A 52,586-nucleotide genomic window follows, 5' to 3' on the forward strand; every position below is an offset into this window, starting at 1 on the left:
CCAGTGACCGCCCTTCCAGAACCAGCGCCCGCAGTCGCGACAGCGCCACGCGGGGCGGGCGCCGGCGTCGGGAGTGCCGCCCGTCGCCACGTCCGTCGCGTCGCCCGCCGGCGACGCGCCCACGTCGTCGGGCACGTACTCGGGGTAGTCGTCGGGGTCGACCTCGACGCCCTCCGGGCCGACCCGCTCCACCGGCCCGTTGCAGGCGCCGCACCGCGTCGGCGACGCGGCGAGTTCGACCGGGAGCCCCGCCGCGGCGACCTCCCGGAGTTGGTCGAGCACGTCGCGCTCGGTCAGGCAGAGCGCGTCGTCGGCGCGGGCGGCGAGCTCGCGGTCCCGGGTGATCAGGGTCCGGTCCTCGGCCGCCGCGAGCGACAGGAGCCGGTCGTCGGCCTCGACCCCGCGGTCGAGCGCGTACGCCGCGTCGTACCCGCACATCCGGAGGTACGTCGCGAGCTTCCCGCACATCGCGTCGCAGAGGACGGGAGGGCGGTCGGGAGCCGGCGCGTCCGGTTCGGTGGCCCCACCGCTGTCGCCCGCCGGCCCGGTCATTTATAAAAGGAACGAGCGGAGCCCGTTGAGCGACCGGGCGTTGAGCACGTCGGCGGCCGCGGCCCAGCCCCGACGGGCGGTGTGGACCCCGTACCTGGCGTTGTCGAGTTCGCGAGGCGCGTGCGCGTCCGTGTTGACGGCGATCGTCGCGCCCGCCTCGACCGCGGCGCGGACGAACTCCCCGTCGGCGTCGAGGCGCGCGGGGTTCGCGTTCACCTCGATCGCGGTGTCGGCGTCGACCGCGGCGGCGACGACGGCCTCGACGTCCGGTTCGAGGCCCGGCCGCTCGTTGATCAGCCGTCCGGTCGGGTGACCGAGAACGTCGACGTGCGGGTGTTTGACGGCGCGGACCAGCCGGTCCGTGGCCGCCTCGGCGTCCTGGCCGAGCGCCGAGTGAGGCGACGCGACGACCAGATCGAGGGCGGCGAGCGTCTCGTCGTCGGTCGAGAAGTCACCGTCGGCGTCGATGTTCGCCTCGATCCCGTGGAGCACGGGAATGTCGACGCTCTCGGCCGCGTCGGCGACCGCCGCGGCCTGCGATTCGATCTCGTCCTCGTCGAGCCCGGTGTTGCCGAATATCCCCGGGCCGGCGGCGTGGTCGGTGACGACGTGGTAGTCGTACCCCCGTTCGGCGGCGGCCCGCGCCATCTCGGCGATCGAGAACCCGCCGTCGGACCAATCGGTGTGGGTGTGGAGGTCGCCGCGCAGGTCGTCCGGGTCGACGAGAAGCGGGAGCTCGCCCGCCGCGGCCGCCTCGACCTCGCCGTTGTCCTCGCGGAGCTCGGGCGGGACCGGATCCATGTCGAGCGCCTCGTAGACGCCGGCCTCGGTCTCCCCGGCGACGCGCTCGCCCACGCGCCGGGCGTCGGCGTCCGCGTCGTCGCCTCCGGCATCCGCGTCGTCGACGTCGCTGATATCGAACAGGCCGTACTCGTTGAGCTTCAGGTCGCGGTCGATCGCGCGGTTGCGCACCGCGACGTTGTGGGCGCGCGAGCCGGTGAAGTACTGGAGCGCGGCGCCGAACTCGTCCGGATCGACGATCCGGAGGTCGACCCGGGTCCCGCTCGCGCGGACGCTCGCCTTCCCGGTGCCCGCCTCGATCGTCGCGTCGGCCTCGGGCCAGTCGGTGAGCGCCTCGACGATCGGCCCGCGCGCGTCGCTGGCGACGAGGAGGTCGATATCGCCGATCGTGTCCTTCCAGCGCCGGATCGAGCCGCACACCTCGACCGACTCGACCGCGTCGCGGTCGGCGAGGTAGGAGAGCGCCGCGTCGGCGACGGGCCGCGCGTCGCCGAGCCGGGTGCGCTCGCGGGCCTCGCGGGCGAACGGGATGTTGTCGAGGATGTTCTCCTCCGTCTTCGCGCCGAACCCGGAGACCTCCTGAATCTCGCCGGCCTCCGCGGCCGCCTCCAGCTCGTCGAGGGTGGTGACCCCGAGCGCCTCGTAGAGGCTCCCGACCGTCTTCGGGCCGACGCCCTCGACCGCCGTGAGCCCCGCCATGTCGACCGGGAGCTCCTCGCGCAGCTCCTCTAACTCCTCGATCTCGCCGGTCTCGACGTACTCGACGACCTTCGACGCGATCGCGTCGCCGACGCGGTCGATCTCGGCGACGGCGTCTTCGCCCTCGGCCGCGAGGCCCTCGATCGGAGCGGCGTGCTCGCGGACGTTCTCGGCGGCGCGGCGGTACGCGGTCGGCTTGTACTCCACGCCCGTCGCCTCGAGCAGGTCGGCGAACTCCTCTAAGAGGGCGGCGACCTCGTCGTTCCGGCTCATTACCTCGGCGTTCGGCCGGCCGCTCCTTATACTGTCCGCCGGTCGGCGTCGCGCGCGTCGCGGTCGGACGGTCACGGGGCGACGTGGTCAAGCGATCACGAGGCGGTGCGGTCGATCGGCGGCGCCGACGCGACGTACCGCCGGACGAAGAGCACGACGACCGCGCCGAGGAGGACCAGCCCGCCCGCGGCGCCGAAGGCGACCGCGTAGCTCGCGGCGGCGAGCCGGCCGCCGACGACGCTCCCGACCCCGCCGGCGAGCGCGCCGAGCGCGGCGTAGGTCCCGAGCGCCTCCCCCCGGATCGAGAGCGGCGCGAGGCGGGCGACGAGCGTCCCCGCGGTCACCGCGATCACCGCCCACGTCAGCCCGACCACGGCGAAGGCGACCGCGGCGGCGCCGAACCCGAGCGCGGTCGCGCCCCACACCGCGCCGACGAGCGCGACCGCGGGGAAGGCGATCCCGCGGGTCGAGAGCGAGGCGACTTGGAGGATCGCGGCGTCGCGGTCGGCGGTCAGCCGGCCGGCGGCGCCGAAGAAGGTCGCGGCGGCGAGCCCGTTTATCAGGTACAGCGCGAACACGCCGTCGGAGCCGAAGCCGACGGAGGTGAGGAACGCCGGCAGCGGCGCGAAGAACACCGCGAAGCCGGCGAACGCGCAGAAGACGGCGGCGAAGTACAGCGCGAGGGCGGGCGTGAACCGCTCCACGAATCGGCGGGGATGGAGCCCGCGGAAGTCGGCCCGCCCCACGGTGAACGGGAACGCGGCGGTCCGGACGCTGAACCGGTCGGCCGAGCGGATGGCGCGTCGGAGGCGGTTTCCCGACGCACGACGGTCGCCGCCGGGGCCTGGGTCCGCGGGCAGCGTCCGGACTCCGAGGCCGAGTCCGAGCACGGCGGCGGCCGCGAGCGGGACGAACAGCCACCGGATCACCGCTTCGGCCGAGAGGAACTGCCCGCCGACGCTCGTCCAGACCGCGCCAAGCAACAGTCCGATCGCCCAGCCGATGCCCTGGTACTGGTTCAACAGCGCGATCCGTTCGCTCCAGGCGCTCTCCGGGACGTCGGCGACCGCGAGCAGCGTCAGGACGGGCGTCGCCGCCGCGAACGCGAACCAGATCGCGCCGTTCGCGACGATCACCGGCGTCACCCGGTCGGTGAGCGGAACCACGGCGATGCCGGCGGCGGTGAGCGCCAGCATCGCGAGCACGATCGGGCGGCGCTTCCCAGTTCGGTCGGCGATCCGCCCGGCGCCCAGCGCGGCCGGGACCCCGACGACGGCGGCGACCGCGGCGAGCACGCCGAGCACGACCGGTCCCCCGCCGAGCTCGACGACGTACAGCGGGACGACGAGCGAGGCGCCGCCGAACGCGACCGACCCGAGCCCCCAGCCGTACAGCCAGCGTTCGGCCATGCCACCGAGTGGCGGAGGCTGTCGGATAGACGCACCGATCCGTCACGTGCCGGTCGGCGGCGCGGGGTGACGGTCGGCGGCGCGGGGTGCCGGTCGGCGGAACGCACGCCCAGGACACGGGGAGCGCCACCGGCGTCATCGATAAGTCCCGCAGGCCCCGAACGGTGGACGTGTCCATCGATGAGACCGACGAGACCGACGGCGGCGAGACCGACCGCAACGTGTTCGGCGGCGAGCTGGCGCCCTGCGGCGGCGAGCCGACGACCGGGTACCTCCGCGACGGCCGCTGCCGGGACGTCGACGGCGACGTCGGCGAACACACCCTCTGTGCGGTCGTGACCGCCGAGTTCCTGACGTACAGCCGCGAACGCGGCAACGACCTGATCACGCCGCGGCCGGAGTTCGACTTCCCCGGGCTGGAGCCGGGCGACCGCTGGTGTCTCTGCGTGGGCCGATGGGTCGAAGCGGCCGACGCGGGGGTCGCGCCGCCGGTCGTGCTCGAGGCGACGAACGAGTCCGTGCTCCGCGCCGTCGACCCCGACCGGCTCCGGGAACACGAGTTCGATCCGGAGAGCTTCGATCCGGACGGGTTCGACCCAGACGAGTTCGACCCGGACGGGGTCGGTGCGGACGGGATCGGTACGGACGAGTAATCGCCGAAACGGCTGCTACTCGGCGTCTTCGGCGGCCGCGTCCAGCAACATCACCGCGCCGCCCAGCAGCGCGACGTTCTTCAGGAAGTTGATCTTGTTGCCGTGGCGCTCCTTTCCCTCCATCGTCCAGAAGTTATGGATCGAGGGGGTCGTCCCGAGGAAGAAGACGATCAGCGCCCCGGCGGACGCCCGCGGGAACTTCCAGAAGACGACGCCGAGGTTGGCGACGAACAGCATGCCCGTGACGAACGGGACGAGCACGTCGGGCATCGGGACGCCCTTCTCCTCGGCGACCGAGACCCGCTTCTCGTTGTTGTTGAAGCCGTCGACGGCCATGTACGCCAGGATGCCGCCGTAGAGGGCGCGGCCGATCGCGGACGGCGGGCTCGCGCCAGAGTCGGACCCCGCAGTCGGCGCAGCGTCGTCGGCCGAGACCGCCTCGTCGTCGCTCACGCCGACACCACCTCGATGCGGCTGACGTTCGCGTCGACGCGCCCGACCGTCTCGTAGGCGCCGTCGTCGCTCCGGCGCATGATCCGGCCCTCGACGTCGTCGCGCTGGTCGGGCACGTCGAACAGCCCGGAGCCGCAGATCACGTCGCCGTCGTGGACGGCCCACGTCTCGACGATCTCGTGAGGCTCGCCCGGGAACGGGACGCGCTCGAAGTCGCGGCCGAAGTTCGTCGACTCGAACAGCGCGACCTCGTGGTCGTCGTTCACCCACGCCGGCGGCGCCTCCTCGCCGCCGCAGAAGAAGACGGTGCCGTCGTGGACGAACACCCGCCGGATGTACGAGAAGTCGTTCCCGGCGTCGATCCGGCTCCACGACTCGCCCGCGTCGGTCGTCCGCCAGAGCCCGCCCTCGCCGACCGCGTGGCCGAGGCCGAGGTTCTCCAAGTCGTGGTCGAGGTAGCCGGTCGCCGCGAGCCACACGTCCTCCGAGATCGGGAGGATCTGATGGACGTCGTCGACGATCGTGTCGCGCCGGTCCGCCCACGTCTGTCCGGCGTCGTCGGAGAGGTGGATTCCGCCGGCCTCGACGCCCGCGATCAGCCGCTCCGGCCGCCCCGGGACGGCCTCCAGCGCTCGGAGCCTGGCGTAGTGAGGGTCGATCGGCGACTCCCAGCGGCCGCGCGAGGGCAGGTCGCGGAACCCCTTCAGCTCCGTCCACGTCTCCCCGTCGTCGACCGAGCGGAAAATGTAGGGGTCGTTCGTCCCGGCGTACAGCGCGCCGTCGGCCGTCGCGAGGATCGACCAGACCTCGCTCTGCCCGGCGTGCCAGAAGCGGTCGCCGAGGGGCACCTCGAGGTCCTCCCACGTCCGGCCGCCGTCGCGGGAGCGGTACGCGCCCGTCGAGGAGGCCACGAAGACGCCCTCCGCGTGGTCCCACGACTTCACCGCGGTGACGACCTCGCAGTCGAGCACCCGCTCCGCCTCCTCGCGCTCGAACGGCACGTCGTCGACTCGATAGAGCCCGTCGTCCGTCCCGATCAACAGTGTCATACACGGATACGTGGGTCGGACGCCTACTAAAGTTTTTACCAAGCTGTAAAACGCTAAGTGGCCGGGGGTGTAATCGGAGAGCGACGAGGGGTCGCCGGCGGCGTGACCGCGCTGCCGCGGCGCGGCGTCGGCGGACTCATGAGACCACCTATGACCACACCGCACCCGACCAAGCGACCGACCGACGCGGCGCACCTCGACGACGACATCGACCCCCCGCGGGAGCTGCTGAACCTCCCGTGGATCGACATCCACAACCACGCGCACACGCTCTCGTGGGACGACCGCGAGCGCTACGCGCTCTCCGGGTGTCGCTCCATGCTGATGGTCGCGTCCGGCTACCACTGGACCCCCTACAAGCCGGTCGAGGCCGACGACATCCGGTTCCTCTGGGACGACGCGATCAACCGCCGCGCGGCCATCGAGCGCAATCACTTCTTCGAGGCGAAGCTCGGGCTCGGCGTCCACACCGGCGTCCGCATCGAGAACCCCGACGAGCTGATCGAGGCGATGGACGACTACTGCGCGCTCGACGAGGTCGCCGCGGTCGGCGAGACCGGCGTCGTCCCCTCCCAGCACGTCGAGCGGTGGGGCGTCGACGAGCAGCAGGCGGTCGTGGGGGCGCAGATGGAGCTCGCGCGCGACCACGGGCTCCCCCTGATCCTCCACACGCCGAACACGTCGGCGGAGTCGAAGCGCTCCTACCGGGACGGGCTCGGCGTCACCCCCGGCTACGAGAAGAACGCGGGGCTCGGCACGGACCCCGTCCTCGACGGCGAGAACCCCGCGCTCGACGCGGTGCGGCTCGACGTGGAGGCGATGCGCGACGCCGGGCTCGACGACGAGCGCGTCGTCGCCTCCCACGCCGACCGCAACAACACAGAATACCTGATGGAACAGACCGACTGCTACCTGAGCTACACCATCGGGCACTCGTGGCTGGTCGGCGTCGACGCCGCAGATGTCGCCGACGCGATCGACGAGTACGGGCCCGACCGGATCATGGTCGACACCGACTGCGCGAACGTCCTCCGGACCGACCCGTACGCCCTCAAGCGCGCGATCTTCGAGCTGTACCGGTACGGGATCGACGTCGACGATATCCGAACTGTCGTGCTGGAGAACCCGCGAGAGGTCTTCGACTTCGAGCAGGAGTAAGCGCGATCCCGCCGGGGCGACCCGCCTAAACCACGTTCTTCAGGCAGATCCCTGAGCGACGGCGACGATCGCTTATAAATCGACACCGTGCAGTGGCGTGCGCCTCCGAGTGGCCGCCACCGGCGGCCACGAGGAGCACGCGCGAGGGAGTCGCTGGCGCCGGCGGCGCCAGCGACGAGGCTGGGGAGGTGTGAGGTGCGGTGCTGTGCGGGTGGGACTCAAAGGGGCAGTCGCGAGGACGACTTAGGCGACGAAAGCACCGCAAGGAGCGAGTGAAACGAGCGACTGAGGAGCGCAGCGAGCGTAAGTCGTCCTCGCGACTGGGGCTTTGGAGGTGTTCCCCGCCGATCCGTAGTCAGCGATTTATAAGCGAGCGACTGGGGCTTTGGAGGCGTTCACCGCAGCGTCAGCGACCACGGATAAACAGCCGACGGCAACACCACTCGACCGCTTATAAAAGTCGCGAGCCGACTCGGCTCACGTACTCCCGTGAGAGTCGTCGCGTCGCTATTATTTGTCGTACGCGAACTCGCTCGTGAGTTCGCCGACGCCCTCCACGCCGACCGTGACGCTGTCGCCATCCTCCAAGAGGACCGGCGGCTCGCGGTAGACGCCGACGCCCGGCGGCGTGCCGGTGAACAGCAGGTCCCCCGGCTTCAGCGTGAACGCCCGACTGCAGAAGGAGACGAGCTCGTCGATCCCGAAGATCAGGTTCGCCGTCGTCGACTCCTGGAGCCGCTCGCCGTTCACGTCCGCCCAGATGTCGAGGTCGTGCGGGTCGTCCACCTCGTCGGTGGTCACGATATCCGGGCCGATCGGGGCGAACGAGTCGAGGCTCTTGCCGCGGACCCACTGGCCGTCGCCGTGCTGGAGGTCGCGGGCGGACACGTCGTTGCCGACGGTGAAGCCGGCGACGTACTCCAACGCCTCCTCGGGGTCGACGCGGCGGGCCTCCTCGCCGATGACGGCGACGAGCTCGGCCTCGTAGTCGACCTTCCCCGTGAGCTCCGGGTCCCACGAGACGGTGTCTTCGGGCCCCGTCACCGAGGTCGGGAACTTCGAGAAGAGGACGGGCTCGTCCGGGATCGGGTTGTCGCCCTCCTCCGCGTGGTCGCGGTAGTTGAGCCCGACGCAGACAACCTTCTCCGGGTCGGAGACGGGCGCCGCCCGCGAGACGGCGTCGGCGTCGTAGCGCCCGACCCCCGTCTCCGTCGCGTACTCGACCGCCAGCTCGGCCTTCCGGCGCCACTCCCAGTCGGCGAGCAGGCCGGCCGTCGATTCGTCGATGTGGACCCCGGTGGCCGCGCCCGCTTCGGGGAGGCTGACGACCGCGTCGCCGCCGTCGATCAGCGCGCCGCACCAGGGCTCTGCCGCGTCCGTCGTTCGGTATTGTCCGATTTTCATGTGAGATGAGGGAATGAGGGTAGTGAAATCGATCGCGGGGGCTACAGGTCGATGCCGGCCTCGTCGAGCAGGCGCTCGCCGGAGGCGACGAACCGGTCGAACTCCTCGTGAACCTTCGGGTTCGTCAGCTCGCCGTCACGCTTGACGACCTCGCCGTCGACGAGCACCGTGTCGATGTGCGAGGTGTCGGCCTGGAACACGACGGTCTCGACCGGCGAGTGCGAGGGCGCCGTCAGGAAGTCGGTCGCGTCGAAGAGAACGAGGTCGGCGCGCTTGCCGGGGGTGATCGTTCCGATCTCGTCGTCCAGGCCCAGCGCCTTCGCGCCCTCGATCGTCGCCATCTCCAGCGTGTCGCGCGCGGAAATGCTCACTTCGGTGACCTCCTCGTCGCCCTCTAAGACCGCCTGGTTGTCGAACATCCGCTGGAGCTGCATCCCGATCCGCATCTGGCTGCCCATGTCGCCGCTGACGTTCGAGCAGACGTCGACGCCCCACGCCGGGCGGCCGCCCGCCTCGAGCACCTTTCCGGTGACGGGGATGCCGTGGCCCATCTGCATCTCGACCTCGGGCGTCGAGGAGAAGGAGACGCCCTGCTCGACGGCGTGGTCGACGTCCTCCTGCGAGAAGTGGTTCCCGTGGGCGACGTTGATGTCGGGCCCCAGCATGTCCTCAATAGCACCGAAGCCCTGGTAGTCGTCACCGTACACCGACGACGGCCACAGCGCGGCGCCCATGTGGATCGTCGAGAGCACGCCCAGGTCCCGTGCCAGTTCGAGGTCGCCCCGGGCGGTCTCGTCGGTACAGAAGTCCGGCCCGCGGAGCCCGAGGGCGAGGCTGAGCAGGTCGTCGTCGCGGATCTTCTCCTCGTAGAGGCTCCGGACGTTCTCCTCGGGGAGGCCGACGTCGCTCTCGTACCACCACTTCGCCGCGTCGTCGCCTGGCGGGCCGTAGGTGTACACCGCGCGCAGGCCGGTGTCCTGCAGCGCGTCGACGGCGCGTTCGCCGTGTTCGAGCGTGTTCGGGTACGACCAGTCCAGGGCCGTCGTCGTCCCCGTGTGGAGCTTCTCGAACGCGCCGAAGAGCCCCCCGAGGTACATGTCCTCGGGCTGGTAGAGCCCGGTGATGTTGCCGAGCATGTGGTCGAAGTACTCGCCCATGAGCGACCAGTCCCCGGCGATCCCCCTGACTTGGGTCTGCGCGAGGTGGATGTGCGAGTCGACGAAGCCGGGAACGACGATCTGGCCGGACGCGTCGATGACCTCGGCGTTCTCGGCCGAGAGTCCGTGACCGACGTCGACGATCTCGCCGTCCTCGATCAGCACGTCCGCCCCCTCCAAGTCCCCGATATCGGGATCGAGAGAGACGACCGTCCCGTCCCGAATGATCTTTCGTGTCATGTCCGACTGTACCGTTTGACCATGAGGTTAAAAATTTACTGTATGGTAAATCGAGCGGATCGGTGGGATCGCTTATGTATCTCACCGTCGGAGAGGGCCGTATGAGCGAATCCCGCGAGACCGTCTCCTCCAAGGACACCGAGGAGGTGATCATGGAGGCGACGTTCCGTGCGCTGAGCAAGCACGGGTACACCGACCTCCGGATGCGCGACATCGGCGAGGAGATGGACCTGACGCGGCAGGTGATCCATTACCACTTCGACGGCAAGTACGACCTGCTGTCGTCGTTCCTCGAGTACGTCATCGACCAGTACGAGGGGAGCGTCGAGGTGGACGCGGACGACGATCCCCGCACGGAGCTCGACGCGCGGATCGACCAGTGCTTGTTCGGACCGGAGTTCGAGGAGTTCTCGCACTGGGAGCGCATGAAGGTGTACCACGAGCTGTACACCCACGCGCAAAACGACGGCGACCACCGGGAGATCTTCAACGAGCACTACGACCGCGTCCGCGGGAGCATCGTCGAGGTCGTCGAAGAGGGGATCGAACAGGGCGAGTTCGAGCCCGTCGACGCCGAGCGGATGGGCCAGCTCATCACCGACATCATCCACGCCGCCCGCGGCCGCCGGATGGCGCTCGGCCACGAGGACGCGCCGGCGGAGGCGCGGAAGGCGATCGACCAGTTCGTCCTCGACTCGCTGTACGCCGACGACTGACGGGAGCGCCGGCGGTCACGGCGCTACGCCGTCGCCCACAGTCCGGCGGCCACGAGGGCCGCCGCGCCCACCGAGCCGGCGAGCAGCGCGAAGGCGGGGCGGAATCCGGCGACGTCGGCGAGCGCGCCGACGAAGGCGGGCGCGACCGCGCCGGCGCTCATGGTCAGCGTCCGGACGACGCCGAGGCCGCCGCCGGCCAGCCGCTCGGGGAGGGCCTCGACGAGGTAGGCGGCGCGGACGGGGCGGAGCCCGTGGGACCCGACCCCCAGCGCGACGACGAGCACACCGAGGACGACGGCGCCCGATCCCGCGAGCGCGACGATTCCGACGAGGGCCGCCGCCGCGAGCCCGAGCGCGGCGACCATTACCGGGAACCGACCGAGTCGGTCAGAGAGGTCACCGGAGACGAGCTGCACGAACGTGACCGCGAACAGCGCGGAGTACAGCAGGCTCGCGGTCGTCGTGTCGAGGCCGGCCGCCTCGGAGAGGTACAGCGGGAGGAACGCGACCGTCCCGTTGTACGCGAACGAGAAGGCGATCGTCACGAAGACGAACGCTCCGATCCGCCTGTCCTCGAACAGCGCGAGGTAGTCGCGGGCGCTCGGTTCCGGGCCGTCGCGCACCGGGCCTCGGTCGGCGTCGACCGGGAGCCGCCCCGGGACGCGAACGAGGAAGGTCGCGGCGAGCGCGAGCGCGACGATACCGGTGACGACGAAGAGCGCGCGCCAGTTCGCGCCCGGCAACCGCGAGAGCGGGGTCGCGAGCGCGGGGGGCGGGGAGACGAACAGCACCACGGCCGCGGGCGCGACCACCCCGCCGAACGCGCCGACGGTGTCGAGAATGCCCAGTGCGCGCCCGGTTCGAGCCGGATACACTCGTGCGAGCAGCCGGATCGCGACCGTTTTGTGCACGCCCGTCCCCACGCCGATAACGAGCATCGCGCCCACGAGCGCGACGAAGGGCGCGTCGAACAGCACCGCGAGCGACCCGAGGCCCGCGACGGCCGCTCCCGCCGCGATCACCCGGACCGCACCGACGCGGTCGGCGACCGTTCCGCTCGGGAACTGCAGCAGCGCGTAGGCGGCCATGAATCCCGAGAACGCGGCGCCGACGGCGGCGTTGCTCACGCCGTAGCTCGCCTGTAACGGCTCGAAGAGGGGCGGGAACGCGTACCGAACGAACTTCCCGAGAAACCAGATCAGGGCGGTCAGCGCGAGCACTTCGTACTCCCTGACTCGCCCGAGGTTCATCGAGCGAACGTACTCCGGTGGCACGTATAAGCGTCGTGAAGGCCCCGAGCGGAGTCAACGAACCCTGTTGGCGTTGGGTGAGAAGCGGACGGGCGGGGGTGGAGAGGCGATCGCAGCCGTCGGCGAACCCCTGCTGGCGGCGTTCAGAACGGGCCCTTGCCGCCGCCCATCATGTCGCCGAGGCCGCCGCCGCCGTCGCCGCCCATCTTCTTCATCATGCGCTGCATGTCGCCCTCGCCCATCCCCTGGAACTGGCTGATCGTCTGTTCCATCATGGAGTGCTGCTCTAAGAGCTGCTGGACCGTCTCCTCGTCGGTGCCGGAGCCGCGGGCGATCCGCTCGGTGCGCGACTGGCCGACGACGCGGGGGTTCGTCAGCTCCTCATCTGTCATCGAGTCCATGATGCGCTCGAACTTGCGCATCCGGTCCTGCGTCACGTCCATCGCGTCGTCCGGGAGCTGGTCCATCATCCCGCCGCCCATGCCGGGGATCATGTCCATCACCTGGTCGAGGGGGCCCATCCGGTTCATCGCGTCCATCTGCTTTTTCATGTCCTTCAGGGTGAACTCCCCCTGCAGCATGTCCTGGGGGTCCCAGTCCTCGTCCTCGTCCTGGGCCTCCTGCATGGCGCGCTCGACGCGCTCGGAGAGCTGTTTGAGGTCGCCCATCCCGAGCAGCCGCGAGATGAACCCGGAGGGCTCGAACCGCTCGATGTCCTGGACGGTCTCGCCGGTCCCGAGGAAGGCGATGGAGGAGTCGGTCTCGTTGACCGCCGTGAGCGCGCCGCCACCTTTCGCGGTCCCGTCGAGCTTGGTGATCATCACGCCCTCGATGCCGATCGACTCCTCGAACTGGCGGGCCTGCTCCTTCGCGCCCTGCCCGATCGCGGCGTCGAGCACGAGGAGGGAGCGGTCGGGGTCGACCGCGCGCTCGATCTCCTCGATCTCCGCGATGAGGTCGTCTTCGAGCGCGTGGCGCCCGGCCGTGTCCACGATGTGGACGTCGGCGTCTTCGGTCTCCGCTAAGCCCGTCCGAGCGATGTCGACGGGGTCGTCGTTGTCGGGGTTCCCGTAGAAGTCGACCTCCGCGCGCTCGCACATCTGCTTGGCCTGGTCGTACGCGCCGGGACGGAAGGTGTCCGTCTGGATGACCGCGGGGCGGAGTCCCTTCTTCGAGAACCACCACGCCATCTTCGCGGCGGAGGTGGTCTTCCCCGACCCTTGGAGGCCGGCGAGGAGGATCGTCTGGTTTTCGAGGGGGAGCTCCGTCGAGTCCCCGACCAGCTCGACCATCTCCTCGTAGACGATCTTGAGGACGTGGTCTTTCGCCGTGGTGCCGCCCGGCGGCTCCTCTTCGAGGGCCCGGGACTTGATCGAGTCCGACAGCTCCATGACGAGGGAGACGTCGACGTCGGCCGAGAGGAGCGAGCGCTGGATCTCCTTGACGATCTCCTCGACGTCGCTCTCGGAGAGCCGGGACTTCCCCTGGAGCTTGTCGAGGCTGCCCCGCAGGGACGAACCGAGGTCGTCGAGTACCATTTGCCGGAGATAGGCGGTCGACGCGGTAAAGCTTTGTTCGTCGGCGTCGCCGAAGGCGGCCGCGGGATCGCGCGGGCCGCCCGCCTCAGAGCTCCTCGGCGATGTGCCGCTCCAGTCGGGTCACGAGCTCCGGGCGAAACGTCCAGAAGCCGTCCCAGACGTTGGGTTCGTCCTCGAGCGCGAGCAGCGCGACGTGGTCTCCCTCGGAACCCCTTGGCGGCGTGAACACGACGAACCACGACCGTCGGTACGGGTACGAGGTGCCGGTGTGGACCGTCAGCGGGAGCGCCGAGAGCTCCTCGGGGTCGCCGACGCCGTAGACGTGGACGTCGACGCCCGTCTCGGCGACCCGTTCGTACACCGCGTTGGTCCCGCGTTCGTCGTTGATCCGCGAGAGGCGCTGGAACGAGGCCCGGAGCGTTCCGTCGCCGCGCTCGGCGGCGATCCGCTCTATCACTCGCGAGACGAGGATCAACAGGAGCTTCTCTTTGTCCGACGCGGGGTATCCGCGGACCCGAAACGGGACCTCGTCGAGGCCGCGGAGCACGTCGGGAAGCTCGATCTCGTCGAGTCCGACCGTCCCGGTCTTGTACAGGTCAGAGTTGATGAGCAGCACCGACTCGAGGAGCTCGTCGAGCGTCGACCGCGCGATCACGTCGCCATCCTCCACCAGCGCGACGACGTCGGCGTCGCTCGCGGCGTCGGATTCGACCTCTGAAACGCTGACGGGCTGGCCGTCGAGGAGCGAGTCGATCAGATTTCGCACTGGGTCCGGCGACGACCGGTTCACCACGACGAGGTGTCGGTCCGGTGATTCGAGCTCGTCGAAGAACGAGCGGAGCGATTCGATCATACCTGAACAACGCCCTACCGAGTCAAAACGGTTACTCGACACCGCCGCCGACGAGCCGCGCGCCGGCGGCGTCGATCCGACAGGCCTCGGGGTCGTACCCCGCGTCGGAGAGCCCGGTGCCGAGCGCGAAGACGGTGCGACCGAGCATCGCCATCGCAGCGCCGGAGTCGGCTCTGCCCCCGCCCGAACCGTCGCCCCTACCCGAACCGTCTCCCCCGCCCTCCGCGTCGTCGACCGCCGCGATCGCCTCGGCGACCTCGGGGACGAGGAGGTCCGCCTCGCGGGCGAACGCGCGGGCCGCGTCCATCAGGGTCGGCAGCCGCGGGTCCGCGCGGAGCCGGTCGAGCGCGTCCGTCCCGGCCGCCGAGAGCGCGGTCGTGTCGCCGCCCAGCACCGCCTCGGTCGACAGCTCGCCGAAGGTGACGTACTCCACGCGGGCGGCCGCGGGGACTCCGTCGAGTTCCCCGACGCCCGGCGCGCCGGGCTCCAGCCGGACCGGGACGCCGCCGCGCGCCTGCGCGACCACGTCGCCGAGGCCGGTGCCGCGGCCCACCTCCGCCTCGTGGGCGATTCGGACGAGCTCGTTCTCGGAGCGCCCGCGGTCGAGGGCGTCGTTGGCCGCGAGCGCCGCGCCGAGCGCCGCGGCGCCGGAGACCCCGAAGCCGGCGCCGATCGGGAGGTCGGTCTCGATCGCGACGTCGACGGGTGCCCCGTCGGCGCCGTCCACACCGCCCGCACCACCCGCACCACCCAGCTCCGCGAGCACGTCCTCGACTGCGCCGATCGTCCCGGACTCGCCGTCGATCGTGCGCGATCCGGCGTCGGCGTCGCTCTCGGCTCGGTCCGCCGCCGACACCCGGACCGTCACCCCGTCGGTAAGCGTGAGTCCGGCCCCGCGCGACCCGGCGGCCGCGGCGCGCTCGGCCGGATGCGCGCTGAAGAAGGCGGTGACGTGCCCGGGGACGAACGCGGTCGCCCGCTGCCTGCTCATGGCGAACCGGAGGATCGGACATCGATTAACGGTTGTTATCCGCGGCGGACGGAGCGCCGATGCCCGGGACCGGGCGCCCCGCCGACACCGCAGGCCTAAATATCCCCCACCCAAATCCGGGCCGTATGCGAGACCAGTTGCGCCCCCTCCTCGCCGCCGTGCTGGCGCTAACGTTCCCGGGACTCGGCCACCTCGTCTTGCGCCGGTGGGGGCGGGCGCTGCTGTGGCACGTCACGATCGTCGGCGGCGGCGTGGCGCTGCTCGCGCTCTACGACGTCGACCCGAGCGGGTCGACCGGGTCGCCGTTCGAGGCCGCCGCCGCGCTCCCGGACGAGATCGCCCTCCCGATCGTCCTGCTGTCCGTGCTGTCGGCGATCGACGCCTACCTCGTCGGCCGGGCGGACGTCGCCGAGCGGAAGCGCGTCGACGCGACCGCCGAGGCGGTCCGCCGCCGCGCCGCGAGCGCCGACGACGACGTGGGGGCCGCGGGCTCGCCGGTCGCCGAGGTCACCGGCGAGGGCGGCGAGGACCTGCGGGTCGAGTGCCCGAACTGCGGCAAGGAGACCGACGCCGAGCTCGACTTCTGTCACTGGTGTACGGAGCCGCTCCCGTGGGACGAGGCGGAGTGAACTACCCCACCCTACTCAGCCACAGGCGTGGCTTCGTTGAGGGTGGGGCTTCCTGTTTCCACGACGCGCTTTGCAGACACGCGAGTGGTGTCCGTAGGGAGCGCAGTCTCCACAGGCGTGGATTCGGGCCATCCCAGCCCTAGTTCAGCAAACCCTCTCTGCAAGACGTTCATCGCCGCGTTCGCGTCACGGTTACACTTGAACCCACAACTTGGACACGAGTGCTCTCTGACCCAGATGGGTTTCGCTGTCTCCACACCACATGTCGCACACTCTTTGGTCGTTCCCGCTGCTTCGACTTGCACGACGTGTGTCCCGTACAGCTCACCTTTGTATTCCAGAAGAGTGATGAACTGTCGCCACGCCGCAGCCTGCTTGTTCCGCGCGTTCCCATCGCCTTGAAGCATCTCAGCGACGTTCAGGTCTTCCACGAACACCGCATCGTACTCTGTGACGAGCCATATCGTGAGCTTGTGCTGGTAGTCCAGCACCTTCTGACGGATGTGGCGTTTGACCTTCGCAACCGCTTGGCGCTGGTTTTCGTAGTTGTTTGACCCGTGTTCTTTCCGTGAGAGTTTGCGTTGTTCACGGTCCAGACGCTCATATTCGTCTTCGAGGTCGATCCAGTCCACAGTCGTCCCGTCCGAAGTGTGGATGTAGTTGAGGATGCCGAGGTCAACGCCGACGCTATTGTCCGTGTTGAGCGAGTCCACGTCGGGTTTCTCGGGCAGATCAGCCTCGTCGGTTTCCAGCCCGAACGAAATGAACCAGTCACCGGTCGTCTCTTTTTTCACTGTCACCTCTTTAATAACTGCTTCGTCGGGGATCTCGCGGTGGTAGCGGAGTTTGATCTCTCCGATTTTGGAGAGCCAGAGCGTCGCGCGTCGGCCACTCGTGTTTTTGAGTTTGAAGCCAGACTGCGAATACGTTATACTCTGGAACTCTCTCGGAGACTTCCAGTTGAGCTTCCCGACCTTGCGTCCGTTTTGCTTCCGCTCGGAGAGTCCAGTGAGATTCTGGTAGAACCGAGTGACGGTTCGTTGCAGAGCCTTCGAGTTGACTTCCGAGAAAACGGGGAACTCGTCTTTCCAGTCGGGGAGTCGGGAGTGGTGCTTGTACGCAGAGCCGATGTCGTCGGCGTCAACGTTCTCGTACTCGTACAGGGTGTAGTTGTACGCTTGGCGATGAATGTCGATATGGAAGTCTAGTTCAGCCGCTACCTCTTGTGTCGGGTAGGCATGGTAGCGGTGACTATACTCCATCGCTGTCTATTGATTATCGATATGTTGTATTAATGGTTTGTACTGGTGTGCGGCGATTCATCCCCTCCCTACTCGCTCCCGTTGGTCGCTCCTCGAGGAAGGGGCATTCTCGCCTCACTTCTGGTAAACCCGCCGTGCGTCGGCGGGCCCGGGAGTTCGATCGTGATCGTTGATTGATAGGCGGGGTGTCTATTTGTCCCTCCGTCACGTGTCGGTCGTATGGAACACGCAGAGTACGTGTACACCAGCGGACTGTCCGAATCCGACGTCGACGAGTACCTGCGAGCGGGCGATCACGGCGTCCTCGGGCTGGCGGACGGCAACGACGCGTACGCCGTCCCGCTGAGCTATCACTACGACGGCGATCGATTCCTGCTCCGAGTGAGCGAACACGACGACAGCGAGAAGGAGCGGTTCATCGAAACGACCGAGACCGCCACGTTCGTGTGCTACGAGGCGTCGACGGCGGAGTCGTGGAGCGTCCACGTTCGCGGTCCGCTCCGGGAGTGGCGGGCGGACGTCGACGAGAAGACGCTCAACGAATGGTTCCCGCCGTTCCGGCTGTTCGACGAGGCGGTGGAGAGCGTCGGGTTCTCCCTGTACGAGCTGGAAATGGAGAGCATCACCGGTCGGAAAACTGTGGAGTAGGGAACTCGCCGCACGGAGTTGACCCCTTCCCACGATCGGGACCGACCCCAAGCTATCGCGGGGCGGCGTTCCGAACGACTCCGACAGGCGGATGTCGGCGAACCGCTGGCGTGGACCGAACTCGTCCGGGACGTGTCGTCGGCCCCGGGCTTCTTTCCGCGAGGCGGCCGAACGGCCCGTATGGCGAACGCGCCGCCAGCGGTCGATCTCAAGCCCGACCTGACGGACGACGTCGCCCTCGTCACGGGGGCGAATCGCGGGATCGGCGCCAAGATCGCCGCGAGGCTCGCCGAACTGGGAGCGACCGTCTACGCCGGCGCTCGGGATCCAAGCGACGTCACCGCGGCCGACCGACACGCGGTCCGACTGGACGTGACCGACGACGACGAAATCAGGGCGGCGATCGACCGGATCGAGCGCGAACGGGGCTCGCTGGATATCTTGGTGAACAACGCGGGCGTCTTCCCCCGGTCGGGGCCGCTCCACGAGATGGAGATGGACGCGTTCGACCGCACGACGGCCGTGAACCTTCGCGGGCCGGTCGCGGTGACCAAGCGCGCGCTGCCGCCGCTGCTGGACGGGGACGGGAGTCGCGTGGTCACCCTCTCGTCGGGGCTCGGCCGGTTCACCGAGGGCGAAATGGCCGGTCAGTACCCGGCGTACCGACTCTCGAAGGTCGGGGTCGGCGGGCTGACCGCGTACCTCGACGGCGAGTACGGCGACCGGGGGCTCATCGCGAACGCGGTCTCACCCGGCTGGGTCCGAACGGACATGGGCGGGGAGGGCGCTCCCCGGTCGCCGTCGAAGGGGGCCGAGACGCCGGCCTGGCTCTGTCGGTTCGCGCCGGGAAGCCCGAGCGGACGGCTCTGGAAGGACCGCGAGCGAATCTCGTGGTAGCCACCCGGATCGACACCGAGTCGGCCGGCGAGGGCCCGGCGGGTCTCAAGTGCGTTCGGACCCAACGGGCGCCATGACGAAGCATCCGGAGACTATCGCGGGCGTCCATGACGTCGACTGCGCGGGCCTCCAGGCGCTCGTGACCGGGTCGACGAGCGGTATCGGACGCGCCGCGGCGCTCGCGCTCGGTCGGCTCGGCGCCGACGTCATCGTACACGGCCGCGACCGGGAGGCCGGAGCGGCCGTCGTCGACGAGCTCGAGGCGACCGGTTCGCACGGCCGGTTCGTCCGGGCGGACTTCGCGGACTCCGATTCGGTGCGGGAGCTCGCCGCGAGCGTTCGCCGGGAGACGGACGAGCTCGACGTGCTGATCAACAACGCCGGCGGCTTCTTCCGGAAGGGGCGATTGACCGACCTCGGCGTCGAGTACACCTTCCACGTCAACCATCTCAGTCCGTACCTCCTGACGGCCGAGCTGCTCGATCACCTCGCCGACGGCGCCCGGGTCGTGACGACGGCGTCGGCCGCCCACCGGGGAACGGAGCTCGACCTCTCGAGGGTATGCACGGTCGAAGGGCACTCGGCGACGTGGGCGTACGGCCACTCGAAGCTCGCGAACGTCCTGTTCGCGAACGAACTTGCCGCCCGCTTGGACGCGACCGACCGGAACGTCGTCTCGAACAGCGTCCATCCCGGCGCGATCCCGGGGAGCGGGTTCAGTCGATTCCTCCCGGCACCGCTGCCGCGCGTCCTGGGGGCGCTCGACGCCCTGCCCGTCGTCACGAGCGTCGCGGACGGCGCCGCCGAACTGCTCGTCCCCGCCGTGTCGCCCCGAACGGCCGACGTGTCTGGCCGGTACTTCTCCGGTCAGCGACCGACGCGGCCGGCGCGCGCGGCGGTGGACGCGGCCGCCGCCCGCCGTCTCTGGAAGGCGAGCGCCGAGCTTCTCGACACTGAGCCGCCGCTCTCGACCGCCAGGTCGTGAATCGGGCGGTCGACGTTCGAGAGAACCGGTCGACGAGCGGGGCCTCACTTCGCCGGACAGCGGTCGATGCCGAGCGCTCGGTACAGCAGACACCGCCGCGTCGCGCCCTCGACGATCAGGACCGCCGCGGCGATACCGAGGCCGACCGCGGAGACGACCGGGACGCTCACCGTGCCGCTCGCGACGAGGAGTGCGAGCGCCGCGGTCGCGACGCCGCCCGCGATTCGGGCGATCGCGTCGATCCGTCCGACGTTTCGCTGCATACGCGTCATAGCGGCTCCGCGGGCTAAAGCGCTGGGTGACTGACCCCCGGCGAAGGGGCGAGAATGCCGTCGCGTCGTCTCGAGCGTGCCGATCACGCGGACGTCGCCGTCGAGCTCGCCCGGGCGACGGCCCGCTACCGCTGTGTGACCCGCCACGTGGTCGCCCCGGTGTACGACCACTTCTCGATCTCGAGGTCCTGCATCGAGTCCTGGAGCCGGACGATCAGCGCGCCGATCTCCTTCGGCGAGAGGTCGACGTCGTCGGCGATGAACTTCGCTTTGAAATACGTCTCGCCGTCGGCCGCCTCGGCCCGGAGGAACTCGGCGAGCCGGTCGGCCTTCGACTCCGACGACTCGGGCGAACTCGCGGCCGACCGCTCGGCGGTGTCGGTCGCGCTCATGACCGGCTCGCGGCGCTGTCGTGGTCGTGACCGATGACGACGCACGCCGCGTGGAGGGCGATGAGCGCCAGCGGGCTCCACCCCTCGAATCCCATCGCGCCGTAAGCGGCGGGCACGTACGCGAGCGGCAGGATGATCGCCGCCCAGAAGGCGACCGCGCGAACGCTCGCGACCGCTCGGTTCCAACAGGCGCTCGAGACGCTGGCCCCGATCCGCATCGGCGCTCGAATCCGTGAGGAGGACGTTTTGCTTGACATGGGGAACACCGGACGTACTCGTCGCATGGAGCGGGGACATCATATAACGGCCAGAGCGTTGGCGCTGGTTCGCTTGGATTAACCGAGATACCGGACGTTTCGGGACCGTTCACGAACCGCCCGCGACCGTTCAAATAGCGTCCAGAGACTATTAAACGGTTTATAATCCGCTGAGAGGATGTTATTCAGGAGCGCAGTCGGTCCGCGGGCGGCGACCGAATCACGTCTCGACGGAGCGCGATATCCCGCGGTCGCTCTTCGGGTCGCCATCGACCGCCGATCTGGTCGCGCGGGTAGTCCCGATAGGTGCCGTCGAGGAACGTGGTGACGCAGCCGATCGCCGCGGTGAGCGTGACCGCCCAGACGACCTCCTCGCGGAACGAGGCCTCCAGCGCGCTCAGGTGCGTGGTCCCCGTCCAGTCGCGGGTGCGATGTCGTCGCCTCCCGGCATCTCGCCCGGCGACCGTTCGGACTGCCGACCGGATCCCCGCCCCCGACGACGGCGAGGGCGAGGACGAACGGCGAGTCGTCGCTGAGACGCTCAACCGGACGCACAGGCCGAGAAGGACCCGTCAACGGCCGCGATGGATTTATGTTTTCTCTGGTACATTTCGACGTATGAATCAGCCGCCAGCAGAAGCGCTGGACGACGCGGCGATCGAGTCGTTCCTCGAAACGCAGTCGGTGGGGACCCTCTCGCTCGCCAAGGCGGACGAGTCGTACGGCGTCCCCGTCGCGTTCACCTTCGACCCGGACGCCCGAGACCTGTACTTCCGGCTCGGGTACGCCCCGGGGAGTCGCAAGCGAGAGTTCGTCGACTCGACGGATCGAGCGACGTTCGTCGTCGCCGACGAGACCGAGGCGGGCTGGAAGAGCGTCCTCGCGCGCGGCGAGCTCGAACACCGCAGCACCGTCGAAAGCCTCGACACGCACCGGTCGGGCGACGACTCGGTCAGTCAGGCCGAACGCGAACTCGCGATCCCCTTTTATAATGTGTTCGACGAGCCCGAGGACATGGTCTTTGCACTCGTCCGCCTCCCGATCGACGAGGTGACCGGCGTGGCGGAAGCCGGCACCAACTGACGCTAGGCGCTCGGAACCGGGGCGTGGGGCGAGTTCGGTCGGAGCCGGCCGAGACGGAGAGCCGCGACCGGACGAGTCGGATTCCGGGCGACGGCGCGAGCGCGAGACCGAGGCGCCGGGCGAATAGTTTCTCATCAGTGATAACTGCGGAGGAACTATCATATATCTCGGTGGCCGACCGTGTCGGTACGGACGCGAACGACGGACGGAACATGAGTCTGAATCCACGGCAATACGACGTACGGGAGCTGCGCCGGATCGCGGACGCACCGCGGGACGGCGCGGACGAAGCGCCTCGGGAGCGGCCGCTTCGTCAGCCGAACCGGAACCGAGCGGAGCAAGCGGCCCGCTCGGCCGCGTTCACCGAGCTGCTCCAGCGTCAGCGAGGGCTGCGGCTGTCCGGCGACGGGTCTCGACCCGCAGACGCCGAGGACCGCCCGTACCTGCGGGCGGTCCCGGCCTCGCCGGACGCGGAACGCGAGGTCGGCGACTGGCTCGGCTACCTCGTCGACGTCGGCGGTCACCTGCGGAGCCGCGACGCGCTGTCGTACTACGCCGAACTGGGCTGGGTCGCCCCCGCCGCGGTCGACGCGCTGACGCGTCGGCTGGAGGGGTTCGACGCCCCGCGCCACGATCGGCCGTTCACTCCCGCGGACCACCGGATCAGTCTCGTCTCCATCGTCCGAATCGCTTCGTGTGCGAGTGATCAAGAATGAGCGACGACGACGAATCCACGGAGATCAACGGTACAGACGGCCCCGAAGCGGTCGGCGTGAAACTCGGCAGCACCCGGACGGTGCTCGACCTCCCCGACGGTCGAGGCGGCCGCGAGCGCCACTCGACGCTGACGTGTCTGGCGACGTACGAGGACGCCATCACGGGCGAAGAGAAGGTCCTGTTCGGCCACGAGGCCGCGATCGAGTACCCCGACACGGTGCGGTTCATGCTCCGGTCCGGGCTGCCCGAGGACGACGAGAGCGTCGCGGACGCCGAGCGCTTCTTCGAGGCCCTCGTGGACGCCCACGACGTCCCCGAGGACAGCGCGGTCGTCTACGCGGTCCCCACCATCGACAACGAGGCGGGCGTGAAGAACCTCAAGTCGGTGATCGAGGGCTCCTCCATCGGTGAGGTCGAGACGCGGAGCTACCCCGAGTCGCTGTGCGGGGCGATCCCCGCCTACGGCGACGATCTGGCCGCCATCGACGAGGTGTTCGTCTCGATCAACATGGGGTCGACGACGCTGGAGGCGTGCGCCTACCGGCGCGGCGAGCAGCTCTCGCCGTTCTCGACCGGCTCGGTGACGGGCAACGAGGTCGACCGCCGGATCGTCGCCGCGGTCGAGGAGGAGAGCCAGGGCCGGGTCCACATCGACCGGACGACCGCTCGGGAGTACAAGGAGGAACACGCCGACGTGTACGACTTCGAGCCGTTCACCGACGTGATCCAGCAGCCCGGCGGCGGGAGCCACGAGTTCACCGTCGACCGCGGCGTCCGGGAGCCGGTCGACCGCTACATCGACGAGGCGGTCGACGCCGTCGCCAACGAGTTCCTCCCGGAGCTCGCGAACGACCACATGAAGCCGTACCAGCTCGCGCTTGGGCGCCCCATCGCGGCGACCGGCGGCATGGCCTGCATCCCCGGGCTCACTGAGGAGTTCGAGAAGCGCCTCTCGGCCGAGCTCGACCGCGACGTCGAGGTCGTCTCCCCCGACGACCCCGCGACCGCCGCCGCCGAGGGCGCCGGTCGGATCGCCGAGCGCCTGATCTGATCGGGCGGGTCACCCCCGACGCTATTTAAATATCGAACAGCCGCTCGGCGTCTTCAGCCTGCCGGCGGTAGATCCCCCGTCCCTTCAGCCGCGGCACCTCGTGCCGGTGGAGCGTCTCCGCCTCGCAGTCGTACAGCATGGGAAAGACGTTGGTCCGGCGGCGGGCGACCGTGTACGAGCACGCCGCGTCGACGAGCGACGGGTCCGGGTCGGCGACCGGGAAGACGACGTAGCCGAGGGGGGTCGTCGACCCGTGTCGGTCGTCGACGCGGTCGACGAGCACGTCGCGGAACGCGTCGGCGGTCGAGACGAGGTTCTCCGGCTCGGGATCCGAGTCGTCGTCGACCAGAGTGGCGAGGACGGTGACGGACCCGATCGAGTCGTCGTCGTCGCGTACCTCCCATACCGGGTCGAACCCGTTCGTGTTCCCCTCGATCGGCTCGAAGCCGTGTTTCCGGCGATTCGCGACGACGGCGTCGCGGTACTGCGTATGGTCCATGCGCACACACATGGACCGGATGATAAAAAATGACACACATACCGGCGACCGTCGCCCGTCGCAGCCCGGTCGCCGACGGAGTCCCGACGAGTCGGATCAGCGGAGCCGGTCGAGCTCGTCAGCCGCCGCGAGCTCCGCGATTATATACCGGTGTTGGACCGCCCAGAGCCGCTTCGCGACCGCGTAGGCGACGGCGACGGCGGCGACCGAGAGGAGGCCGGCGGCCGGGCCCGCCGTGACGGCGACGACCGAGGACTGGTAGCCGAGCGCGCAGACGACGAGCGCCGCGACGACGGTGGCGAGGGGGCGACGCAGCGGGTTCCGGGCGAGATCAGCGAGACTCCGGAGGTCCCGTTCGAACGCCGCCGGCAACTCGCCGTCGAGGCGGATCCGCTCCGCCGCCGCCCACGTGTGGGAGTCGTCGGCGGCGTGGGGGACCGGATCGGCGTCGGCAACCGGATCGGCGTCAGCAACCGGATCGGCGTCGGCAACCGGATCGCCGTCGCCCTCTCTCCCCGACCGCGGCGACCGAGGGGATCCCGACATACGGGTGCGAAGGGGCACGCAGCTTATAAATACCTTGTGGATAGTTCACATGTAACGGAGGCGCGGGACGTCGGTCGGGAGTGATCCAACGAGTGAGTCGGATGAAAGCCGGGAAACCTGACGAAGCCGCCGCCCGCGACGGCGTCGGGAGTGCCCCTACTCGTCGTCGGATTTCCCCGGCCACGTCACGGAGCCGAGGAACGGGACGCCGGTCTGTTCCGCCGCTCGCGAGATCATGTGCGCGCCGGTCGGCACCGTCAGGAACAGGAAGACGATGCCGATGAGCGACGAGAGACCGGCGCCTCCGGGACCGAAGTAGACGAACCCGGCGAGGAAGACCGCGACCGCGCCGATGGTCGCCGGCTTGCTCGTCGCGTGCATCCGGTTGTACACGTTCGGCAGCCGCAACAGCCCGATCGTCCCGACCGTGAGGAAGAACGTCCCGACGGCGATGAAGCCGATGACGATCCAGGTCCGTAGCGGGGTCGATTCGATCATCGGCGGTCCCCTCCGGAAACGCGATGCCCCGTCGAAGCGTGCGATTGTGTTCGGTGTCGGTGATTCATGATGGTCACTCCCGCGTAACGATGATGTCGCCTTCGGTGATGAACTTGGCAACCGCGACCGTCGAGAGGAACGCGATGATCGCGAGGACGAGGCTGACGTTCACGAAGATCCCCCGGCCGGTCTTGATCGCGAACAGGACGGCGATCGCGACGACGTTCGTCGCGATGGCGTCCAGCGCGACCACGCGGTCGGGAACCGTCGGTCCTCGGACCGCGCGGTAGCCGCACAGCAGGTTCAGCAGCGCCACGAGGACGATGGCGGCGTCGATGACCGGCAACAGGGCTCCCTCAGCGGCCATTCTTGTCACCTCCCGTGGTCTCCTCGGTCCGCGGATCGGTCTCTGTCTCCTCGGTCCGCGGATCGGTCTCTGTCTTCTCCATCGGTGAGTCGGTCTCTGTCTTCTCCATCGGTGGGTCGGTCTCCTCCCCCGCCTCCGGAGCGGCCTGTTTGAGGGCGGGATGCGTTCGGTCGGGCGGGTAGACGGCGAAGTCCGGCGCGGGGTCGCTCGGCGAGAGCTCCTCGTCGAAGATGACGAGGGCGTAGCGCTCCCACTCGCGGATCGGGTCGACGATGTCCTCCGGATCGCTCCCGTCGATGACGTGGACGTACAGCGCGTTCTCCTCGGGATCGTAGTTGAGCGTGAGCGACCCGGGGGTCATCGTGATGCTGTTGGCGATGGTGGTCACGCCGAGGTCGGTCCGCACGCGCAGGGGGATGAGGATCACCTCGGACTCGATCGGCCCGGCGGGCGCGAGCACGCGGTACGTGACGTCGAGGCTGGCGACGATCGCCTCCCGAACGAACGTCAGCGCGTACAACAACGCGTACGGGACCCCGCGAAGCGTCCGGGGGAGATCGACGGTCGCCCCGTACAGGCGTCGGAAGACGAAGGCCGTGGGCAGGCCGACCACGAGGCCGATCAGCAGCGACCCGACGAGCGGTTCGGGCGCGATCGGCGGCCCCTGGACGAACACCCAGAGGACGGCGAACAGGGACCCGGCGACCGGCCAGGTGCGGGTCACGGGCCGTCACCCCCGCTCAGGCCCACGACGTCGACGTAGCCCTCGGCGTCGAGCGCGGCGGTCGCGGCCGCCTCCGCGAACCGGTAGATCGGGTCGAACCCCACGCCGACGAGAACGACGGCCGCCGCGAGGGCGACGAGGACAGAGACCTGTCCCACCTCGGCGGAAGCGGTCTCGACCGCCGCCGACTCCCGCCCCCAGAACCCGCCGACCCAGACGCGCGTCGAGTACAGGATCGTGAGGACGGCTCCGAGGAGCAGCGCGACCAGTACGAGCGCCGACAGGGTGCCGGGACCGGACGCGAGTCCCCGAACCGCCGCGTCGAACGCGAGGAGCTTCCCGAAGAACCCGGTCAGCGGCGGGAGGCCGATCAGCGAGAGGAGCCCGACGAAGACGGCCCCCGAGAGCACCGGCGAGCGACCCGCCAGCCCGCCGAGGTCCCGCAGCCGATCGGTCTTGGTCGCGTCCTCGATAGCGGCCACCGAGAGGAAGAGCAGCCCCTTCGCGAGCGCGTGGTGGAGCGCGAACACGAGCGCGGCCGCGACGGCGACCCCCCGGAGCGCCCCCGTGGGGTCCGCCGCCGCGGCGATGGCGATGGAGACCGCGATGAAGCCGACCTGCCCGATGCTCGAGTACGCGAACACGCCGTCGAGCCGGTCCTGACCGACGGCGCCGAACCCGCCGACGACGATGCTCGCCACACCCATCGCTCCCAGCACCGGGGCGAGGAAGGCCAGCGGCGACGCGCCGGTGATCCCCGGCAGGTCGATCGGGATCGAGGCGGCCGCGAAGACGGTGAAGTAGAGGCGAACGATCGCGTAGACGCCGACCTTCTTCGTGACGCCGGCGAACATCGCGGTGACGGGCGCCGGGGCGGCGCCGTAGGCGGCCGGCACCCAGAACTGGAAGGGGACGAGCCCGGCCTTCAGCGCGAACACCGCGAGCAGCAGCGCGGACAGCCCGACGACGGGCGCGGGGTCGATGCCGTACGCCTCGGGGGCCGCCAGCCGCCGGGCCATGTCGGCCATGTTGAGCGTCCCCGTCGTGGCGTACAGGCCGCCGACGGCGACGAGCATGAGCGCGCTTCCGAACACGTTCATCACGAGGTACCGGAACGACGCCGCGGTGGCGCGATCGGTGCCGTAGAAGGCCACGAAGACGTAGCTGACGATCAGCATCACCTCGAACCAGACGAACAGGTTGAACAGGTCGCCGGTGAGGAACGAGCCGGTCACGCCAACGAGCAGCGTGTGGAACAGCGGATGGTAGTACACGCGCTGGTTCTCGGGAGTGACGTACCGGACCGAGAACAGTATCGAGGCGATGCCGACGCCCGCGGCGATCGCCAGCATGAACGCCGACAGCCCGTCCAGCACGAGCGTGATCCCGAAGGGGGCGGGCCAGCCGCCGACCTGATAGACCGCCGCGCCGGGGGCCGACGGCCCGAGAACGAGCGTCCGAACGGCGACGGCGACGGCTCCGACGTAGCCGACGACGCCGGCCACGCTCGCCGCGCGTTGGACCCGCGGCAGCCGGCCGAGCGCGAGCGTCAGTACGGCGGCGGTCACCGCGATCAGTAGCGGCGCGATCACGAGCACGCTCATCTCGTCCACTCCGTGACGTCCATGGATTCGTTCTCCTCGTAGGCGCGGTACGACAGCACGAGCGCCAGCGCGGTCGTGCCGAGACTGATGACGATCGCCGTGAGGACGAGCGCCTGAACCACCGGGTCGGCGATCTCGGGGACCCCGCCGCCGTGACCCTCGAGGACGGGCACGAGGTCGCGGGTCCCCTCGTCGACGCCGCCCATCGCGATCAGGTAGACGAACGTCGCCTGCGAGACGACGGCGACCCCGAACACGACCCGCACGAGGTCGCGCTGGAGGAGGAGGAACGTCCCGACAGCGAACAGGCCGCCGACCGCGACCGCGATGGCGACGCTCATCGCTCACCCGCCCCGCGTCCCGTGGCCCGCGTCGCTCCGCTCCGGGTCATTCGGCGCTCACCACCGAGACGATCGTCAGGAGGCTGCCGACGACGACGAGGAACACGCCCAGATCGAACGCGAGCGCGCTCGCGAGTTCGACCTCGTGGTAGATCGGGACGCCTTCGAGGTGGACGTACCCCTGCGTCAGGAACGGGTCGCCGACGAGGATCCCCGCGACGCCGCTGCCGAGAACGACCACCAGACCCGCGAGCAGCGTGCGGCGGTAGGCGGTGACCGTTCGGTGCTCGAAGACGCTTGTCCCGGGGTCGACCTCCCGACCGAGCACCCCCGACTCCAGGAAGTCGAGGTCGTAGGCGACGTATATCAGCACGAACGCCGCCGTGGTGAGGACGCCGCCGATGAAGCCGCCGCCGGGCAGGTTGTGCCCCTGGAGGAACAGCGAGATCGAGACGACGAGCACGATGGGAACGGTCACCCGGGCCGTCGTCCGCATGATCGTCGTCGTCACGGCGAGTCACCTCCGTCGGGAATCGGCTCCCCGTCGCCGTCGGTCGCGGCCGCTTCGCCGCGGGTCCGCATCGTCACGAGCACGAGGATGGCGATCGCGGCAATCGCGACGACCAGCAGCTCGCCCAGCGTGTCGAACGCCCGGAAGTCCACGAGGATGACGTTGACGACGTTCGTGCCGCCGCCGCCCGGAACCGCCTGCTCCGTGTAGTACGTCGCGACGCTCGTCGGGTCGGCGTCGGGGCCGGGGATCGTCAGGAGGACCGAGACGAACGCCGTCGCGCCCACGAGGATCGAAACGGCCGCATCGCGGGCGATCGCGAGCGGGCGGACCTCCGAGTAGAACGACGGCAACCGCTGGAGAACTAAAAGGAAGACGAGGAGGACGAGCGTCTCGACGACCAGCTGGGTGAGCGCCAAGTCCGGCGCGCTCGCGAGGATGAAGAAGATGGCGAGCATGAATCCGAGGATCGACAGCATGAGCACGCCCGACACGTGCGACGAGGCGGTCGCCACGGCCACGCCGGCGAGGGTCGCGACGCCCAACACGACGGCCACTGCCGCCGGCACGCCGAGCTCGCCGAGTCCGCTGAGCCACGAGAACCCCCCCGTCGCCGCGAAGCCGGCGAGGGCGAGCAGGCTCCCGGCCGCCGCCACCCATCCCACGTACGTCCGGAGGAGGCCGTTATGGACGGCCGGGCCGAACCGAGCGCTCGTCGCCGCCGCGGTCGAGACGGTCCAGTCGTACCACCCGCTGGGCCGAACGGGGATCGGCGCGTCGACGCCGCGTCGGATCCCCGCCGCGAGACGCCCCCGAAGCGGGTACGCGGCGAACCCGCCGAGAACGGCGACGGCGGACATCGCGACCGGGGGCGAGAGGTGCGTCGGCAGTCCGACCTCGAGCTGCGCCTCGCCGGTGGCGGTGGCCTCGACGGCCCCCTGGACGATGACGTCGACGGCCAACTGCGGTGCGACGCTGACGACGGCCGCCGCGACGGCCAGCACGGCGGGCGGCCCGACCAGCGCGATCGGGGGTCGGTGGACCTCCGCGACGGGGGCCCGCCGCTCGCCGAAGAACATCGCGAGGAACTGCAGCGAGTAGACGACCGTCAACACGCTCGCGAGGGTCGCCACGGCGGGGTACAGCCAGGCGAGGCCGCCGGCCTCGTGGGCGACTTCGTACGCCGCCTCGAACAGCAGCTCCTTGGAGTAGAAGCCGTTGAACGGCGGAATACCGGCCATGCTCAACGCGGCGACCCCAGTGACGGCCGCCGTCACCGGGAGCTCCCGCCACAGTCCCCCGAGGTCGTCGAGGTTCCGGGTTCCGGCCTCGTGAACGACGATCCCGGCGACGAGGAACAGCGGCGCCTTGAACAGCGCGTGGTTGAGCAGGTGGAACGCGCCGGCCTCGCCGCCGTAGACGATATCGAAGCCGAAGCCGGCGACCATCAGCCCGAGGTGGCTCGCCGTCGAGTAGGCGAGCAGCTCCTTGGTGTCGGTCGCGGCCACCGCCAGCAGCGCCCCGACAGTCATCGTCAGGAGGCCCAAGGTCGCGACGAGCAGCACCCACTCGGGACTCATCAGGAGGGGACGCACGCGACCGAGGAAGTAGACGCCCACCTTCACCATCGTCGCGGAGTGGAGGAACGCGGAGACGGGCGTCGGCGCGACCATGGCGTTCGGCAGCCAGAAGTGGAGCGGCACCTGCGCGGACTTGGCGGCCGCGGCGACGACGATGAGGCCCAGCGCCGGGACGAACAGCCCCGACTCGCGGAGGGCCGCGCGCATCGCCTCGTCGTTCGCGATCATCGCCGTCAGGTCGAAGGTCGCGCCGCCGAGGGCGCCCCGCGCCGCCGCCGCGAGCATGAGCAGCCCCGCGAGCAGACACAGGCCGCCGCCCACGGTCACGACCATGGCCATCCGCGCCGAGTAACGGGACCCGTCGTCCTCGGTGTAGTGGCCGATGAGCACGAACGAACAGAGGCTGGTCAGCTCCCAGAACAGGAAGATCGACACGAGGTCGGAGGCGAGCGCGACGCCGAGTATCGAACCCATAAAGGCCAACAGCGCCGCGTAGTAGCGCGCAAGCCCCTCCTCGCCGTGCATGTACGCCGCCGAGTAGACGAACACGAGGACGCCGATCCCGCTGGCCAACAGCGCGAAGAGGAGCCCCCACCCGTCGACGGTGAACCGGATCCCCACGTCGAGCGCGGGGACCCACGGCACCCCGACGGTGCCGTACTCGCCGATCCCCGTCGCCAGCAGTCCGAAACTGGCCGCCGCGACGACGGCCCCCGCGTACCCGGTCCGTTCGCCGAGGACGCGATACAGAAGCGGCGAGAGGGCCGCGGCGGCGAACGGAAGCGCGACGGCGGTCGAAATGACCGTCAGGTCTGGTGCCATCAGTAATCGCTCTTTCGGCCGATACGTCACCGCCGGGGTCGGTCGGATCGGCCTCTACCCGACCATCTGACGCCTCCGCTAAAACTCCTGTGCCTGATGCGGTGGCGGCGGCCGAACGAGTCCCGAGGCGACGAGTTCCGACGCCGATCGATCCGAGCGGCACGCTCTCGGCTCGCAGTGGAGTTCGCGGCAGAAGTAGTCCTCACGTCGTTCGGAGAATAGTCCCGGGCGGATTCGAACCGCGAAGACTCGAATCCTCTCGTCTTCTGGGCTCGAATCCTCGTTGTGACTATTCGTGCTCACTTCGTTCGCACGGAATAGTCCCGGGCGGATTCGAACCGCCGTCAATGGCTGACTTCGGGCATCCGACGGCCGTCTCCGGCGAACCGGACTGCGATCGCGTCTCAACCGCGGACGCCGACGGATTCCCTCCAAAGGCCATTATGATTGGCCACTACACCACGGGACTGCGATCGTGGGTTGTCCGCGCGCACTCAAGTAGGTTACTTTCCCTGACGGGTCGACGACCGATCGCCGGAGCTACGTGCGCCGATCGCGGAGCCCTCGGACATGGCAACCATCCTCGTCACGGGGAGCCGCGGCGGCGTCGGGAGCTGGACGGTCGACCGCTTCGCCGAGGCCGGCCACGAGGTCGTCGGCGTCGACCGCCGGCTCCCGCCGGGCACCCGCGGGAACGCCGCGTTCAAGACGGCCGACCTGACCGACTACGGCGAGACGAGACAGCTGGTCGCGGCCGCCGACCCGGACGCCGTCGTCCACCTCGCCGCGATCCCGAACCCGGACCACCACGCCGGCTCGCGCGTCTTCGAGAACAACGTCGTCAGCACCTACAACGTCCTCGACGCCGCGGGCGCGGCCGGCGCGCGGATCGCGTGGGCGTCGAGCGAGAGTCTCTACGGCACCGTCTTCGCGGAGGAGCACTGGCTCCCAGACGCGTTCCCGATCGACGAGGAGACGCCGACCGAGCCGGAGGACCCCTACGGCCTCTCGAAGGTGGTCGGCGAGGAGATCGCGGCGCGGGTCGCCCGGCGGTACGGCGTGCCCGCCGTCTCCCTGCGCGCCTCGTGGGTGAACTACCCCGGCGCCTACGAGACGCGCCCGGCGCGGGAGGGGTTCGACCCCGCGACCGCCGACCCCAGCGGGAACTTCTGGACCTACGTCGACGTGCGAGACCTGATCGACGCGATCGAGGCCGCGATCGACCCGGAGACCGCGATCGAGGGCCACGAGGCCGTCCTCGTCACCGCGGCGGAGAACTTCATCGGGCGCGACACGGCCGCCACGATCGAGGCGGTCCACGGCGACCTCCCGGACGACTGCGACCTCGACGGCGACGAGGCCGCCTTCGACCTCGGGAAGGCGAAGCGGCTGCTCGGTTGGGAGCCGGAGCACTCGTGGCGCGAGGCGGAGGGGCTCGACGGCGACGGCCCTGACTTCGTCTGAGCGCCCGGCGCGCGGGGCTCAGTCCCGGCCGTCGTCGCCCGCGGGTTCGTCGCGGGTTTCGGGGTCGTCCGGCGCGTCGGATCCGTCCGTCGCATCGTCGATGCCCACCGCCTCCTCGACCGTCGTGAGGTCGTCGACGGCGGACTCCTCGTCTCCGTCGGCGGCAGGAGCCTCGCCGGCTCCGGCGGCGGTCGCCTCGTCGCCCTCGACGGCGGCCCCCTCGGCGCCCCCGTCGCCGGACCCGACCGCCGGCGGCGACGGCGGCCGGTACGTGTAGACGAACTCGCCGGCCACGGCGTGGTACGCGCCCGTCTCTGGGTCCTCCACGACGCCGGTGTCGTTGTCGATGGCGAAGTCGACGAGGTCGCGGAGGCTCTCCGCCTCCGCCTCAGGGCGCTCGTGGACGGACGCCGGGAGGCGGAACGTCGTGATCCACTCCGCGAACTCGGACCGGTCGTCGCTGTACGAGAGATAGTCGCGCTCGGCGGGCGTGAGCGCGAGGTCGCGCTCCCGGCGGACGTACGCCAGCGCCCCGCCGCCGAGGAGTCCGAGCACGAGGAGCATCGGGCCGCCGATCGACCGGAGCGGCCCGTAGCTGCGCTCGACGGTCACGGTCTCCGTGCGCTCGGAGGTGTCCGACTGGACGCCGGGGTCGGAGACCGTGTAGGTGTCGCCGCCGTGGTCGATCCCAAGCTCGACCGTCCGGGCGTACGAGGTCGACTCGCCGTTGATCGTCCCCTCCACCGTCACGTCGGTGACGACGAATATCTCCGTCTCGCCCGGGGACGCGCCCAGCTCCTCCTCGATCGCGGCCGCGGTCGCCGAGGCCGCCGAGCTGTTGAGCGCGAACGACGACGCGGCGGTCTCGCCGGGCTCGACGCCCGAGACCGTCTCCGACGCCAGCGTCTCGCGCTCGCTCCAGTAGACGGTGCCCCCGTCCTCGCCGACGTTGCGGACGACGAGGACGGAGTCGAACTGCACGTCGACGTCGGCCGCGGACGAGGCCGCGTAGCTCGTCTCGACGTCGACGTCGAGCTCGGGGGCGATCCGCGTGAAGTACGTGCTGCGGCCGTCGAGGACCGTCCCGGTCTCGAACACCGAGTTCGGCTCGGTCACCTCGGCGGAGTGGTTGTACGCCGTCTCGACCGTGAACGAGGAGACGGTCTGCTGGCGGGTCTCGGTGCCGGGGTCGACGTGCGTCGTGTAGACGAGCCCGCCGCCGACGGCGGCCGCGATCAGGCAGACGGCGATAATCACGGCGAACTGTGCGTCGAGTAGCGCCCGGAGTCGGAGTCGGGTCTCGTCGGGGGATGAAGAGCTCATTCGGTCACCTGTAGAACTGGCGGAGGACGCGGCGATACAGCGGGGGTTTCTCGCGCGATTCGCGGGAGCGGATCCGCGCGGGCTCGCCGCGCAGGAGAAGGAGGCCGAGGCCGACGATACCGCCGCCGAGCAGGCCGTTGATCGCGACGAGCGGCGCCCACGGGTGGACGCCGTACAGCTGGTCGACCACGCCGTGCGGGAGCACCGCGAGGTACCGGTGCTCGGCGACGAACAGCCGGTAGTAGCCGGTCTCGGGCGGCGCCGTGAGCGTCACCGTGGTGGACGCCTCGCCGCGGCTCCCGACCGCGAGCCGCTGCGGCTCGACCTCGACGCCGGGGCTCGCCGGGGTGACGTACGCGTACACCGGGACCAGTCCGGCGTTGGGGACGACGTACTCCAGCTCCTGGCTCGTGCCGCTCTCGATGACCGTGGGGTTCTCCGACTCGAACTCGGCGCTCACGACGCCGTACTCCTGCGTGCCGGCCGGGACGACCATCGCCGCGGTCGCGGTCGCCATCAGCACCAGCGCGAGCACGGCGACGACCGCGAGCACCGAGGTGCCGTCGTCCCGGGACCGGTCGCGTTCGCGCGTCCCGCGTGAGTTCCGGTTCAAGTACCAGTCGGCCGCGTACGCGACCATCGAGAGCGCGAAGAGGATGTACGCCAACCCCTGGGTCCCCTGGAGCGACCGGACCCCGAACGTGACCGCGAGCCACGTCTGGAACGAGCCGAGCCCGGACTGGACAGCCATCGCGACGGTGCCCAAGTGCGGGATGACGATCACGCTCCCACCCACCGAGAGCGCCACGGCGACGATGTCGGCGTCCTGCACGACGGGTTCGCCCCCGTCCTGATCGGTGAACGGGTTGTTGTCGCCCCGCGTGATATACCCGCGCTCCGTCTCCTCGACGACGCGGTGGGTGGTCAGCCCGCCGCCCTCGATCTCCTGGGCGTCGAACGTCACCACGTCCCCGACGCCGATATTCCCGGCGAGCGGCGCGGGGATCGCGACGAACCCGTCGCCGGGGTCGAGGGTGGGCTGCATGCTGCCGGTCTCGACGAAGCTGAGCAGGATCGGCTGCCCGAGGAGCTGGCCGACGACCAGCGAGAGGACGACCAAGACGACCGCGACCTGCAGCGTTATCGAGAGGACGCGTTTCGGTGACATGGGTCGTGTCGGTGTGCGCGCCACGCCGCGGGCGTCGGTCTCGTCGCGGAGCCGGCGCGTGGCTTCGATCGTGGAGTGTCAGCGAGGCGTTATAAATTCGTGGATCGGAGCAGGATGGGACGGGCGTTTCGCGGTCCGCGGCGGGGGCGTCCCGCCGTGCCGTGGTGTCACTCCTCGAACGCCCCGACCGCGAGCAGGGCGAAGGGTCCGATGAAGGCGAGCGAGAAGCCCAGCAGGTGGACGTAGAGGTTCACGACGCTGCCCGCGCCGGTCGGGTCGCTCGGGAATCCGACGACGGGGTAGCCAACGACGAGCACCGCGCCGACGGCGAACAGATCCCCCTCGCCCGGGCGCGAGGCGATCTCGCGGGCCCCCCGGCGCGCGGTCGCGAGGACGCGGATCCCCGCGCTCGACGCGTAAATGAGCGCGAGCAGCGCGCCCGCGACGCCGACCGCGAGGCCAGCGAGCCCGACGCCGGTCGTCGAGAGCGGGAGCGCGAGCAGCGCGATCCAGCCGAGGAGCGCGAAGAAGACCGCGGGGAGCGCGCGGAGCGACGCATCCGGGGCGAACCGCTCGCGGGTGTACGTCCCGAGCAGCAGCGGGAGCAGTCCCGCGAGCGCCATGTTGATCCCGGAGAAGCCGAAGCCGATCGCGTCCCGCGGGACGGCGAGGTTCAGCGCCGAGAGGGCGAACGGGAACGCCAGCAGGAACGCCGCCAGCGCGGTCAGAAAGAAGCGGCGGGCGTCCCCGAGGACCGCGAGCGCGTAGCCGACCCCCGCGAGGAGGCAGTAGCTCGCCACGTTCCCGGCGAGGTGGCCGGCGTCGAGGTGGACGTAGTGCGCGGCGAACGCGGTCGGAACGGTCGGGTCCGCGTACGCGAACGCGAACGACCGACGGGTCGGCTCCGGGAGCGCGAAGACCGCGATCAGCACCGCCGGCACCGCGAGCAGGACGAGCAGGTCGACGGCTCGGACGCTCGCGAGCAGCTCCCGGCGGAGGGACCGGCTCCCGTCCCGGTCGGCGGTCGCGGCGCCGGCGGCGCGGTCGCGCTCGTCGGTCGGTGACGCGGTCACGGGCGGGACCTCGCGGACCAGCGGTTAAGAGCTGTCGGCGCGCGTCTCACCGCCGCAAGATCGATGCCCAAGAGGGCGGTTCGGACGAGAAACTCTCCCGACGACCGATCGGTCATCGCGGCATCCGCCGGACGAGCGTGAGAGTGGCGAGGGAGATGACCACGAGCGCGAGCGGGCCGGCGAGGTCCGCCGGATCGATCCCGAACGGCTCCTCCGTGGTCCCGGTGACGGTGGCGGACCCGTCGCCGCCGACGTTCGACTCGCCGCCCGATCCCCCCGCGTCGTCGCTCGCGAGGTCGCCGACGAGCAGCGTCCCGACGGCGGTCCCGTCGACCGCGAGGTCGTAGGCGCCGGCGGTCTCGAAGGTCGCGTCGAACGCGACCGTCGCCGTCTCGTTCGGGTCGAGCGCGACGGTCTCGTTCGCGACCGGGGTGCCGTTCACCGTCAGCGTCACCGTGCGATCGCCGGCCGCGCCGCCGCCGTTTCGCAGGGTGGTCCGGACCGTGACGTTCTCGCCAGGGTCGATCGCCTCGGGCGCGACCGTCGCCTCGGTCACGTCGTATCGGGGCTCGTGCGCCGCGACCGCGAACGTCGACGACAGGTCGGTCGTCGCGCGGAAGTGGACGCGGTCCTCGGGGAGCCCCAGCATTCGGGCCACGTCGTCGTCGACGATCTCCACCGGCACCTCCTCCCACGCGCCCGCGTCCGTCCGCCGGTAGAGCGTCACGTCCTCGGGGTCGGTGCCGGTCGCGTTCAGGTGATCCGGGGCCGCGCTGAACCGGACCGTCGTCTCGCCGACCGCGTCGGGCCCGAAGTCGGGCTCCAGCGAGAGGTAGCCCATCGTGCGCGGCCTCGTCGGCGCCGTCAGCGCGCCCGCGTCCGCGAACGGGTCCGGGCTCCCCGCGGCGTCCAGCTCGACGCGCTCGCTGTCGACGCCGTCTAAGTCGATCCCCTCCAGCGTCACGTTCTCGCCGTCGAGGTGCATCCCCGCCGCGAGCCACCGGACTGACTCCCCGCGGTCGATCCCGCTCGCGACGAACTCGCGGTGGGTCGCGTTCGGCGCCCTGACCGTGGTGGTCGGGCCGCCGTCGCCGTCGTCGGTGTCGTCGTCGGATGACGTGAATCCGGTCGTGTCGACGTCCCCGGGCTCGGCGAGCTTCGCGTTGATCGAGAACTCGTCGGGGCCGAGCCGTTCGCCCGCGACCTTCCCGTGCGAATCGATCGCGAGCCCGACCGCGACCGTCTGGTTCGGCCCGAGCGTGACGTTGTTGCTCTCGCCCTCGATCGATCGGCCGTCGGCCGTGAACGTCACCGCGTCACCGCCGTCGTGTTCGATCCAGACGTACGCGTACCGCTCGGCGGTGTAGGTGATCGTGAAGACCCCGTCCGCCTCCGCGAGCGCGTCGGGATTGATCCCCTCGAAGTCGGGACCGAGCTTCGGGTTCGCCGCCGAGATGTCGATCGCGATCTCGTCGTCGTCATTTAAATAGGCGTAGTCCCCGTTCGGGCCGTCGGCCGGTTGGACCGCGAGGCGGTCCTCCGCGAAGGTGTCGGCGTCGTCGGTAACCACCGCCGCGCCCGTGGCGAACGCGAGCGACCCCGCCGCTACGAGGAGGAGGGCGAGGGTCAGGTTGCGGCGGGTGGTTGGCACAGGCGGTGCGTTAACACTGAGATGGTATGGTTATGGGTCTCCTGAAGTGACGAGAGGAATGCGTTACAGCAGTATCTGGTGTAGTCTATCACAATTTGACTCGGCAGTGGAAAGGTCCATCGGCTAATATTATCGCGCTATCCGTAGCCGACGAACTTCGATCGGACAGGTCTCTCGTCGGTACACGGCTCGAAAAATCGAGTAGCGCGTCGGTTCGAAGCCGGAGGCCATCACTTCTGGCTTAGCCTGAAACGCTTTCAACGTGTTCACGGGAAGCATGAACCGGCAATCGTTGCTGCTGAGATGATTCCGGATCTGACAAAAGTTGATAAATTCGAACAGTAACTCCATGATGACAAAGCCCTCAACTGTAATTTTCTGGGTTTTGAGCCGCTAAAACGGCAATATTACAGAGAATTGCTGGCTGTTGTTTGAACTTCGAGAAAGTTTAGCAGATTATCATAACCGCGGGATTTATGTTGGCCTGTTCATATGTGTCTGACAGAAATGGCGTCGGTACAGCAGATCGAAGGGGGAGGGGCAGAACCGACGACGGAGGTGTCCGAGGACGAGCTGTTCGAGGTGTTGGCGAATCAGCGCCGACGCTTCGCGGTACACCTACTGAAAAAAGAAGAGGACGAGACGATCGCGATCGGGGACATGGCCGAGCAGATCGCGGCCTGGGAGAACGGGATCGACACGACGGAGATCACGGGTAACGAGCGCAAGCGCGTCTACACCGCGCTCCAGCAGTCGCACCTGCCGAAGATGGACGACGCGGGCGTCGTGGAGTTCAACAAGGACCGGGGCATCGTCGAGCCGACGCCCGCGCTGCAGAACGTCGACTTATATATGGACGTCGTCGAGGGGAAGGAGATCCCTTGGAGCACCTACTATCTGGGGCTCTCGGGGGTCGCCGTCGCGCTCACCGGCGCGGTGGCGCTGGACGCGTGGCCGTTCGTGCTGCTGCCCGACATGGCGTGGACGGTCGCGATCGTCGTGGCGTTCGCGTTCTCCGCGATCGCGCACAAGTACTACACCGCGGAGATGAAGGTCGGCGAACCCGAGGAGCCGCCGGAACTCACCTGAGATCAGTGTTTCAGGCAGCGGTTTCGGGTCTTCCGGCAGCGCATAACCATAGGGTCGGAACACGTCGGATAGCGTGAACAAAGTGTGAGACACCACCGCATATGAGGCGACGAAACCTCATCCTGTTGCTTGGCGGCGCGAGCTCCAGCGCGATGAGCGTCGGTACCGGCGCGTTCAGCAGTATGGAGGCGGAGCGGGGAGTGGAGGTGAACGTCGTCGAGGACGACGAGGCGTTCGTCGGGTACGAAACGCCAAAAGAAAACAAGAACGGGAACGTTCCAGTATCTGACGGGGATCGTCTAACATTAGTGACGGTTCGGAACCGATTCAGCTCGAACCACGCGATCGGTCTGGTGGGTTTCGAGATTGACGATGACGGGAAGGATATAATTGAAGACGTCAGTATCGACGTTGAGCCACCCGACAAAAGCGAGAAAGATCCAAGTTCGATTGAGGATCTAGGAAACGAATACGACGTCCAGTCGCCTGAGAAAACTTTCAAGCCACCTGGAAAAGCACAGATCACCGCAGACATCGACGGAATTTCGTCCGGACAAACAGTCGATATCGAAGTCACGATCACGGTCAAGGGGACTGGCGTCGCAGCCCGGCTGTTCGGCGATACGCGAATGTTCACGCTCGAAGGGACCGGTCCCGCAAGAATTGACAGCCTCACGTTCAACGGTGCGCGAAACGCGAATACTGACGGCGCGTCCGGAACCTACACACTCGACTTCTGGCTCGTAAATAAGAACGACTCAGACGACTACATCACGCAAGAGCGCGAGTGGAACGGAACTGGAAACGTCAATTCAGGTAACGGTCAGGGGAACAGCGAAATCAACAATTATCGCCTCCTCGCGGTCCGATTCCATGAGACGAATCAGGCGTTTTATCGCCCAAACTGCGGCATCAACGAAACCGACCTACCGTGGAATGTAGGGACGGTTGTCGAAGCCGACGGAAACGGGAATTCCGCGTGTAATCCGAACTAAGCAGTACTAGTCGACCCATTACGACTGCGGATCGTATCTCCACTGGAATACACAAAGTGACGAGTATTGGTTCGTCTATAGCAGGTCACAGATCGTTTTTGCGGCAGCGTGCAACTCGTCTAGTTTCTACATGTTCGGCTCTGTTGAAATCCTTAAGAACTGATAGGATTGGCGTGCGAGATGAAATGCGCGTATCGGTCACGTTCTATTAGTCCAATCCCCAATGATTCTCGGACGCTGTTTTTTGTTTATTAGTTCGAATATTAGACTACCCCTGCTAGATTAGGATTGAATGGGTGGTAGTTATACTGGGTGACAACTCATCGAAACGTAGTTTCATACCCCAAAATATATTGATCGCTTCGGTTCGTGGGTATAAGCCCTGAAAGCTGTTGATTCAAATCGAGAGTAAACACCGTTTTAACGGGGTTGTTGCTAGTTTCAAGCAATCCCTGAGCCTCGAGAAGGAGAATCTGGGCACACCTGAAACTAAATAGGAGGTCCAGCGTGTCATTCAGGGCTACCAATATATTTTCACATGAGGCCTGTCATTAACGGCGGTCCTATCAGGCACCTCAATACAATATAGGGAGGTGTACATGGACGAGATGAGCGCTCCCGAAGTGGGACACTCGGTTGAATCATGCAACGACGTAAACTCCTCAAGACGGTCGGCGGTATCGGCGCGGTAGCAACAGCCAGTGGTGCAGGCATCCTCGCAACGACGGGGAGTGCGGCGGCGTCAACAGTGAACATCAGCGCCGGGAACCCCGGTACGGTCAAGAATGACCGTGGTGACCTGAGCCAGGTCACTATCGACCCTGAATTTACGGTGACTTGGGAAGACCTAGACGACTACGTGGGAAAGATATTCTACCTCGTGGAAGCGAAGGTGGGAGGCGGCGACTGGGAACCGATCTACCGAGCGACTCCGTGGATCGGTTTTGAGGTCAAGAACAATTCGTACTTTCGCGTCGAGCCAGGGACGACTGGAGAGTACCGGTTGAAGCAGCCGTTCTCGGTGGCAACGTCTCAGGACCCCCGATTCAATGACGGTGATGGTCCTGATATCAGTGCCAGCCCACTCGTCATCGCAGACGAGCAGGGGAAGCCTGACTACTCGTCTCTGTCCTTCCCCGGTGGTGTGGATATCGATTCCTTCCTGGACGGGACGAGCATTGGAGGCGCAAGTGACTACCCCGGTGCTCACGAGGACGGTGGATTCCAGAACAACTACCACGATATCGACGCTGGATACTACGGAGCGGCTTCGGACACAGCCCCGTTAGACAACGGGGACGACAACGCTGGCGAAGGCTCGACCAAGACCACGCCGGTCCAGCTTCGGTACACGTTCGAGCTCCAGCGCCCGAACCTGAGTCAGCTCAAGTACGCCATCACCACGATGTACGGCGGTCAGCGTGTTCTGGCTGACGACCAGGCGACGACGTGGGCAAGTCTCTCGGACTCCGAGAAGAAGGAGGCAGGCGCAAGCCGAATTGACGGACTCGAAGTCTCGGACATCAACGCAGGCAACTCCGAGATAGTGATGTACGGCGAGGACGGATACACCGACTTCGGTGGCGCTACTCCGTCCGGACTCTCGTACTCCCAGATGCAGAACAACGACGGCCACGTCGGTGTCATGGTCGCCACGACGAGCTTCGACGTGAGTGTGACCAACGAAGGGTCGGGCTCCGGAGTCACGGGCGACTCGAACACCGGGGCGAACTAAGGTACTGGCAAACAAGCTCTCCAGCACTTTCACATACATTAGGAAATATATCGTAGTGTTCAGATAAGCTGATTCCATGCGAAAGCGAACGATCTGAGCCACTCGTCAGCAGTTTCTGCTTCGGCGTTGCTGAAACAGTTTGAGAAACAGGTAGTTCTCCGTTTTACCTCACGAAAAACACGTTCGACGCTGTTTCGATTTCCATGTCGTTCGTGTCTGAAATCGAGGTTGTGTTTGTGACAGGCTCGCTAAAGTGATGCTGATCATCGACGAGAACAGTTGCGTCATCAATATCGTGTTTGTCACGGAGATCAGCGAAAAACAGATCTGCGAGAGCGTTATTTGTAGTTGGTTCAAACTGTGTGTGTAGCAAATCGTTTGTTTCCGGATCGACAGCAGCATACAGCCAATACTGTTCATCGTTAAGTCGAATCACTGTCTCATCGACCGCAACGTGATTTGGGCTCCGACCAGATTCCGGCTATAGATCGGCCTTGTGAACCCAGTTATGAACGGTGGAGCGAACTCGATCAACACCGAATACCTCAAGAAACGAAACAGTATTCGAAAGCGATAATCCAGCCAAATGAAGCTGAATACTGAGCTTCATCAGCAGTTTCGGTGTTGCCTCTCGCTCCACAAACTCTAAGTTGATCTCGTCTAAACAGCCGCCGAGGCGGGCGTTTTCGGGATAGGTCACTTTGAAGACGCACCGCCTCGCCTTTCAATCCTTATCTGAACACCGCCCTGCTGGTGAGGCAAAGAACTACGGAGTGAATTGCTGACTACATCCTCTGTATTCAGCAGAACGCTGAGAACATATCACCAGTTGAGGATTTCAACAGAGCCACATGTTCAGGTTATAGGATGAGATCAGGCCGGTCTGGATCACACGGGAGAGAGTCATCGAAACGCAACTGCGAGTCAGCCAGATAATCGGTTGAAGGGGCTGCTTGAAAAGCGACAGAGCAAGCCTGAATCGGGATAGAACGACTCTGAAACGTCTTCAGTACTTGCCAGACAGTCTTCTGCCGACTCATAACGATATGGGATACGTCCCATGAGTGTAGTAGAGCGACCCGGGGTGACACGGGATGTCTCGTGTCCCCGAACGCGGGTCGCGTGCGGTAACAGAGGTAGACCAACCATGGAACGACGCAAATTCATGATCGGACTTGGATCGCTCGCTGCTGGCGGGGCAGCTGCAACTGGGACGGGCGCCTTCTCAGAAGTTACGGCAACCCGTAATGCAGATGTCCAGATTGCGTACGACGGAGACGCCTACCTAGCGATGAAGCCGGATTCGGGGCCGAATGGCGATTACGCCCAGTGGGCAGGTGACGGATCTGGAACACTCACACTCGATTTTAGCGGCAGCAACAGTGATGTCACCGGTGGCGGAGCCGGTGTCAATAACCAAGCGGAGTTCCGAGCAGACCGCGTGTTCACGATCACAAACCAGGGAACGCAAGATGTCTGGGTTTGGTTTGAGGATGGTGTCCCCGATGAAGGAGATCCCTTGGACGTGGTCGGGTACCCCGGTTCAACAGATGGGCCGTTCGATATCTGGTTCTACCACTTTGAGGCACGTAGCCCAGAGCAAGCGCTTGACGGCGCTGCAGGCTATGTCAACTTAGGTCCCGGAGATAGCTCAAGGATCGGTGTCGCAATCAACACTGACGTAGATGGCAATCTCAGCGAATATACTGTCCCCGTCAAGGTGATAGCTAACGATACTCGCCCGGACGACAAGCCGACCCCTGAAGGCGTGGACAGCAAGAGCGGATTCTAAGAGACCAATAGAATCTGAGAATCACACGTATTGGAGTCAAGCACTAAGCTATTCGGCTGTTGTTTCCATATTGTTCAACAATAATTAGTATGATTAATTTCCTAGTTTCTCGTTCACAATCACGTTGATATCTCGAAGTCCACAAGTCAGGCGTACGGTCAGTATTCTTATATCAAGTCGCTACAATACGTGATCGATGGTCTTGGTGAAATGGGTTACAAAAGACAGCCTTTCTCTCCCACTCCACACCACGATCCCTCAGCGGTAATACTCGATAGCATCTCGCGCGGTTCACTGGAGGCTCCGCTCGTGGTCGTATAGCTCACACCTAGACAAAGACAGGGAGCCTCCTAACCAACGTTTCGAGTCATTAACGCACGAGTATTTATTACGGCTGGTACGTGGTGCCGGACGCATACACGAAGATCGCTAGGAATCTGGAATCGTTCGAGTAACGAGTATCAGGGCTCGTGAGAAAATCTCGGTATGGCGTCGTCGCTCCCGCTATCAGAGGAGGAAAAAGAACGAATGCGGCGCGGCCGAGTCAGTTCCAGGGTCGCGACCGACGAAGCGGATATCGACGAGATACTCTACGGCTGAGTTCTGGTGTCGATTCACTCCCCGTCCTCACCATTCCCATCGCTCTCACGTTCCGCTCGCAACGTCTCCTGCGCGAACTCCCGAATTCGCTTTTTATCATCGACGCTCACGTCGACCGCCTGTGCGCTCTCGATCTGGCCGTTCACGACCGCGTTCTGCTGTGGCCCCCACACCTCGGGCGGCTGTTCCTTTATATACTCGGCCCACCGGATCACCTGCTCGTAGCGAGGCGGTCGCTCGGGGTCGTCGTCGGCTTCGGCCGAGTCCTCTTCAGGCGTTCGTGAGTCGCTCATAGCGCTCCTCGACGTCGAGTCGTTCGACCCACGTTTCGAGTCGGTCGCGGGAAAGCGTTTCTCCGAAGACGGTGTAGAGGTGCGCGGCGTCCTCGAGGTCGGTGCGACCGCCGAGCGAGAGCTTGTACGCGATCTGGAGTTCGAGCGGGCCGATGGGGACCGTGTGGCCGCCGACGTGCGCGTCCACCGCGTTCGCGAGGGACGCGTCGTCGAACTCGTCGCTCGGGAACTTCACTTCGAGGTGGGGCGTCATCTCGCCGTCCGGAGCGACCCAGATGTTCGTCTCGTTGGAGAGATTCCCGTACGTCTCGGAGAGCGGCATCGCGGGGCCCCAGTACCCCTCGCGTTCCAGCTCGGCGACGAGCCCGTCGATCCGCTCGGCCGAACAGCGCTCGATGAACACGTCGATGTCCTCGGTCGACCGCGACCGACCGGCGAGGATCGCGACGTAGCCGGCGACGAAGACGTGGTCGATGTCGAACCGAGAGAGGATCTCGGAGAAGCCGACCGCGAGCTCGTCGAGTCGATTCGGCTCGCGGTCGACGACGAGCCCCCGATCGGTGAGTTCGACGCCGGTCATACGGGCCGATTCGCGCGATGGCGGATAAATCTCCCCGACGAACCCTCCGGGAACTGCGCGATCGGGCGTCGTATCCGCCGCCCGGTTCAGATGCGCTTATATGTCCGCCGTACTGACCCTCGCACATGGACGACCACTCACACGAGCCCGACCCGGACGAGCGCGTGACCGCCCCCATGCAGGAGTTCGGCAGCCGCGAGGTCGGCATCGGCGCGGCGGTGACCCTCGTCGGCCTGCTGGTCGCGTACGTCCTCCCCTTCCTGTTCAGCTTCTGAGCGACACGCGTCGCTTCCCGATTTAAAAGACACGACGAACCGCCGCCAGCGACGCGCTTACCGCGGGTACCAGGCCAGCGGGTGGTCGGCGGTCAGCTCTAAGCTCACGGGCTCGTCGAGCCCGAACTCCTCGACGTGGTTGTGCAGGCAGTGGACCGTGTCGCCGGTCTCCAGCTCCACCCGGTAGACGAACGAGGGGCCGACGTACTGCCGCGAGACGATGACCCCGTCGGCCAGCTCAGGGCTCGCGGGCGTCGCTCGGAGGTCGTCCGGGCGCACCAAGACGTCGACGGGCGCGCCGTCGTAGACGGTGTCGTACCCCTCCAGCGTGACGGCGTCGAACCGGCCGATCCCGGTCTCGACCTTCCCGTCGCGGAGCTCGCCCTCGAGGAACGACGCGCGCCCGAGGAAGGAGGCGACGAACTTCGACTCGGGGCGCTCGAACACCTGCTCGGGGCGGCCGACCTGCTCGATCTTCCCCTCGTTCATGACGGCGACGCGGTCGGAGATGGAGAGCGCCTCCTCCTGGTCGTGGGTGACGGAGACGGCGGTGACGCCGGCCTCCTTCAGGATCTGCCGCACCTCCTCGCGCATCTCCACGCGGAGCCGGACGTCGAGGTTCGAGAACGGCTCATCGAGGAGGAGCACCTCGGGCTCGGGCGCGAGCGACCGGGCGAGCGCGACGCGCTGCTTCTGCCCGCCGGAGAGCTGGTCGGGCGTCTTCTCGCCGTGCTCGGGCATGTCGACGAGGTCGAGCAGCTCGTCGACGCGGGCCGCGGTCGCCGCCTCGTCGGCGTCGGAGAGCCCGAAGGCGATGTTCTCGCGAACGGTGAGGTGCGGGAACAGCGCGAAGTTCTGGAAGACGATCCCGACGTCGCGCTGCTCGGGCGCGACGAACCCGCCGTCGCCGGCGACGGTCTCGCCGCCGAGGGTGATCTCCCCCTCCGTCGGCTCCTCTAAGCCGGCGATGGTCCGGAGGGTCGTCGTCTTCCCGCAGCCGGAGGGCCCGAGGAAGGTGAGGAGCTCGCCCGGCTCGACGTCGAGCGAAACCCCGTCGACCGCGGTCTCGGGGCCGAACTCCTTGGTCACGTCCGACAGCGACAACACCGGGTCGGGCGACGGGTCCGCGGGCGACCCGCTCTCCGTATCGCTCGACTGCCTCGTGCCGACTGGTTGCGTTTGAGCCATCGGTGAATCGGGCGCCGAGTCGACCGGCGTCCCGTGGTTGCCCCTAGGTATTTTAGGAACACCTAAAAGCGTATCGCTCGCTTTCGCGCGGCGGAAATCGGGAGCGGGAGCGCGTCTCGGGGCGAGACGGACGCGTCTCGGCGAGAGTCGAGCGCGTCTCGGCGCCTCGTCAGGCCAGTTCGCGCTCGATCACGCCGCGGAGCTCGCGGATCGCGTCGGCGTCGACTGCGGTCGACTCGCCGCCGACCGACAGCGAGAGCGTCCCGTCCGTCGTCACGTCGCCGAGCCGGTGCACGGGAAGCTCGCCCGCGGCCTCGGCGACCGCCTCGGGGTCGGTCGTCTGCACGACGAGGCGGCCGGGCGTCTCGTCGAACGCCGCGACGCGGTCGGGGAGACGAACGTCGGCGCCGGCCGCGTCGGTCACCAGCTCGGCGAGCGCGACCGCGAGCCCGCCGTCGCTCACGTCGTGGGCCGCGAGCGTCGACTCGTCCCGGGCGACCGCCGCGAGCGACGCGACGCGGTCGGCGAGGGCGACGCCGTCCGACTCGTCCGGCAGGTCCGGGAACCGGTCCGTCCCGCCCGCCTGCGCGAGGTACTCGGAGCCGCCGAGTGCGTCGCCGCCGGCGCCGACCAACAGGAGCTCGGAGTCGTCGGCGCGCTCGGCATCGAGCGCCGCCGGCGGGGCGTCGTACCCGCGCTTCGTCCCGATCAGCGCGAGCGTCGGCGTCGGCGGGATCGGCCCCTCGACGCTGTCGTTGTACAGCGAGACGTTGCCGCCGACCACGGGGGTGTCGAGGGCGGCGCAGGCGTCGGCGAGGCCGTCGACAATCCCCTTGAATCCGCCGTACACGTCCGGCTTCTCCGGGTTGCCGCCGTTGAGGCAGTCGACCGCCGCGAGCGGGACCGCGCCCTTCGCGGCGAGGTTGGTCGCGTTCTCTACGGCGACCGCGCGGGCCCCCTCGTACGGGGCGGCCGCGGTCCAGTTCGGGTTCGCGCCCGAGGAGAGCGCGAGGCCGACCCCCTGTTCGTCGGGGTCGAGCGCGGCGGCCGCCTCGTCGTCCGCCGCGGTCTCCCGGATCGCCATGATTGCGGCGTCGTCACCGGGCTTCACGGCGGTGCGCGCGCCGACCTCGTGGTCGTACTGGCGGTACACCCAACGCTTGCTCGCGGTCGACGGGGCCGAGACGACCGACTCGACCGCGTCGCCGAGGGCCGGCTCTGGGTCGGGCAGGTCGCGGTCAGGCTGTGTCGGCGCCTCGCTCGGGAGGTCGTTCATCGGCGCGCCGTCGGCGAGGTACTCGGCGTCGACGTCGACGACGGTCTCGCTCTCGTCGCCGTCGCCCGCGAACTCGCAGACGTAGTTCCCGTCGGTCACCTCGCCGATGACGGAGCAGCCGAGGTCGAACCGGTCGGCGAGCGCCTCGACGCGCTCGACGTCGTCGGGGGCGACCTCGTAACACATCCGCTCCTGGCTCTCGGCGAGCAGGATCTCGGTCGCGTTCATGTTCGGCTCGCGCTGGTGGACGCGGTCGAGGTCGATGCGGGCGCCGAGCCCGCCCTTCGCGACGAGCTCGGAGGAGGCGCCGCCGAGCCCGGCCGCCCCGAGGTCGCGGGCCGACAGGATCAGGTCCTCGTCGACCAGCGCCTCGTTGCACTCGATCAGCCGCTTCTCGGCGTACGGGTCGCCGACCTGCACCGCGGGGCGGTCCTCCGTCTCGGCGTCCTCCGCGAGGTCCTCCGAGGCGAAGGAGGCGCCGCCGAGGCCGTCCCGGCCGGTGCCGTTGCCGACGAGGACGAGCTTGTTCCCGGGCTCCTGAGCGGTCGCGGTCACCAGCCGGTCCTCGTTCGTGAGGCCGACGCAGGCGACGTTGACGAGGGGGTTCCCCTCGTAGCCGCCGTGGAAGGCGACGCTGCCGCCGACGGTGGGGACGCCGATGCAGTTGCCGTAGTGGGAGATCCCCTCGACGACGCCCTCGAAGAGGTACCGCGAGCGCTCGCGGTCGAAGCCGCCGAAGTATAACGAGTCGAGTAAGGCGATCGGGTACGCGCCCATGCTCATCGTGTCGCGGACGATGCCGCCGACCCCCGTCGCGGCCCCGTCGAACGGGTCGACGAAGGAGGGGTGGTTGTGGCTCTCGACGCCGAAGGTGACGTACTGGTCGCCGTAGTCGTCGGCGTCGCGCTCCGACGCCGGCGCGTCCGCGGCGTCGGGGTCGGGGAGGGCGAGGACGGCCGCGTCGTCGCCCGGCCCGACGACGACCTGGTCGCCCTCGCTCTCGAAGGCGGACAGCAGGGGCCGCGAGGAGCGGTACGCGCAGTGCTCGCTCCAGAGGTTCTCGAACAGCGCGGCCTCGGCCGTCGTCGGCTCCCGACCGAGCTCGGCGACCACGAGCTCGCGGTCCGGTTCGGACAGACTCATTCACTTACGTGGTTACCGAGCCCGTTCTAATGCTTTTCTATGTGCACGTTCGTGTGGTTCGATCCCGACGGCCGACGTTTGGGGTACGCCATGATCGTTCATCGAACCGACCGGCGCGCGCCTCCGAGCGGCCGTTTTTAAACGGCCGCGAGGAGCGCGTGCGAGGGAGTCGCTGGCACCCTCCGCTTCGCGTCGGGTGCCAGCGACGAGGCTGGGGAGGCGTGAGGCTGCGGTCGCTGTGCGGGGCGGGGCTCAAAGGGGCAGCCGCGAGGACGGCGCAGGCGACGCAAGCACCGCAACGAGGGAGCGAACGAAGTGAGCGACCGAGTGAGGAGCGCAGCGAGCGTGCGCCGTCCTCGCGGCTGGGGCTTTGGCGGTGGTCGCCGACGATCCGTCAGCAACGACGTACAGCCGATCGGCTGGGGCTTTGGAGAGGTTCACCGACGACCCGGTCTCACACGTTTATAAACGAGCGCCCGAGACTTCGGTGAGGATCACCGTCGCTCCGACGGCATCCATTTATAAACCGACGACTGCGACTCCGTATATCACAACGGCCCCGACGACGCCGGCGGCCAGCGACGTCGCGTTCAGCCGGACCGCGCGCCTCCGGTCGGCGGCCAGCGCCGCCTCGTCGAGGACCTGGTTCGTCCCGTCGCCGACGTCGAAGACGCCGATGCCCGCGAAGCCGACGCAGAACCGCTCGCGGTACTGGAGGTAGCCCATCGCGGCGCCGTACAGGGGGAACACCGAGAGCAGCAGCGTCCAGCGCGGCCAGCCGACCGCGACGGCGGTGGCGACGAGGACGGCCGCGAGGAGGAGCGAGGCGATCCCGAGGAGGAGCCGCCGTCGCTGTTGGGCCGGTCCGATGTTGCACACGCCCGGTTGGTACTCCATGCGATCGGATGGGGCCGCGGCGACGAAAACGCACCGGATCCGGGCGGGACGTACACCGGATCCGCGCGAGGTTCACATCCGATCCGCGCGGGGCTCAAGCCGTATCGACACCGAGCGCGCCCGAAACGACTGCCGAGCGAGCCGACGACCGTGACGGCCCATTTATTACCGAACGGGTGAAACGATCGGGCGAGTAGAGCCATGACGGAACGGTCACCCCGGGACAGGGAGATACGGCGGTACGAGACGATCCTCGAGTCGCTCGACGACGCCGTCTACGCCGTGCGTCCCGACGGGACCATCGCGTACGTCAACGAGCGCTACGCCGAGATGAAAGGCGTGAGCCGCGAGGAGCTGATCGGCACGGAAATCTACGACTGGGTGACCGAGGAGGCCGCGGAGAAGGCGAAGCAGGTACGCCGCGAGATCGAGGCCGGAGAGCGGGACGCCGGGACGGTGGAGTACGAGTTCCTCACCGCGGAGGGCGAGCGGTTCCCGGTGGAGATGCGGTTCAATCGGCTCGCGGGCGAGGGGGAGGACGGCGAGGGAGACAGCGGCGACGCGTCCGACCTCGACCGCGTCGGCGTCATCCGCGACGTCAGCGATCGGAAGCGCCGCGAGGAGGCGCTGCAGACGAAGAACGAGCGGTTAGAAGAGTTCGCGAGCATCGTCTCGCACGACCTCCGGAACCCCCTCAGCGTCGCCGAGGGGCGACTGGACCTCGCCCGGGAGGAGTGCGACTCCGAGCACCTCGACCACGTCGCCCGGGCCCACGAGCGCATGGACTCCCTCATCGACGACCTGCTGACGCTCGCGCGCGACGGCGAGGGCGTCGAGGAGCCGGAGAAGGTCTCACTCGACGAACTCGCCAAGGAGTGCTGGGAGGGAGTCGAGACCGCCGACGCGACGCTCCGGGTCGACACGGACCGCGCGATCCGCGCCGACCGGAGCCGCCTCAGGCAGATCTTCGAGAACCTCGTCCGAAACGCGATCGAGCACGCGGGCGAGGACGTCACGGTCACCGTCGGCGACGTCGGCGGCGGCTTCTACGTCGCCGACGACGGCCCGGGAATCCCCGAGGGCGAGCGCGAGGCGGTGTTCGAGGCGGGGTACAGCACGAACGACGACGGGACCGGCTTCGGGCTGGAGATCGTCGAGGCCGTCGCGGCGGCCCACGGCTGGAAGGTGCGCGTCACCGAGAGCGCCGACGGCGGCGCCCGCTTCGAGTTCTCCGGCGTCGACGTGCTCGACTGAGTCGGAGCGGACCGCTCGGGCCGACGCCGCCCGTCCGCGATTTTCCGCGGAGGTAACCCTCAAATGCGCGCCCGACGAGGAGACGGTGTGAACCGGATCCAGCTCGGCAACACCGTGTTCGAGGGCGAGAACGACGTCTACCTGCTCGACGGCGAGACGACCGCGCTGGTCGACACCGGCGTCGCGCTCCCGGACGTCCGCGCCGACCTGGAGGCCGGCCTCGCCGACCACGGCGTCGACTTCGCCGACGTCGACGAGGTCGTCCTGACGCACTGGCACCCCGACCACGCGGGACTGGCCGGCGAGGTCCAGGCCGCGGGCGGCGCCGACGTGTTCGTCCACGAGGCCGACGCGCCCCTCGTCGACGGGACGGAGACGCCGCTCACGGCCGACCCCGACCTCCAGCGCGAGACGTTCGAGCGGTGGGGGCTCCCCGAGGCCGACCAGAAGCGGCTCCGCGACTTCTTCGACGCGGTGAGCGCCGACCTCAGCGGCCGCCCCGCCGACGTCACGACCGTCGCCGACGGCGACGCGATCGAGGCGGGCGGCGTCGCGCTGGAGGCCGTCCACCTGCCGGGCCACACCGCCGGGCTCACCGGGTTCGCGTTCGACCCGCGCGAGGTCCCGGACCACGAGCCGGTGGGGCGGGCGGGGCGGGACACGCGGAAGGGATCTGCAGCCCCCGCGGAGCTGTTCGCCGGCGACGCGCTCCTCCCGAAGTACACCCCGAACGTCGGCGGCGCGGACGTCCGGGTCGACGCGCCCCTCGCGGCGTACGCCCGGAGCCTCGCGCGGATCGTCGAGCGCGACTTCGACGCGGCGCACCCGGGGCACCGCGAGCGGATCGACGACCCGAGCCGGCGGGCCGCGACGATCCTCGACCACCACCGCCACCGGACGCGGCGCGTCCTCGACGTCCTCGCCGACGGCGGCCCCGCGACGGCGTGGGAGGTGTCGGCCGAGCTGTTCGGCGACTTAGTCGACATCCACGTGCTCCACGGGCCGGGCGAGGCGTTCGCGCACCTCGACCACCTCGCCGACGCGGGGGTCGTCGAGCGCGACGGGACCGACTACCGCCTCGTCGACCCGGATCCCGACGTCGACGCGCTGTTCCCGACGACGCCCCTCGACGACGCCGTCGACGGGAGTGGGACGGCGGAGTGATCCCTCTCGTCGTCGGGAGCGAAACAGCGGAGTGACCGCCGCCGTCGAAAGCTATTCGTTCGACACGGCGTATCCACGGACGTGAATCGGGACACCCTCGCTGCGGTCCTCCTCGCCCTCCTCGCGGTCGTCGCGCTCGGCGTCGCCGCGGCGACCCTCGACTCCGCCGTGAGCCTCGGCGGCGGCGGGTTCGGCGTCGCCGGCGACGGCGGCGGCCCGACCGGGGAGAGCGGCGACGTCGGCGCGTCGCCAGCCCCGAGCGGCGGGGGTGCCCTCTCCCTCCCGCCCGCGTGCTACGAGTTCCTCCGCGAGCCCCCGGCGCTCGCGGCGTTCGCCGCCGTCCTCCTCGCGCTCGCGTGGTTCGTGTACCGGGACACCGGGTCGAGGCTGGCCGCGGGCGCCGTCGCCGCGTCGATGGGGTTCCCGGTCGCCGCGCTGGGGTGGCTGCTCTCGGCCTGCCGGCCGGTCGACCGGGGATTCGAGTTCGAGCTCGGCGCGGCCGTCGCCGGGGAGGGCGGGCTCCTGCCGCAGGGCGGCGGCGGAGCCGGCGCGGGGGGCGGCGAGGGAGCCGCCTCGGCGCCGGAGCTGCTGTTCGCCGCGCTCGTCGTCGCCGCGCTCGTCGCGAGCGTCGCCGTCCTCCTCGCGGCCGGCGGCGACGACGAGGCGGACGCCGGCGAGGCCGGGGCCGGAGGCGAGGACGAGCCTGAACCGGCCGATCCGGACCTCCGAGAGGTCGGGCGGGCCG

General features: G+C 68.3%; 53 protein-coding genes, 1 tRNA gene and 1 pseudogene. 19 read left to right on the forward strand and 36 right to left on the reverse strand.

The genetic code is table 11. The features are described from left to right. The 3 genes from B4V06_RS18365 to B4V06_RS18375 all read right to left on the reverse strand — a co-directional run. Positions 1 to 552, reverse strand: a 552-nt coding sequence (locus tag B4V06_RS18365) for a Mut7-C RNAse domain-containing protein (RefSeq protein WP_498171022.1), incomplete at its 3' end; no start/stop codon positions are given. Continuing rightward, complete coding sequence (gene polX, locus B4V06_RS18370; RefSeq protein ID WP_498171023.1) at positions 553 to 2,325, reverse strand: DNA polymerase/3'-5' exonuclease PolX; 1,773 nt, start codon at positions 2,323 to 2,325, stop codon at positions 553 to 555. A 95-nt stretch (positions 2,326 to 2,420) separates the two neighbouring features. After that, positions 2,421 to 3,773, reverse strand: coding sequence for an MFS transporter (locus tag B4V06_RS18375; RefSeq protein ID WP_498171079.1), 1,353 nt, complete (start codon positions 3,771 to 3,773; stop codon positions 2,421 to 2,423). A 131-nt stretch (positions 3,774 to 3,904) separates the two neighbouring features. On the opposite strand from B4V06_RS18375, the gene B4V06_RS18380 reads away from it, so the two are divergent. Further along, a complete protein-coding gene (locus B4V06_RS18380) occupies positions 3,905 to 4,387 on the forward strand; it encodes a DUF2237 family protein (RefSeq protein ID WP_498171026.1) in 483 nt (160 codons plus the stop codon). Between the two features lie 15 nt (positions 4,388 to 4,402). Here B4V06_RS18380 and B4V06_RS18385 read toward each other — a convergent pair whose 3' ends face one another. Both B4V06_RS18385 and B4V06_RS18390 read right to left on the reverse strand, forming a co-directional pair. Beyond that, positions 4,403 to 4,840 (reverse strand): DoxX family protein, encoded by a 438-nt coding sequence (locus tag B4V06_RS18385; RefSeq protein WP_498171027.1) that lies wholly within the window; start codon positions 4,838 to 4,840, stop codon positions 4,403 to 4,405. Then, positions 4,837 to 5,889 carry a WD40/YVTN/BNR-like repeat-containing protein gene (locus tag B4V06_RS18390; protein WP_498171028.1) on the reverse strand — a complete coding sequence of 351 codons (1,053 nt, stop codon included), beginning with the start codon at positions 5,887 to 5,889 and terminating at the stop codon, positions 4,837 to 4,839. The genes B4V06_RS18385 and B4V06_RS18390 overlap by 4 nt, the downstream gene beginning before the upstream one ends. A gap of 150 nt (positions 5,890 to 6,039) precedes the next feature. Here B4V06_RS18390 and B4V06_RS18395 point away from each other — a divergent pair, with 150 nt between their 5' ends. Then, complete coding sequence (locus B4V06_RS18395; protein WP_498171029.1) at positions 6,040 to 7,047, forward strand: TatD family hydrolase; 1,008 nt, start codon at positions 6,040 to 6,042, stop codon at positions 7,045 to 7,047. A 510-nt stretch (positions 7,048 to 7,557) separates the two neighbouring features. On the opposite strand, the gene B4V06_RS18400 is transcribed toward B4V06_RS18395, so the two are convergent. Continuing rightward, positions 7,558 to 8,451 (reverse strand): fumarylacetoacetate hydrolase family protein, encoded by an 894-nt coding sequence (locus B4V06_RS18400; protein WP_498171030.1) that lies wholly within the window; start codon positions 8,449 to 8,451, stop codon positions 7,558 to 7,560. A 41-nt stretch (positions 8,452 to 8,492) separates the two neighbouring features. Beyond that, positions 8,493 to 9,848: an amidohydrolase family protein gene (locus B4V06_RS18405; RefSeq protein ID WP_498171032.1), complete on the reverse strand. Its 1,356-nt coding sequence runs from the start codon at positions 9,846 to 9,848 to the stop codon at positions 8,493 to 8,495. A gap of 101 nt (positions 9,849 to 9,949) precedes the next feature. On the opposite strand from B4V06_RS18405, the gene B4V06_RS18410 reads away from it, so the two are divergent. Then, entirely contained in the window at positions 9,950 to 10,564 is a 615-nt protein-coding gene (locus tag B4V06_RS18410) for a TetR/AcrR family transcriptional regulator (protein WP_123114108.1), read from the forward strand. 23 nt (positions 10,565 to 10,587) lie between these two features. Here the strand turns inward: B4V06_RS18410 and B4V06_RS18415 are convergent, their stop codons facing one another. The 4 genes from B4V06_RS18415 to B4V06_RS18430 all read right to left on the reverse strand — a co-directional run bounded on the left by B4V06_RS18415 (position 10,588) and on the right by B4V06_RS18430 (position 15,196). Further along, positions 10,588 to 11,814, reverse strand: a complete 1,227-nt coding sequence (locus B4V06_RS18415) for an MFS transporter (protein ID WP_123114107.1) — start codon at positions 11,812 to 11,814, stop codon at positions 10,588 to 10,590. A 143-nt stretch (positions 11,815 to 11,957) separates the two neighbouring features. Next, positions 11,958 to 13,352 (reverse strand): signal recognition particle protein Srp54, encoded by a 1,395-nt coding sequence (locus B4V06_RS18420; protein ID WP_123114106.1) that lies wholly within the window; start codon positions 13,350 to 13,352, stop codon positions 11,958 to 11,960. Positions 13,353 to 13,437: 85 nt separating this feature from the next. After that, positions 13,438 to 14,205, reverse strand: a complete 768-nt coding sequence (locus B4V06_RS18425; protein WP_123114105.1) for a DICT sensory domain-containing protein — start codon at positions 14,203 to 14,205, stop codon at positions 13,438 to 13,440. Positions 14,206 to 14,236: 31 nt separating this feature from the next. Continuing rightward, entirely contained in the window at positions 14,237 to 15,196 is a 960-nt protein-coding gene (locus B4V06_RS18430) for a pantoate kinase (protein ID WP_498171035.1), read from the reverse strand. Between the two features lie 125 nt (positions 15,197 to 15,321). On the opposite strand from B4V06_RS18430, the gene B4V06_RS18435 reads away from it, so the two are divergent. Continuing rightward, a complete protein-coding gene (locus B4V06_RS18435) occupies positions 15,322 to 15,825 on the forward strand; it encodes a DUF7575 domain-containing protein (RefSeq protein WP_123114103.1) in 504 nt (167 codons plus the stop codon). 11 nt (positions 15,826 to 15,836) lie between these two features. Here B4V06_RS18435 and B4V06_RS18440 read toward each other — a convergent pair whose 3' ends face one another. Next, complete coding sequence (locus tag B4V06_RS18440) at positions 15,837 to 17,087, reverse strand: RNA-guided endonuclease InsQ/TnpB family protein (protein WP_498171038.1); 1,251 nt, start codon at positions 17,085 to 17,087, stop codon at positions 15,837 to 15,839. 219 nt (positions 17,088 to 17,306) lie between these two features. On the opposite strand from B4V06_RS18440, the gene B4V06_RS18445 reads away from it, so the two are divergent. The 3 genes from B4V06_RS18445 to B4V06_RS18455 all read left to right on the forward strand — a co-directional run bounded on the left by B4V06_RS18445 (position 17,307) and on the right by B4V06_RS18455 (position 19,617). Next, positions 17,307 to 17,735 carry a pyridoxamine 5'-phosphate oxidase family protein gene (locus B4V06_RS18445; RefSeq protein WP_498171041.1) on the forward strand — a complete coding sequence of 143 codons (429 nt, stop codon included), beginning with the start codon at positions 17,307 to 17,309 and terminating at the stop codon, positions 17,733 to 17,735. A gap of 180 nt (positions 17,736 to 17,915) precedes the next feature. Further along, positions 17,916 to 18,632, forward strand: a complete 717-nt coding sequence (locus B4V06_RS18450; RefSeq protein ID WP_498171042.1) for an SDR family NAD(P)-dependent oxidoreductase — start codon at positions 17,916 to 17,918, stop codon at positions 18,630 to 18,632. 73 nt (positions 18,633 to 18,705) lie between these two features. Then, complete coding sequence (locus tag B4V06_RS18455) at positions 18,706 to 19,617, forward strand: SDR family NAD(P)-dependent oxidoreductase (protein ID WP_123114099.1); 912 nt, start codon at positions 18,706 to 18,708, stop codon at positions 19,615 to 19,617. A gap of 44 nt (positions 19,618 to 19,661) precedes the next feature. Here B4V06_RS18455 and B4V06_RS18460 read toward each other — a convergent pair whose 3' ends face one another. From B4V06_RS18460 to B4V06_RS18475, 4 genes are all read right to left on the reverse strand, one after another. Beyond that, positions 19,662 to 19,880: a YgaP family membrane protein gene (locus tag B4V06_RS18460; protein ID WP_123114098.1), complete on the reverse strand. Its 219-nt coding sequence runs from the start codon at positions 19,878 to 19,880 to the stop codon at positions 19,662 to 19,664. A 134-nt stretch (positions 19,881 to 20,014) separates the two neighbouring features. After that, positions 20,015 to 20,281 (reverse strand): DUF7123 family protein, encoded by a 267-nt coding sequence (locus tag B4V06_RS18465; protein ID WP_123114097.1) that lies wholly within the window; start codon positions 20,279 to 20,281, stop codon positions 20,015 to 20,017. Beyond that, positions 20,278 to 20,538 (reverse strand): DUF8028 family protein, encoded by a 261-nt coding sequence (locus B4V06_RS18470; RefSeq protein ID WP_123114929.1) that lies wholly within the window; start codon positions 20,536 to 20,538, stop codon positions 20,278 to 20,280. Before B4V06_RS18470 ends, B4V06_RS18465 begins: the two co-directional genes overlap by 4 nt. Before the next feature lie 185 nt (positions 20,539 to 20,723). Beyond that, positions 20,724 to 21,083 carry a hypothetical protein gene (locus B4V06_RS18475; RefSeq protein ID WP_123114096.1) on the reverse strand — a complete coding sequence of 120 codons (360 nt, stop codon included), beginning with the start codon at positions 21,081 to 21,083 and terminating at the stop codon, positions 20,724 to 20,726. A gap of 73 nt (positions 21,084 to 21,156) precedes the next feature. Between B4V06_RS18475 and B4V06_RS18480 the strand changes: the two genes are divergently transcribed. The 3 genes from B4V06_RS18480 to B4V06_RS18490 all read left to right on the forward strand — a co-directional run bounded on the left by B4V06_RS18480 (position 21,157) and on the right by B4V06_RS18490 (position 23,389). After that, positions 21,157 to 21,621: a pyridoxamine 5'-phosphate oxidase family protein gene (locus B4V06_RS18480; RefSeq protein ID WP_123114095.1), complete on the forward strand. Its 465-nt coding sequence runs from the start codon at positions 21,157 to 21,159 to the stop codon at positions 21,619 to 21,621. Between the two features lie 212 nt (positions 21,622 to 21,833). Beyond that, the gene (locus B4V06_RS18485) at positions 21,834 to 22,337 is read left to right on the forward strand and encodes a FlaD/FlaE family flagellar protein (protein ID WP_123114928.1); all 504 of its coding nucleotides are present in this window, start codon (positions 21,834 to 21,836) and stop codon (positions 22,335 to 22,337) included. Next, a complete protein-coding gene (locus B4V06_RS18490; protein WP_123114094.1) occupies positions 22,334 to 23,389 on the forward strand; it encodes an actin-like salactin in 1,056 nt (351 codons plus the stop codon). The genes B4V06_RS18485 and B4V06_RS18490 overlap by 4 nt, the downstream gene beginning before the upstream one ends. Positions 23,390 to 23,414: 25 nt before the next feature. Here B4V06_RS18490 and B4V06_RS18495 read toward each other — a convergent pair whose 3' ends face one another. The 10 genes from B4V06_RS18495 to B4V06_RS18540 all read right to left on the reverse strand — a co-directional run bounded on the left by B4V06_RS18495 (position 23,415) and on the right by B4V06_RS18540 (position 31,350). Continuing rightward, complete coding sequence (locus B4V06_RS18495) at positions 23,415 to 23,888, reverse strand: hypothetical protein (protein ID WP_123114093.1); 474 nt, start codon at positions 23,886 to 23,888, stop codon at positions 23,415 to 23,417. Positions 23,889 to 23,984: 96 nt separating this feature from the next. Further along, positions 23,985 to 24,434 (reverse strand): hypothetical protein, encoded by a 450-nt coding sequence (locus B4V06_RS18500; RefSeq protein WP_158606081.1) that lies wholly within the window; start codon positions 24,432 to 24,434, stop codon positions 23,985 to 23,987. A 156-nt stretch (positions 24,435 to 24,590) separates the two neighbouring features. Then, on the reverse strand, positions 24,591 to 24,932 hold the full coding sequence (mnhG, locus tag B4V06_RS18505; RefSeq protein WP_123114090.1) for a monovalent cation/H(+) antiporter subunit G: 342 nt from the start codon (positions 24,930 to 24,932) through the stop codon (positions 24,591 to 24,593). A gap of 73 nt (positions 24,933 to 25,005) precedes the next feature. After that, complete coding sequence (locus tag B4V06_RS18510) at positions 25,006 to 25,299, reverse strand: MrpF/PhaF family protein (protein ID WP_123114089.1); 294 nt, start codon at positions 25,297 to 25,299, stop codon at positions 25,006 to 25,008. Continuing rightward, positions 25,289 to 26,023 carry a Na+/H+ antiporter subunit E gene (locus B4V06_RS18515; RefSeq protein ID WP_123114088.1) on the reverse strand — a complete coding sequence of 245 codons (735 nt, stop codon included), beginning with the start codon at positions 26,021 to 26,023 and terminating at the stop codon, positions 25,289 to 25,291. The genes B4V06_RS18510 and B4V06_RS18515 overlap by 11 nt, the downstream gene beginning before the upstream one ends. After that, positions 26,020 to 27,627 (reverse strand): complex I subunit 5 family protein, encoded by a 1,608-nt coding sequence (locus B4V06_RS18520; RefSeq protein ID WP_498171050.1) that lies wholly within the window; start codon positions 27,625 to 27,627, stop codon positions 26,020 to 26,022. The genes B4V06_RS18515 and B4V06_RS18520 overlap by 4 nt, the downstream gene beginning before the upstream one ends. After that, positions 27,624 to 27,968: a sodium:proton antiporter gene (locus B4V06_RS18525; RefSeq protein ID WP_498171052.1), complete on the reverse strand. Its 345-nt coding sequence runs from the start codon at positions 27,966 to 27,968 to the stop codon at positions 27,624 to 27,626. The genes B4V06_RS18520 and B4V06_RS18525 overlap by 4 nt, the downstream gene beginning before the upstream one ends. A gap of 46 nt (positions 27,969 to 28,014) precedes the next feature. Beyond that, on the reverse strand, positions 28,015 to 28,479 hold the full coding sequence (locus tag B4V06_RS18530; protein ID WP_123114086.1) for an MnhB domain-containing protein: 465 nt from the start codon (positions 28,477 to 28,479) through the stop codon (positions 28,015 to 28,017). Further along, positions 28,476 to 30,881: a hydrogen gas-evolving membrane-bound hydrogenase subunit E gene (gene mbhE, locus B4V06_RS18535; RefSeq protein WP_498171053.1), complete on the reverse strand. Its 2,406-nt coding sequence runs from the start codon at positions 30,879 to 30,881 to the stop codon at positions 28,476 to 28,478. The genes B4V06_RS18530 and mbhE overlap by 4 nt, the downstream gene beginning before the upstream one ends. A 318-nt stretch (positions 30,882 to 31,199) precedes the next feature. Beyond that, positions 31,200 to 31,350, reverse strand: a tRNA-Gln gene (locus B4V06_RS18540). Between the two features lie 101 nt (positions 31,351 to 31,451). On the opposite strand from B4V06_RS18540, the gene B4V06_RS18545 reads away from it, so the two are divergent. Beyond that, on the forward strand, positions 31,452 to 32,345 hold the full coding sequence (locus B4V06_RS18545; protein ID WP_498171054.1) for an NAD-dependent epimerase/dehydratase family protein: 894 nt from the start codon (positions 31,452 to 31,454) through the stop codon (positions 32,343 to 32,345). 18 nt (positions 32,346 to 32,363) lie between these two features. Here the strand turns inward: B4V06_RS18545 and B4V06_RS18550 are convergent, their stop codons facing one another. The 4 genes from B4V06_RS18550 to B4V06_RS18565 all read right to left on the reverse strand — a co-directional run bounded on the left by B4V06_RS18550 (position 32,364) and on the right by B4V06_RS18565 (position 37,560). Continuing rightward, complete coding sequence (locus B4V06_RS18550; RefSeq protein ID WP_498171056.1) at positions 32,364 to 33,668, reverse strand: DUF5305 domain-containing protein; 1,305 nt, start codon at positions 33,666 to 33,668, stop codon at positions 32,364 to 32,366. A 4-nt stretch (positions 33,669 to 33,672) separates the two neighbouring features. Further along, positions 33,673 to 34,836 (reverse strand): signal peptidase I, encoded by a 1,164-nt coding sequence (locus B4V06_RS18555; protein WP_498171057.1) that lies wholly within the window; start codon positions 34,834 to 34,836, stop codon positions 33,673 to 33,675. A gap of 167 nt (positions 34,837 to 35,003) precedes the next feature. Further along, a complete protein-coding gene (locus tag B4V06_RS18560; RefSeq protein ID WP_498171058.1) occupies positions 35,004 to 35,909 on the reverse strand; it encodes a hypothetical protein in 906 nt (301 codons plus the stop codon). Positions 35,910 to 36,021: 112 nt separating this feature from the next. Next, complete coding sequence (locus B4V06_RS18565) at positions 36,022 to 37,560, reverse strand: CARDB domain-containing protein (RefSeq protein ID WP_498171060.1); 1,539 nt, start codon at positions 37,558 to 37,560, stop codon at positions 36,022 to 36,024. 507 nt (positions 37,561 to 38,067) lie between these two features. Here B4V06_RS18565 and B4V06_RS18570 point away from each other — a divergent pair. The 3 genes from B4V06_RS18570 (at position 38,068) to B4V06_RS18580 (ending at position 41,379) form a co-directional block, all read left to right on the forward strand. Next, a complete protein-coding gene (locus B4V06_RS18570; RefSeq protein ID WP_498171081.1) occupies positions 38,068 to 38,649 on the forward strand; it encodes a DUF7344 domain-containing protein in 582 nt (193 codons plus the stop codon). Between the two features lie 152 nt (positions 38,650 to 38,801). Then, on the forward strand, positions 38,802 to 39,644 hold the full coding sequence (locus B4V06_RS18575) for a hypothetical protein (RefSeq protein WP_123114078.1): 843 nt from the start codon (positions 38,802 to 38,804) through the stop codon (positions 39,642 to 39,644). Positions 39,645 to 40,287: 643 nt separating this feature from the next. Then, a complete protein-coding gene (locus tag B4V06_RS18580; protein WP_148041765.1) occupies positions 40,288 to 41,379 on the forward strand; it encodes a hypothetical protein in 1,092 nt (363 codons plus the stop codon). Between the two features lie 59 nt (positions 41,380 to 41,438). Here the strand turns inward: B4V06_RS18580 and B4V06_RS18585 are convergent. After that, positions 41,439 to 42,079: pseudogene (locus B4V06_RS18585) on the reverse strand (IS6 family transposase). 447 nt (positions 42,080 to 42,526) lie between these two features. Here B4V06_RS18585 and B4V06_RS18590 point away from each other — a divergent pair. Next, complete coding sequence (locus tag B4V06_RS18590; protein ID WP_148041764.1) at positions 42,527 to 43,171, forward strand: DUF1102 domain-containing protein; 645 nt, start codon at positions 42,527 to 42,529, stop codon at positions 43,169 to 43,171. Positions 43,172 to 43,785: 614 nt separating this feature from the next. Here the strand turns inward: B4V06_RS18590 and B4V06_RS18595 are convergent. Next, complete coding sequence (locus B4V06_RS18595) at positions 43,786 to 44,064, reverse strand: DUF8150 family protein (RefSeq protein ID WP_123114076.1); 279 nt, start codon at positions 44,062 to 44,064, stop codon at positions 43,786 to 43,788. Further along, positions 44,042 to 44,644, reverse strand: a complete 603-nt coding sequence (locus tag B4V06_RS18600) for a hypothetical protein (RefSeq protein ID WP_123114075.1) — start codon at positions 44,642 to 44,644, stop codon at positions 44,042 to 44,044. Before B4V06_RS18600 ends, B4V06_RS18595 begins: the two co-directional genes overlap by 23 nt. Before the next feature lie 125 nt (positions 44,645 to 44,769). Between B4V06_RS18600 and B4V06_RS18605 the strand changes: the two genes are divergently transcribed. Next, positions 44,770 to 44,919 carry a DUF7550 family protein gene (locus tag B4V06_RS18605; RefSeq protein WP_170938252.1) on the forward strand — a complete coding sequence of 50 codons (150 nt, stop codon included), beginning with the start codon at positions 44,770 to 44,772 and terminating at the stop codon, positions 44,917 to 44,919. 57 nt (positions 44,920 to 44,976) lie between these two features. On the opposite strand, the gene B4V06_RS18610 is transcribed toward B4V06_RS18605, so the two are convergent. From B4V06_RS18610 to B4V06_RS18620, 3 genes are all read right to left on the reverse strand, one after another. Next, entirely contained in the window at positions 44,977 to 46,107 is a 1,131-nt protein-coding gene (locus tag B4V06_RS18610; RefSeq protein WP_123114074.1) for an ABC transporter ATP-binding protein, read from the reverse strand. Positions 46,108 to 46,276: 169 nt separating this feature from the next. Continuing rightward, positions 46,277 to 48,526 carry a phosphoribosylformylglycinamidine synthase subunit PurL gene (gene purL / locus B4V06_RS18615; RefSeq protein ID WP_498171063.1) on the reverse strand — a complete coding sequence of 750 codons (2,250 nt, stop codon included), beginning with the start codon at positions 48,524 to 48,526 and terminating at the stop codon, positions 46,277 to 46,279. 519 nt (positions 48,527 to 49,045) lie between these two features. Beyond that, positions 49,046 to 49,423, reverse strand: a complete 378-nt coding sequence (locus tag B4V06_RS18620) for a hypothetical protein (protein WP_498171065.1) — start codon at positions 49,421 to 49,423, stop codon at positions 49,046 to 49,048. 201 nt (positions 49,424 to 49,624) lie between these two features. Between B4V06_RS18620 and B4V06_RS18625 the strand changes: the two genes are divergently transcribed. The 3 genes from B4V06_RS18625 to B4V06_RS18635 all read left to right on the forward strand — a co-directional run. Next, positions 49,625 to 50,677 (forward strand): PAS domain-containing sensor histidine kinase, encoded by a 1,053-nt coding sequence (locus tag B4V06_RS18625; protein ID WP_498171066.1) that lies wholly within the window; start codon positions 49,625 to 49,627, stop codon positions 50,675 to 50,677. Between the two features lie 87 nt (positions 50,678 to 50,764). Further along, on the forward strand, positions 50,765 to 51,841 hold the full coding sequence (locus B4V06_RS18630; RefSeq protein ID WP_498171068.1) for an MBL fold metallo-hydrolase: 1,077 nt from the start codon (positions 50,765 to 50,767) through the stop codon (positions 51,839 to 51,841). Positions 51,842 to 51,922: 81 nt separating this feature from the next. Continuing rightward, on the forward strand, positions 51,923 to 52,586 hold a 664-nt coding region (locus B4V06_RS18635; protein WP_498171070.1), incomplete at its 3' end, for a DUF4129 domain-containing protein.

This window comes from Halorubrum sp. B53 (genome assembly GCF_059752395.1).

What these genes read in the sequence shown, in the direction of transcription:
- B4V06_RS18570 (WP_498171081.1), top strand. Translation starts at nt 38,068, where the DNA reads ATGGCGTCGGTACAGCAGATCGAAGGGGGAGGGGCAGAACCGACGACG.
- B4V06_RS18390 (WP_498171028.1), bottom strand. Translation starts at nt 5,889, where the DNA reads ATGACACTGTTGATCGGGACGGACGACGGGCTCTATCGAGTCGACGAC.
- B4V06_RS18430 (WP_498171035.1), bottom strand. Translation starts at nt 15,196, where the DNA reads ATGAGCAGGCAGCGGGCGACCGCGTTCGTCCCCGGGCACGTCACCGCC.
- B4V06_RS18435 (WP_123114103.1), top strand. Translation starts at nt 15,322, where the DNA reads ATGCGAGACCAGTTGCGCCCCCTCCTCGCCGCCGTGCTGGCGCTAACG.
- B4V06_RS18445 (WP_498171041.1), top strand. Translation starts at nt 17,307, where the DNA reads ATGGAACACGCAGAGTACGTGTACACCAGCGGACTGTCCGAATCCGAC.
- B4V06_RS18460 (WP_123114098.1), bottom strand. Translation starts at nt 19,880, where the DNA reads ATGCAGCGAAACGTCGGACGGATCGACGCGATCGCCCGAATCGCGGGC.
- B4V06_RS18440 (WP_498171038.1), bottom strand. Translation starts at nt 17,087, where the DNA reads ATGGAGTATAGTCACCGCTACCATGCCTACCCGACACAAGAGGTAGCG.
- B4V06_RS18425 (WP_123114105.1), bottom strand. Translation starts at nt 14,205, where the DNA reads ATGATCGAATCGCTCCGCTCGTTCTTCGACGAGCTCGAATCACCGGAC.
- B4V06_RS18550 (WP_498171056.1), bottom strand. Translation starts at nt 33,668, where the DNA reads ATGAGCTCTTCATCCCCCGACGAGACCCGACTCCGACTCCGGGCGCTA.
- B4V06_RS18465 (WP_123114097.1), bottom strand. Translation starts at nt 20,281, where the DNA reads ATGAGCGCGACCGACACCGCCGAGCGGTCGGCCGCGAGTTCGCCCGAG.
- B4V06_RS18510 (WP_123114089.1), bottom strand. Translation starts at nt 25,299, where the DNA reads ATGGCCGCTGAGGGAGCCCTGTTGCCGGTCATCGACGCCGCCATCGTC.
- B4V06_RS18415 (WP_123114107.1), bottom strand. Translation starts at nt 11,814, where the DNA reads ATGAACCTCGGGCGAGTCAGGGAGTACGAAGTGCTCGCGCTGACCGCC.
- B4V06_RS18610 (WP_123114074.1), bottom strand. Translation starts at nt 46,107, where the DNA reads ATGGCTCAAACGCAACCAGTCGGCACGAGGCAGTCGAGCGATACGGAG.
- B4V06_RS18590 (WP_148041764.1), top strand. Translation starts at nt 42,527, where the DNA reads ATGGAACGACGCAAATTCATGATCGGACTTGGATCGCTCGCTGCTGGC.
- B4V06_RS18400 (WP_498171030.1), bottom strand. Translation starts at nt 8,451, where the DNA reads ATGAAAATCGGACAATACCGAACGACGGACGCGGCAGAGCCCTGGTGC.
- B4V06_RS18485 (WP_123114928.1), top strand. Translation starts at nt 21,834, where the DNA reads ATGAGTCTGAATCCACGGCAATACGACGTACGGGAGCTGCGCCGGATC.
- B4V06_RS18595 (WP_123114076.1), bottom strand. Translation starts at nt 44,064, where the DNA reads ATGAGCGACTCACGAACGCCTGAAGAGGACTCGGCCGAAGCCGACGAC.
- B4V06_RS18525 (WP_498171052.1), bottom strand. Translation starts at nt 27,968, where the DNA reads ATGAGCGTCGCCATCGCGGTCGCGGTCGGCGGCCTGTTCGCTGTCGGG.
- mnhG (WP_123114090.1), bottom strand. Translation starts at nt 24,932, where the DNA reads ATGATCGAATCGACCCCGCTACGGACCTGGATCGTCATCGGCTTCATC.
- mbhE (WP_498171053.1), bottom strand. Translation starts at nt 30,881, where the DNA reads ATGGCACCAGACCTGACGGTCATTTCGACCGCCGTCGCGCTTCCGTTC.
- B4V06_RS18480 (WP_123114095.1), top strand. Translation starts at nt 21,157, where the DNA reads ATGAATCAGCCGCCAGCAGAAGCGCTGGACGACGCGGCGATCGAGTCG.
- B4V06_RS18405 (WP_498171032.1), bottom strand. Translation starts at nt 9,848, where the DNA reads ATGACACGAAAGATCATTCGGGACGGGACGGTCGTCTCTCTCGATCCC.
- B4V06_RS18555 (WP_498171057.1), bottom strand. Translation starts at nt 34,836, where the DNA reads ATGTCACCGAAACGCGTCCTCTCGATAACGCTGCAGGTCGCGGTCGTC.
- B4V06_RS18495 (WP_123114093.1), bottom strand. Translation starts at nt 23,888, where the DNA reads ATGGACCATACGCAGTACCGCGACGCCGTCGTCGCGAATCGCCGGAAA.
- B4V06_RS18605 (WP_170938252.1), top strand. Translation starts at nt 44,770, where the DNA reads ATGGACGACCACTCACACGAGCCCGACCCGGACGAGCGCGTGACCGCC.
- B4V06_RS18450 (WP_498171042.1), top strand. Translation starts at nt 17,916, where the DNA reads ATGGCGAACGCGCCGCCAGCGGTCGATCTCAAGCCCGACCTGACGGAC.
- B4V06_RS18580 (WP_148041765.1), top strand. Translation starts at nt 40,288, where the DNA reads ATGCAACGACGTAAACTCCTCAAGACGGTCGGCGGTATCGGCGCGGTA.
- purL (WP_498171063.1), bottom strand. Translation starts at nt 48,526, where the DNA reads ATGAGTCTGTCCGAACCGGACCGCGAGCTCGTGGTCGCCGAGCTCGGT.
- B4V06_RS18455 (WP_123114099.1), top strand. Translation starts at nt 18,706, where the DNA reads ATGACGAAGCATCCGGAGACTATCGCGGGCGTCCATGACGTCGACTGC.
- B4V06_RS18500 (WP_158606081.1), bottom strand. Translation starts at nt 24,434, where the DNA reads ATGTCGGGATCCCCTCGGTCGCCGCGGTCGGGGAGAGAGGGCGACGGC.
- B4V06_RS18470 (WP_123114929.1), bottom strand. Translation starts at nt 20,538, where the DNA reads ATGTCAAGCAAAACGTCCTCCTCACGGATTCGAGCGCCGATGCGGATC.
- B4V06_RS18575 (WP_123114078.1), top strand. Translation starts at nt 38,802, where the DNA reads ATGAGCGTCGGTACCGGCGCGTTCAGCAGTATGGAGGCGGAGCGGGGA.
- B4V06_RS18625 (WP_498171066.1), top strand. Translation starts at nt 49,625, where the DNA reads ATGACGGAACGGTCACCCCGGGACAGGGAGATACGGCGGTACGAGACG.
- B4V06_RS18490 (WP_123114094.1), top strand. Translation starts at nt 22,334, where the DNA reads ATGAGCGACGACGACGAATCCACGGAGATCAACGGTACAGACGGCCCC.
- B4V06_RS18420 (WP_123114106.1), bottom strand. Translation starts at nt 13,352, where the DNA reads ATGGTACTCGACGACCTCGGTTCGTCCCTGCGGGGCAGCCTCGACAAG.
- B4V06_RS18600 (WP_123114075.1), bottom strand. Translation starts at nt 44,644, where the DNA reads ATGACCGGCGTCGAACTCACCGATCGGGGGCTCGTCGTCGACCGCGAG.
- B4V06_RS18520 (WP_498171050.1), bottom strand. Translation starts at nt 27,627, where the DNA reads ATGAGCGTGCTCGTGATCGCGCCGCTACTGATCGCGGTGACCGCCGCC.
- B4V06_RS18620 (WP_498171065.1), bottom strand. Translation starts at nt 49,423, where the DNA reads ATGGAGTACCAACCGGGCGTGTGCAACATCGGACCGGCCCAACAGCGA.
- B4V06_RS18410 (WP_123114108.1), top strand. Translation starts at nt 9,950, where the DNA reads ATGAGCGAATCCCGCGAGACCGTCTCCTCCAAGGACACCGAGGAGGTG.
- polX (WP_498171023.1), bottom strand. Translation starts at nt 2,325, where the DNA reads ATGAGCCGGAACGACGAGGTCGCCGCCCTCTTAGAGGAGTTCGCCGAC.
- B4V06_RS18395 (WP_498171029.1), top strand. Translation starts at nt 6,040, where the DNA reads ATGACCACACCGCACCCGACCAAGCGACCGACCGACGCGGCGCACCTC.
- B4V06_RS18545 (WP_498171054.1), top strand. Translation starts at nt 31,452, where the DNA reads ATGGCAACCATCCTCGTCACGGGGAGCCGCGGCGGCGTCGGGAGCTGG.